This is a genomic window from Saccharopolyspora antiqui, assembly GCF_052246905.1.
Lineage (GTDB): Bacteria > Actinomycetota > Actinomycetes > Mycobacteriales > Pseudonocardiaceae > Saccharopolyspora.
Genome location: NZ_JBQQBO010000027.1, coordinates 1 through 55,919, shown reverse-complemented (window position 1 = coordinate 55,919; position 55,919 = coordinate 1). Strand labels below are relative to the sequence as shown.

Annotated in this window: 56 protein-coding genes and 1 rRNA gene; 28 read left to right on the top strand and 29 right to left on the bottom strand. The window is 68.8% G+C overall.

The features are described from left to right. Positions 1-316 precede the first annotated feature (316 nt). From ACTWQN_RS31470 to ACTWQN_RS31445, 6 genes are all read left to right on the top strand, one after another. On the top strand, positions 317-493 hold the full coding sequence (locus tag ACTWQN_RS31470; RefSeq protein ID WP_443207255.1) for a DUF6104 family protein: 177 nt from the start codon (positions 317-319) through the stop codon (positions 491-493). A 590-nt stretch (positions 494-1,083) separates the two neighbouring features. After that, positions 1,084-1,479, top strand: coding sequence for a hypothetical protein (locus ACTWQN_RS31465; RefSeq protein ID WP_443207254.1), 396 nt, complete (start codon positions 1,084-1,086; stop codon positions 1,477-1,479). Between the two features lie 158 nt (positions 1,480-1,637). Next, positions 1,638-2,678 carry an L-threonine 3-dehydrogenase gene (gene tdh, locus ACTWQN_RS31460; protein WP_443207253.1) on the top strand — a complete coding sequence of 347 codons (1,041 nt, stop codon included), beginning with the start codon at positions 1,638-1,640 and terminating at the stop codon, positions 2,676-2,678. Then, on the top strand, positions 2,678-3,865 hold the full coding sequence (locus ACTWQN_RS31455) for a glycine C-acetyltransferase (protein WP_443207252.1): 1,188 nt from the start codon (positions 2,678-2,680) through the stop codon (positions 3,863-3,865). Before tdh ends, ACTWQN_RS31455 begins: the two co-directional genes overlap by 1 nt. Next, positions 3,862-4,776, top strand: coding sequence for a LysR family transcriptional regulator (locus ACTWQN_RS31450; RefSeq protein ID WP_443207251.1), 915 nt, complete (start codon positions 3,862-3,864; stop codon positions 4,774-4,776). The genes ACTWQN_RS31455 and ACTWQN_RS31450 overlap by 4 nt, the downstream gene beginning before the upstream one ends. A 217-nt stretch (positions 4,777-4,993) precedes the next feature. Next, positions 4,994-5,116 (top strand): hypothetical protein, encoded by a 123-nt coding sequence (locus ACTWQN_RS31445; protein WP_443207250.1) that lies wholly within the window; start codon positions 4,994-4,996, stop codon positions 5,114-5,116. A gap of 181 nt (positions 5,117-5,297) precedes the next feature. On the opposite strand, the gene hutI is transcribed toward ACTWQN_RS31445, so the two are convergent. From hutI to hutH, 5 genes are all read right to left on the bottom strand, one after another. Beyond that, positions 5,298-6,467: an imidazolonepropionase gene (hutI, locus tag ACTWQN_RS31440; protein WP_443207249.1), complete on the bottom strand. Its 1,170-nt coding sequence runs from the start codon at positions 6,465-6,467 to the stop codon at positions 5,298-5,300. A 55-nt stretch (positions 6,468-6,522) separates the two neighbouring features. Beyond that, on the bottom strand, positions 6,523-7,839 hold the full coding sequence (locus tag ACTWQN_RS31435; protein ID WP_443207248.1) for a formimidoylglutamate deiminase: 1,317 nt from the start codon (positions 7,837-7,839) through the stop codon (positions 6,523-6,525). 5 nt (positions 7,840-7,844) lie between these two features. After that, positions 7,845-9,047, bottom strand: coding sequence for an allantoate amidohydrolase (locus ACTWQN_RS31430; RefSeq protein ID WP_443207247.1), 1,203 nt, complete (start codon positions 9,045-9,047; stop codon positions 7,845-7,847). A 93-nt stretch (positions 9,048-9,140) separates the two neighbouring features. Continuing rightward, a complete protein-coding gene (gene hutU / locus ACTWQN_RS31425; protein WP_443207246.1) occupies positions 9,141-10,793 on the bottom strand; it encodes a urocanate hydratase in 1,653 nt (550 codons plus the stop codon). 160 nt (positions 10,794-10,953) lie between these two features. Beyond that, entirely contained in the window at positions 10,954-12,513 is a 1,560-nt protein-coding gene (gene hutH, locus ACTWQN_RS31420) for a histidine ammonia-lyase (protein WP_443207245.1), read from the bottom strand. Between the two features lie 216 nt (positions 12,514-12,729). On the opposite strand from hutH, the gene ACTWQN_RS31415 reads away from it, so the two are divergent. Then, the gene (locus ACTWQN_RS31415) at positions 12,730-13,521 is read left to right on the top strand and encodes an IclR family transcriptional regulator (protein ID WP_443207244.1); all 792 of its coding nucleotides are present in this window, start codon (positions 12,730-12,732) and stop codon (positions 13,519-13,521) included. A gap of 243 nt (positions 13,522-13,764) precedes the next feature. On the opposite strand, the gene ACTWQN_RS31410 is transcribed toward ACTWQN_RS31415, so the two are convergent. After that, positions 13,765-14,337 carry a helix-turn-helix domain-containing protein gene (locus ACTWQN_RS31410; RefSeq protein WP_443207243.1) on the bottom strand — a complete coding sequence of 191 codons (573 nt, stop codon included), beginning with the start codon at positions 14,335-14,337 and terminating at the stop codon, positions 13,765-13,767. 13 nt (positions 14,338-14,350) lie between these two features. On the opposite strand from ACTWQN_RS31410, the gene ACTWQN_RS31405 reads away from it, so the two are divergent. Further along, complete coding sequence (locus tag ACTWQN_RS31405; RefSeq protein WP_443207242.1) at positions 14,351-14,872, top strand: GNAT family N-acetyltransferase; 522 nt, start codon at positions 14,351-14,353, stop codon at positions 14,870-14,872. A gap of 200 nt (positions 14,873-15,072) precedes the next feature. Here ACTWQN_RS31405 and ACTWQN_RS31400 read toward each other — a convergent pair whose 3' ends face one another. From ACTWQN_RS31400 to ACTWQN_RS31385, 4 genes are read right to left on the bottom strand one after another with little or no spacing between them, the layout of a single operon-like run. Beyond that, positions 15,073-15,951, bottom strand: a complete 879-nt coding sequence (locus ACTWQN_RS31400) for an ABC transporter substrate-binding protein (RefSeq protein WP_443207241.1) — start codon at positions 15,949-15,951, stop codon at positions 15,073-15,075. Continuing rightward, positions 15,951-16,631, bottom strand: a complete 681-nt coding sequence (locus ACTWQN_RS31395; RefSeq protein ID WP_443207240.1) for an ABC transporter permease — start codon at positions 16,629-16,631, stop codon at positions 15,951-15,953. The genes ACTWQN_RS31400 and ACTWQN_RS31395 overlap by 1 nt, the downstream gene beginning before the upstream one ends. Then, entirely contained in the window at positions 16,628-17,284 is a 657-nt protein-coding gene (locus ACTWQN_RS31390; RefSeq protein WP_443207239.1) for an ABC transporter permease, read from the bottom strand. Before ACTWQN_RS31390 ends, ACTWQN_RS31395 begins: the two co-directional genes overlap by 4 nt. Then, positions 17,281-18,375 (bottom strand): ABC transporter ATP-binding protein, encoded by a 1,095-nt coding sequence (locus ACTWQN_RS31385; protein ID WP_443207238.1) that lies wholly within the window; start codon positions 18,373-18,375, stop codon positions 17,281-17,283. Before ACTWQN_RS31385 ends, ACTWQN_RS31390 begins: the two co-directional genes overlap by 4 nt. Before the next feature lie 185 nt (positions 18,376-18,560). Here ACTWQN_RS31385 and ACTWQN_RS31380 point away from each other — a divergent pair, with 185 nt between their 5' ends. After that, the gene (locus ACTWQN_RS31380) at positions 18,561-20,120 is read left to right on the top strand and encodes a bis-aminopropyl spermidine synthase family protein (RefSeq protein WP_443207237.1); all 1,560 of its coding nucleotides are present in this window, start codon (positions 18,561-18,563) and stop codon (positions 20,118-20,120) included. A gap of 99 nt (positions 20,121-20,219) precedes the next feature. On the opposite strand, the gene ACTWQN_RS31375 is transcribed toward ACTWQN_RS31380, so the two are convergent. Together ACTWQN_RS31375 and ACTWQN_RS31370 are read right to left on the bottom strand one after the other, a co-directional pair. Beyond that, on the bottom strand, positions 20,220-23,036 hold the full coding sequence (locus tag ACTWQN_RS31375) for an EAL domain-containing protein (protein ID WP_443207236.1): 2,817 nt from the start codon (positions 23,034-23,036) through the stop codon (positions 20,220-20,222). 315 nt (positions 23,037-23,351) lie between these two features. Beyond that, complete coding sequence (locus ACTWQN_RS31370; protein WP_443207235.1) at positions 23,352-24,551, bottom strand: NAD(P)-dependent malic enzyme; 1,200 nt, start codon at positions 24,549-24,551, stop codon at positions 23,352-23,354. A gap of 401 nt (positions 24,552-24,952) precedes the next feature. On the opposite strand from ACTWQN_RS31370, the gene ACTWQN_RS31365 reads away from it, so the two are divergent. Further along, on the top strand, positions 24,953-25,561 hold the full coding sequence (locus tag ACTWQN_RS31365; RefSeq protein WP_443207234.1) for a dTDP-4-dehydrorhamnose 3,5-epimerase family protein: 609 nt from the start codon (positions 24,953-24,955) through the stop codon (positions 25,559-25,561). Between the two features lie 18 nt (positions 25,562-25,579). Here ACTWQN_RS31365 and ACTWQN_RS31360 read toward each other — a convergent pair whose 3' ends face one another. Further along, positions 25,580-25,855, bottom strand: coding sequence for a S24/S26 family peptidase (locus ACTWQN_RS31360; RefSeq protein WP_443207296.1), 276 nt, complete (start codon positions 25,853-25,855; stop codon positions 25,580-25,582). A gap of 117 nt (positions 25,856-25,972) precedes the next feature. Here ACTWQN_RS31360 and sodN point away from each other — a divergent pair, with 117 nt between their 5' ends. Then, the gene (gene sodN / locus ACTWQN_RS31355; RefSeq protein WP_443207233.1) at positions 25,973-26,380 is read left to right on the top strand and encodes a superoxide dismutase, Ni; all 408 of its coding nucleotides are present in this window, start codon (positions 25,973-25,975) and stop codon (positions 26,378-26,380) included. 448 nt (positions 26,381-26,828) lie between these two features. Here sodN and ACTWQN_RS31350 read toward each other — a convergent pair whose 3' ends face one another. Together ACTWQN_RS31350 and ACTWQN_RS31345 are read right to left on the bottom strand one after the other, a co-directional pair. Then, positions 26,829-27,515 (bottom strand): hypothetical protein, encoded by a 687-nt coding sequence (locus tag ACTWQN_RS31350; RefSeq protein WP_443207232.1) that lies wholly within the window; start codon positions 27,513-27,515, stop codon positions 26,829-26,831. 80 nt (positions 27,516-27,595) lie between these two features. Next, positions 27,596-30,190, bottom strand: a complete 2,595-nt coding sequence (locus tag ACTWQN_RS31345) for a M14 family metallopeptidase (RefSeq protein WP_443207231.1) — start codon at positions 30,188-30,190, stop codon at positions 27,596-27,598. Positions 30,191-30,785: 595 nt separating this feature from the next. Here ACTWQN_RS31345 and ACTWQN_RS31340 point away from each other — a divergent pair. After that, positions 30,786-31,691, top strand: coding sequence for a LysR family transcriptional regulator (locus tag ACTWQN_RS31340; RefSeq protein WP_443207230.1), 906 nt, complete (start codon positions 30,786-30,788; stop codon positions 31,689-31,691). 51 nt (positions 31,692-31,742) lie between these two features. Here ACTWQN_RS31340 and cuyA read toward each other — a convergent pair whose 3' ends face one another. Further along, positions 31,743-32,750 carry a D-cysteate sulfo-lyase gene (gene cuyA, locus ACTWQN_RS31335; RefSeq protein WP_443207229.1) on the bottom strand — a complete coding sequence of 336 codons (1,008 nt, stop codon included), beginning with the start codon at positions 32,748-32,750 and terminating at the stop codon, positions 31,743-31,745. Positions 32,751-32,932: 182 nt separating this feature from the next. On the opposite strand from cuyA, the gene ACTWQN_RS31330 reads away from it, so the two are divergent. Next, on the top strand, positions 32,933-34,213 hold the full coding sequence (locus ACTWQN_RS31330; protein ID WP_443207228.1) for a dicarboxylate/amino acid:cation symporter: 1,281 nt from the start codon (positions 32,933-32,935) through the stop codon (positions 34,211-34,213). A gap of 521 nt (positions 34,214-34,734) precedes the next feature. On the opposite strand, the gene ACTWQN_RS31325 is transcribed toward ACTWQN_RS31330, so the two are convergent. After that, positions 34,735-35,349 carry a nucleotidyltransferase family protein gene (locus tag ACTWQN_RS31325; protein ID WP_443207227.1) on the bottom strand — a complete coding sequence of 205 codons (615 nt, stop codon included), beginning with the start codon at positions 35,347-35,349 and terminating at the stop codon, positions 34,735-34,737. Between the two features lie 26 nt (positions 35,350-35,375). On the opposite strand from ACTWQN_RS31325, the gene ACTWQN_RS31320 reads away from it, so the two are divergent. Then, on the top strand, positions 35,376-35,540 hold the full coding sequence (locus tag ACTWQN_RS31320) for a hypothetical protein (RefSeq protein ID WP_443207226.1): 165 nt from the start codon (positions 35,376-35,378) through the stop codon (positions 35,538-35,540). A 63-nt stretch (positions 35,541-35,603) separates the two neighbouring features. Here the strand turns inward: ACTWQN_RS31320 and ACTWQN_RS31315 are convergent, their stop codons facing one another. Then, entirely contained in the window at positions 35,604-36,044 is a 441-nt protein-coding gene (locus tag ACTWQN_RS31315) for a YybH family protein (RefSeq protein WP_443207225.1), read from the bottom strand. 112 nt (positions 36,045-36,156) lie between these two features. On the opposite strand from ACTWQN_RS31315, the gene ACTWQN_RS31310 reads away from it, so the two are divergent. From ACTWQN_RS31310 to ACTWQN_RS31290, 5 genes are all read left to right on the top strand, one after another. After that, complete coding sequence (locus tag ACTWQN_RS31310; RefSeq protein ID WP_443207224.1) at positions 36,157-36,702, top strand: TetR/AcrR family transcriptional regulator; 546 nt, start codon at positions 36,157-36,159, stop codon at positions 36,700-36,702. Between the two features lie 248 nt (positions 36,703-36,950). Beyond that, entirely contained in the window at positions 36,951-37,337 is a 387-nt protein-coding gene (locus ACTWQN_RS31305) for a helix-turn-helix domain-containing protein (RefSeq protein WP_443207223.1), read from the top strand. Between the two features lie 11 nt (positions 37,338-37,348). After that, on the top strand, positions 37,349-37,975 hold the full coding sequence (locus tag ACTWQN_RS31300) for a DJ-1/PfpI family protein (protein WP_443207222.1): 627 nt from the start codon (positions 37,349-37,351) through the stop codon (positions 37,973-37,975). Positions 37,976-37,994: 19 nt separating this feature from the next. After that, the gene (locus tag ACTWQN_RS31295; protein ID WP_443207221.1) at positions 37,995-38,591 is read left to right on the top strand and encodes a histidine phosphatase family protein; all 597 of its coding nucleotides are present in this window, start codon (positions 37,995-37,997) and stop codon (positions 38,589-38,591) included. A gap of 75 nt (positions 38,592-38,666) precedes the next feature. Further along, the gene (locus ACTWQN_RS31290; RefSeq protein ID WP_443207220.1) at positions 38,667-39,134 is read left to right on the top strand and encodes a GNAT family N-acetyltransferase; all 468 of its coding nucleotides are present in this window, start codon (positions 38,667-38,669) and stop codon (positions 39,132-39,134) included. 95 nt (positions 39,135-39,229) lie between these two features. Here the strand turns inward: ACTWQN_RS31290 and ACTWQN_RS31285 are convergent, their stop codons facing one another. Beyond that, on the bottom strand, positions 39,230-39,661 hold the full coding sequence (locus ACTWQN_RS31285; RefSeq protein WP_443207219.1) for a hypothetical protein: 432 nt from the start codon (positions 39,659-39,661) through the stop codon (positions 39,230-39,232). 431 nt (positions 39,662-40,092) lie between these two features. Here ACTWQN_RS31285 and ACTWQN_RS31280 point away from each other — a divergent pair, with 431 nt between their 5' ends. Together ACTWQN_RS31280 and ACTWQN_RS31275 are read left to right on the top strand one after the other, a co-directional pair. Then, the gene (locus ACTWQN_RS31280) at positions 40,093-41,019 is read left to right on the top strand and encodes a diacylglycerol/lipid kinase family protein (protein WP_443207218.1); all 927 of its coding nucleotides are present in this window, start codon (positions 40,093-40,095) and stop codon (positions 41,017-41,019) included. Positions 41,020-41,267: 248 nt separating this feature from the next. Then, complete coding sequence (locus ACTWQN_RS31275; RefSeq protein WP_443207217.1) at positions 41,268-41,522, top strand: WhiB family transcriptional regulator; 255 nt, start codon at positions 41,268-41,270, stop codon at positions 41,520-41,522. A gap of 289 nt (positions 41,523-41,811) precedes the next feature. On the opposite strand, the gene ACTWQN_RS31270 is transcribed toward ACTWQN_RS31275, so the two are convergent. Then, positions 41,812-43,305 (bottom strand): histidine kinase N-terminal domain-containing protein, encoded by a 1,494-nt coding sequence (locus ACTWQN_RS31270; protein ID WP_443207216.1) that lies wholly within the window; start codon positions 43,303-43,305, stop codon positions 41,812-41,814. Between the two features lie 31 nt (positions 43,306-43,336). Next, positions 43,337-43,552, bottom strand: coding sequence for a biotin/lipoyl-binding carrier protein (locus tag ACTWQN_RS31265; protein ID WP_443207215.1), 216 nt, complete (start codon positions 43,550-43,552; stop codon positions 43,337-43,339). A gap of 182 nt (positions 43,553-43,734) precedes the next feature. Between ACTWQN_RS31265 and ACTWQN_RS31260 the strand changes: the two genes are divergently transcribed. Beyond that, the gene (locus ACTWQN_RS31260; protein ID WP_143061296.1) at positions 43,735-43,812 is read left to right on the top strand and encodes a 50S ribosomal protein bL37; all 78 of its coding nucleotides are present in this window, start codon (positions 43,735-43,737) and stop codon (positions 43,810-43,812) included. Positions 43,813-43,887: 75 nt separating this feature from the next. On the opposite strand, the gene rsrA is transcribed toward ACTWQN_RS31260, so the two are convergent. Both rsrA and ACTWQN_RS31250 read right to left on the bottom strand, forming a co-directional pair. After that, entirely contained in the window at positions 43,888-44,220 is a 333-nt protein-coding gene (gene rsrA / locus ACTWQN_RS31255) for a mycothiol system anti-sigma-R factor (protein ID WP_443207214.1), read from the bottom strand. After that, complete coding sequence (locus ACTWQN_RS31250) at positions 44,217-44,921, bottom strand: sigma-70 family RNA polymerase sigma factor (protein WP_443207213.1); 705 nt, start codon at positions 44,919-44,921, stop codon at positions 44,217-44,219. Before ACTWQN_RS31250 ends, rsrA begins: the two co-directional genes overlap by 4 nt. A gap of 227 nt (positions 44,922-45,148) precedes the next feature. Here ACTWQN_RS31250 and ybaK point away from each other — a divergent pair, with 227 nt between their 5' ends. Further along, positions 45,149-45,625, top strand: coding sequence for a Cys-tRNA(Pro) deacylase (gene ybaK / locus ACTWQN_RS31245; RefSeq protein ID WP_443207212.1), 477 nt, complete (start codon positions 45,149-45,151; stop codon positions 45,623-45,625). A gap of 651 nt (positions 45,626-46,276) precedes the next feature. On the opposite strand, the gene ACTWQN_RS31240 is transcribed toward ybaK, so the two are convergent. From ACTWQN_RS31240 to ACTWQN_RS31230, 3 genes are read right to left on the bottom strand one after another with little or no spacing between them, the layout of a single operon-like run. Next, the gene (locus ACTWQN_RS31240; protein WP_443207211.1) at positions 46,277-46,888 is read right to left on the bottom strand and encodes an alpha/beta hydrolase family protein; all 612 of its coding nucleotides are present in this window, start codon (positions 46,886-46,888) and stop codon (positions 46,277-46,279) included. Next, entirely contained in the window at positions 46,885-47,601 is a 717-nt protein-coding gene (locus tag ACTWQN_RS31235) for an SOS response-associated peptidase (protein WP_443207210.1), read from the bottom strand. The genes ACTWQN_RS31240 and ACTWQN_RS31235 overlap by 4 nt, the downstream gene beginning before the upstream one ends. A gap of 42 nt (positions 47,602-47,643) precedes the next feature. Next, a complete protein-coding gene (locus tag ACTWQN_RS31230; protein ID WP_443207209.1) occupies positions 47,644-48,408 on the bottom strand; it encodes an SOS response-associated peptidase in 765 nt (254 codons plus the stop codon). 141 nt (positions 48,409-48,549) lie between these two features. On the opposite strand from ACTWQN_RS31230, the gene aroA reads away from it, so the two are divergent. From aroA to ACTWQN_RS31210, 4 genes are all read left to right on the top strand, one after another. Then, positions 48,550-49,818, top strand: coding sequence for a 3-phosphoshikimate 1-carboxyvinyltransferase (gene aroA, locus ACTWQN_RS31225; protein ID WP_443207208.1), 1,269 nt, complete (start codon positions 48,550-48,552; stop codon positions 49,816-49,818). A gap of 19 nt (positions 49,819-49,837) precedes the next feature. After that, positions 49,838-50,845, top strand: a complete 1,008-nt coding sequence (gene rsgA, locus ACTWQN_RS31220) for a ribosome small subunit-dependent GTPase A (protein ID WP_443207207.1) — start codon at positions 49,838-49,840, stop codon at positions 50,843-50,845. Between the two features lie 175 nt (positions 50,846-51,020). Continuing rightward, positions 51,021-51,452, top strand: a complete 432-nt coding sequence (locus tag ACTWQN_RS31215) for a PPOX class F420-dependent oxidoreductase (protein WP_443207206.1) — start codon at positions 51,021-51,023, stop codon at positions 51,450-51,452. Positions 51,453-51,858: 406 nt separating this feature from the next. Further along, positions 51,859-52,725 carry an SCO4651 family lipoprotein gene (locus ACTWQN_RS31210; protein ID WP_443207205.1) on the top strand — a complete coding sequence of 289 codons (867 nt, stop codon included), beginning with the start codon at positions 51,859-51,861 and terminating at the stop codon, positions 52,723-52,725. Between the two features lie 184 nt (positions 52,726-52,909). Here ACTWQN_RS31210 and ACTWQN_RS31205 read toward each other — a convergent pair whose 3' ends face one another. Both ACTWQN_RS31205 and ACTWQN_RS31200 read right to left on the bottom strand, forming a co-directional pair. Then, positions 52,910-53,413, bottom strand: a complete 504-nt coding sequence (locus ACTWQN_RS31205; RefSeq protein WP_443207204.1) for a DUF6912 family protein — start codon at positions 53,411-53,413, stop codon at positions 52,910-52,912. Then, a complete protein-coding gene (locus ACTWQN_RS31200) occupies positions 53,410-54,846 on the bottom strand; it encodes a WS/DGAT/MGAT family O-acyltransferase (RefSeq protein ID WP_443207203.1) in 1,437 nt (478 codons plus the stop codon). Before ACTWQN_RS31200 ends, ACTWQN_RS31205 begins: the two co-directional genes overlap by 4 nt. An 84-nt stretch (positions 54,847-54,930) precedes the next feature. Here ACTWQN_RS31200 and ACTWQN_RS31195 point away from each other — a divergent pair, with 84 nt between their 5' ends. Then, entirely contained in the window at positions 54,931-55,692 is a 762-nt protein-coding gene (locus ACTWQN_RS31195; RefSeq protein ID WP_443207202.1) for a TrmH family RNA methyltransferase, read from the top strand. A 125-nt stretch (positions 55,693-55,817) separates the two neighbouring features. Here ACTWQN_RS31195 and rrf read toward each other — a convergent pair. Further along, positions 55,818-55,919: ribosomal RNA gene (gene rrf / locus ACTWQN_RS31190) — 5S ribosomal RNA — on the bottom strand; the annotation flags it as partial.

The following is a 55,919-nucleotide window of genomic DNA, read 5'->3' as shown; positions in this document are numbered from 1 at the left end:
TACCGGCGGACGCCACCAGCGGCCACGGTCCGATACCGGCGGCAGCGACGACTCGATCTCGGCCCACGCGCGGTCAGCCGACCTGCCCCGGCGTACGACGCTGGTCCGGCCGCCTGGCTGACCTGGGCGGAAGCTGGTGTTTCGGCATGGAATCCGGCTCCGATCTCCGCCAGCCGACCCGGGTGCGTCCGTGGAGCATGGGAACCTTTCTGTCATCAAGCCGGTTCCCTTGCCGCAACCGAAATGGCGTTTCGTAGTCTGCTGTTCTGCCCACCCTGAGCACATTGGGCAAGTACGGACAAACTAGGAGGACACGGTGTATTTCACCGACCGCGGCATTGAGGAACTCGAAGACCGTCGCGGTGACGACGCGGTCACCCTGGCCTGGGTCGCCGACCGGATGCGGGCCTTTGTTGACCTCAATCCCGAGTTCGAGGACGCCACCGAGCGGCTGGCCACCTTCCTCGCCCGCGACGACGCCGACGACGAATAACGGCCCTGATCGCAGCTTCGCCCGCCCAGCGTCCGGCCAGCCCGATGACAGGAAAGTTCCCATCCTTCCAACCGCTGTCACCCCGGTAGGAAGCCCCGACCGGCCGGTTGCGGGATCTCCCACTCATTCACCAGCCCGGTCGCCGACCGGAAAGGCTCATTCCGCGTCGCCCCTTCGCGGCTTCGTGACAGAAAGGTTCCCTTCCTCGCACCAGCCACCCACACTGCGGCGGTCCGGTGACAGGAAGGTTCCCTTGCTGCGTCTCGAACCCGGCGGCGCTGGGCGGTGGATGACAGAAAGGTTCCCTTTCTCACCTCTCGCGCACGGCTGTTGGTGACAGGAAGGTTCCCTTGCTTCGAGTTCTCGTGCCCGCGTCGGCGGGTGGGGTTGTTGGCGACCGGGCCGTGGGGTTGGCTGCGGCGTCGGCGCGTGGGCGGATCTGCGGTGTTCCGGACGTGGCCGGGGTGCTCCCCTGGGCGGGTTCCGGAATTGGGGAATTGATCCACTACGGGGTGACTTACCCGGCGAGTGGGACGGATGTGTGGTCGCCTCTGCGGTGGCAATGCCAACCACGACTACGGAGGAGTTTCATGCGACGTCTGCTTGCCAGCACCCTGCTCACCGGCCTTGCCGTGTTTGGGGCGGCCGGAACGGCCGCAGCGGCCGATGAACCCCAGCCGCCGGAACCAGACCAGGTTATGGCTGCGATCGCCGAAGCGATCGCGGGCTTCCAGCAGTCATCCGACCAGGACCAGTTCGGCCAGGACGACCTGCTGGGCCAGCAGGACCAAGAAAGCCAGCTGGGCCAGCCGGAGCAAGAAGGTCAGCCGGAGCAAGAAGGTCAGCAGGACGAGTCCACCCAGGAAGACCAGCTGGGCCAGGAAGACCAGCTGGGCCAAGACGACCAGTTGGGCCAGGGTGATCTGCTGGGTCTGCCGAGCCAGCAGGGCGCCGACCCGACCGGCGGGATGGCCGGGATCCGCTGAGCCCCCTGACCGTGCCGCGCCCCACTCGTCGAAGGCGGTGGGGCGCGGTGCGTTGTGCAGCGGGGCTAACCAGTCAGTGCAGAAAGTCGAGATGGACCGGCCCTCCCGCAGCGGGCCAAACTCCGTTGCGACGAAGCAGCATCTAGAGCGGAGGCACGTTGCGCGCACTGGTGAAGGCCGCACCCGCGCCTGGCTTGGAGTTGGCCGAACTCCCCGATCCGACGCCTGGTCCTGGCGATGTCGTGGTGCGGGTGATGCGCACCGGGATCTGCGGCACGGACCTGCACATCGCGTCGTGGGACGACTGGGCGGCGCGCACCGTGCCGACCCCGCTGGTGGTCGGCCACGAATTCGCCGGTGAGGTGGTGGCGATCGGCAGCGCTGTGACCCAGGCCGAGATCGGTGATTTCGTCAGCGGTGAAGGCCATTTGGTGTGCGGCAGGTGCCGCAATTGCCTCGCGGGCCGCCGCCACCTGTGCGCGCACACGAAGGGGCTCGGAGTGCACCAGAATGGTGCGTTCGCGGAGTTCGCGGTGCTGCCGGAGCAGAACGTCTGGGTGCATCGCGGCGCGGTCGATCTGGACATCGCGGCGATCTTCGACCCGTTCGGGAATGCGGTGCACACCGCGCTCAGCTTCCCGGTCGTCGGCGAGGACGTGCTGATCACCGGCGCCGGACCGATTGGGTTAATGGCGGCGTCGGTGGCCAAGCACGCGGGCGCTCGTCACGTGGTGATCACCGATGTCAGCGAGCACCGGCTGGAGTTGGCCCGTCGGGTCGGGGTGGATTTGGCCGTGGACGTCTCGCAGACCCGTATCGCGGATGCGCAGCAGCAGTTGGGCATGAGCGAAGGTTTCGACGTTGCGATGGAGGTCTCCGGGCAGCCGTCGGCGTTGCGGGAGATCGTCGAGAACATGTCGCATGGTGGCCGGATCGCGATGTTGGGGCTGCCCGCCGAGAGCTTCGCCCTCGACTGGGGTTCGGTAGTGTTCAAGATGCTCACCGTCAAGGGCATCTACGGGCGCGAGATGTTCGAGACCTGGTATGCGATGTCGGTGCTGTTGGAATCCGGGCTGGACCTGGGGCCGGTGATCACGCACCGGTTTCCGTACACCCAGCATGCCGAGGCGTTCGAGACGGCCCGCAGTGGTCGCTGCGGCAAGGTCATCCTCGACTGGACAGCGAAAGGTTGCGTCTGATGTACACGATCGCCGACGACGTGCGCGCCGAGCTGGCCGAGATCCGCGCTGCGGGCCTGTACAAGGAAGAGCGGGTGTTGAACTCGCCCCAGAACGCACGGGTTGGCGTGGCGGATGCCGAGGTGTTGAACTTCTGCGCCAACAACTACCTGGGACTGGCCGATCACCCGGCGCTGCTCGCCGCTGCCGAAGGGGCGCTGGCGAAGTGGGGTTTCGGGATGGCGTCGGTGCGGTTCATCTGCGGTACGCAGGCTCCGCACAAGGAGTTGGAGCGGCGCCTGTCGGAGTTCCTGGGCACCGATGACACGATCCTGTTCAGCTCGTGCTTCGACGCCAACGGTGGGCTTTTCGAGACCGTGCTCGACGATCGGGACGTCGTCATCTCCGATGAGCTCAACCACGCGAGCATCATCGACGGCATCCGGCTGTCCAAGGCGCGTCGCGCCCGGTACCAGAATCGGGACATGGCCGATCTGGAGCGGCTGCTGCGGGAGAACGCTGGTGCGCGGCGCAAACTCGTCGTCACCGATGGGGTGTTCTCGATGGACGGCTACCTGGCGCCGTTGGATGAGATCTGCGCGCTCGCCGAGAAGCACGCGGCGCTGGTGATGGTCGACGACTCGCATGCGGTCGGATTCACCGGGCCGACGGGTGCGGGCACGCCCGAGCTCTTCGGCGTCACCGACAAGGTCGACGTCGTCACCGGGACGCTCGGCAAGGCCCTCGGCGGCGCCAGTGGTGGCTACGTGTCCGCGCGCGCCGAGATCGTCGAGCTGCTGCGGCAACGCTCCCGGCCCTACCTGTTCTCGAACTCGCTCGCGCCGTCGATCGTGGCCGCTTCGCTGGCCGCGTTGGATCTGGTGGCTTCGCAACCCGAATTGCGGGAGCGGCTGCGGGACAACAGTGCGCTTTTCCGCCGTCGGATGACTGCGGAGGGTTTCGATCTGCTGCCCGGCGAGCATCCGATCATCCCGGTGATGATCGGCGACGCCGCCGAGGCTGCCCGGATGGCGGACCTGCTGCTCGCCGAGGGCGTCTACGTGATCGGTTTCTCCTATCCGGTGGTGCCCAAGGGCAAGGCCCGCATCCGCACCCAGATGTCGGCCGCGCATCGCGCTGAGGATGTGGAGCGGGCGGTTTCGGCGTTCGTCGCGGCCCGCGACAGGATGGGTACCGTCGCCCGGTGATCGACCCGCGGCGGCTGGTGATCCTCCGCGCGCTCGCCGACCACGGCACGGTGCGCGCGGCGGCGGAGAAGCTGTACTTGACGCCGTCGGCGGTGTCGCAGCAGCTCACCGCGTTGGAGCACGAGGTCGGGCAGCCGCTGCTGGTTCGGCAGGGGCGCCGGGTGCGGCTGACGGCGGCGGGTGAGCTGCTCGTCGAGCACGCCAAGGCGGTGCTTGCCGAGTTGGAGCGCGCGGAGGCGAGTTTGGCCGCGTGCGCGGTGGGCACGGTCGGCACCGTCGAGGTGGCGTCCTTCGCTTCGGCGATCACTCAGGTGGTGGCGCCGTCGATCGTGGAGCTGCGCCGGAAGGCACCGGAGGTTCGGGTGCTGGTGCGCGATGCCGAGGCGCACAACAGTCTGATGATGTTGCTGGCCGGGGAGATCGATATCGCGATCTCGATGGAGTACACCTCCACCTTGCAGGCAGATGCGCGCCGGGTGAGCCGGTTTCCGCTGTATGCCGAGCCGTTCGACGTGGTGTTGCCACCGCGGCATCCGCTCGGTGCTGCTGCGGAAGTCGCGCTCGATGAGCTCCGCGATGCCGATTGGATCGCGCCGCTGCCGGGCAACCCGTGCCGCGCGGTGGCTCAGGTGTGCTGCGAGAACGCGGGATTCGTGCCGAACATCACGCACACGTCCGATGATTTCCATGCCGTGGTGGCGCTGGTCGCGGCTGGTGCGGGTGTCGCGCTGGTGCCTCGCACGGCCATCGCCGCGGATCAGGGGGCGGTCGCACGACCGGTCGCGGGCAAGCCACCAACGCGCCGGGTCTTCGCGGCCGTCCAGTGCGGCCGCGAAGACCACCCACTGGTCCGCGTCGTGTTGGACGCCCTACTGGCGAACAAAGAACGCGAGTCGCTCTCCCGTTCATGAGGTAGCGCCTGCCGCCCCGCAAGATGCGCCACCGGTGACGCGGGACGAGAGCAAGGGAACCTTCCTGTCATCACACGCGCCATTGCCGGTGCTCGACGAAGGCAGTTGAGGCCGCGTCTCGCTTCTTCCGGTTCGACCGCTTCCGAAGAACGTCTCCGTCCATGACGACGGGCCCGGTGCGCCAGGTCGTCTGAGCCATCGGCGGGTTTTCTGAGGGATGAGCGGAGCACCGGGCATGGGCTTCGATGCGCGCACATCGGCGCTCCCGCACGGCTTCGTGCACACCACCGGGCCGGGCCAGGCGGCAGATCCGACTGCGCGGCTGCCCGGCCTGACGTGAGGAAGGGAACCTTCCTGTCACTCCACCCCTGGCGGAGCCCAACGTATGCGCGGGGCACGTGATCGGTGTGCGGCGCCTCGATGGGTTGGCGAGGTGTCTTCGGGTTTCAAGGCGCGAATGCTCCGGGGACCACGAATCCGGCGATCTTGGTCATCGGTACTGCGCGGCAGCGGTCCGGCCGCTACGGGGTCTGCGCCGCGAGCCGTGCGCCCGCTCGCCAGACGGCGTGGGTTAGGGGGGCGCCGGGGCGGTAGGCGAGCCAGGTCGTGCTCGGGGCGTTGAGGACGTGGATGTCGGCTCGCGCACCGGCGCGGAGCGCGCCGACCGCGCCGTCGCCCGATTCGCGGCGCAACGCCCGAGCGCCGCCCCAGGTCGCCGCGCGCACCGCCTCGTCGATGCTCATCCGCATTTGCAGCACGGCCGTCGCCACGCAGAACGCCATCGACGAGGTGTAGGAGGAACCCGGATTGCAGTTGGAGGCGAGCGCGACTGTCGCACCGGCGTCGATCAGGGCACGTGCATCCGGTAGCGGTTGGCGGGTGGACAGGTCGCAGGCGGGCAACAGCGTTGCCACCGTGTCGGAGCTGGCCAACGCATCCACATCGGACTCCGTGAGATAGGTGCAGTGGTCCACGCTCGCGGCACCGAGTTCGACAGCGAGCCGCACGCCGGGGCCGGGCGCGAGTTGGTTGCCGTGCACCCGCAGGCCCAGCCCGCGTCGCTTCGCCGCTTCCAGCACGCGTCTGGACTGGTCGGCGTCGAAGGCACCTTTCTCGCAGAACACGTCGCACCAGCGGACGTGCGGGGCCACGGCGTCGAGCATTTCCCCGCACACCAGATCCAGGTAGGTGTCCGCGTCCTCGCCGGGCGGCACGAGGTGCGCGCCGAGGAAGGTCACCTCGTCGGCTTGGGCGGCGATCTTCGCCGCGCGCAGTTCGTCGGCGACCGTCAGGCCGTAGCCGGTTTTGGTCTCCACGCACGTCGTGCCTTGCGCTGCGGCTTCCGCGATGTGTTTGCGCAGGTTGGTGGCCAGTTCCTGGTCCGTCGCGGCGCGGGTCGCCTGGACCGTCACCGCGATTCCACCGGCTTGGTAGGGCTTTCCGGCCATCCGCGCGGCGAACTCGGCGGTGCGGTCCCCGGCGAAGACCAGGTGGGTGTGGCTGTCGACCCAGCCGGGCAGGACCGCGCGGCCGTCGACGTCGAAGCGCTCGTCGGCGTCCGGGGCGCTGGCCGCGGGACCGGCCCAGGCGATCCGGTCGCCGTCGATGACCAGCGCGGCGTCGGTGAGCGTGCCGAGTTCGTCGTCGTTCGTCGTCAGCTCGCCGATGCCGGTAATAACAGTGCTTGTCATCGTTGAGTGACCCCCGCTCGTGGGTGGATATTGCGGTAAGAACCGGTGCGAGCGCTCACGAGCGCAGCGCGGTGATCGCGTCTCGGAGTTCTCGTGCGGCATCGATCGCCTGGTGCGTGCCGTCCTGCACGATGCGCCGACCGTCGGCGATGACCACCCGCACGTCGTCGGCACGGGCGAGAGCTGGGACCGCCCCCGGCGCGACACCGGCCAGGCGTGTCGAATCGAGATCGATCGCCACGAAGTCGGCGCGCGCACCGACGCCGAGCCAGCCCGCCTCGGGCCAGCCGAGTGCCCGGTGCCCGGCGGCGGTCGCGATCGCCAGCAGCTCGTCGGCTGCGAAGTGGCCTCGGGTCTCGGTGTCCAGCCGCTGGTACGACTCGACGGCCTGCGCCTCCGCGAACGGGTCGATCACCGAATGCCCGTCGCTGCCGAGCGAAAGCGGGCTCCCGGCAGCGCGCAGCGCGGCTGCCGGGCCGATGCCGTCGGCCAGCTCGGCTTCCGTCGTCGGGCACAGGCACACCCCGGTCCCGCTGCCGCCCAGCAGCGCCACATCGGATGCGACCAGGTGCGTGGCGTGCACCGCTGTCACGTCGGCGCCCAGCGCGCCGTGCGACTCCAGCAGTTGGGTTGGGGTGCAGCCGTGTGCCGCCAGGCACGCCTCGTTCTCGGCGCGCTGTTCGGAGAGGTGCAGGTGCAGCGGGGCTTCGCTGTTGCGCGCCCAGCCGGTCACTTCCGGGATCTCCTCGGCGGGCACCGCGCGGACCGAATGCAGCGCGGCACCGATTCGCACCCGATCGCTGCCCGCGGTGAACTCGTCGATCCGGTCGGCCCAGTTCGCTGCCGTGCCGTCGGAGAACCGCAGCTGCACACCGTCCAGTTGCCGGTCGAAACCGCCTGCCAGGTAGCAGGTGTCCAGCAGGGTGAGCCTGATCCCGACGTCGTGGGCGGCCTGCGCGATGGCGCGGCTCATCGCGTTCGGGTCGTCGTAGCGGACGCCGCCCGGTGCGTGGTGCAGGTAGTGGAACTCGCCGACGCAGGTGATTCCGGCCAGCGCCATTTCGGCGTAAACGCCGCGAGCGAGCTGGTAGTAGCTGTCCGGGTCCAGCGCCGCGGCGACCTGGTACATCTGCTCCCGCCAGGTCCAGAAGGTGCCGCGGGCGCCGGTGTGCCAGCCGCGCAGCGCCCGGTGGAACGCGTGGGAGTGCGCGTTCGCGATGCCGGGCAAGGTCATTCCGGGCAGTCGCCCGGCGTGCTCCGGCGGGGTTCGCGCGGCGTCCACCGCCGTGATGCGGCCGCCTTCGACGTCGAAGAGCACGCCCTGCCTCGGCCCCGTCGGCAGCCAAGCCCATTCGCACCAGTAGGTCGTCACCGGGTTCACCCCGCCAGGTGTGCCAGCACTCGGGCGAGCGCGTGCGCGCCCGCGGCGCAGTCGTCGGGTTCGGCGTGCTCCTCCGGGGCGTGGCTGATGCCGGTCGGGTTGCGCACGAACAGCATCGCTGTCGGGACCTCGGCGGCGAGGATTCCCGCATCGTGGCCAGCACCCGTCGGCAAGGCGGGTGCGTCGTCGAGCAGGCTGCTGAGCTGGTCGCGGAACGCGGTGTCGAAGTGCACGGTGGCGCCGTAGGACTCTTCGGTCACGTCGACCTGGCAGCCTTCCTCGGCAGCGAATTCCGCGGCGCGGCCGGAGAGGTCTTCGACCATCGACTTCGTGGACCGGTCGTCGGGCGATCGCGCATCCAACCAAACGTCCACAGTGGAGGCGATGACGTTCGTTCCGCCCGGGTTCGGGATCAGCCTGCCCACCGTGGCCCGTCCACCGTCGACGCCCACCGCTGCCTTGCGTGCTTCGAGGACCAGCCGTGATGCGGGCAGCATCGGGTCGTGGCGGTCGGCGATCAGCGTGGCACCGGCGTGATTGCCCTGGCCGCGGAACCGGAACCGCCACCTGCCGTGCGCCAGGATCGATGATGCGACCGCGACCGGACGATCCAGGTCGATCAGGCCGCGCCCCTGCTCCACGTGCAGCTCGACGAACTGCCCGATGCGCCGCAGCGCCTCCTCGTCGCGTCCCAGCCGGGCGGGATCGGCACCGAATGAACGCGTGGCCTCGGCGAATGTCAACCCGCTGGGGTCGCGGAGCGCACCGGCCCGGTCCGGGTCGATGGTCCCGGCCAGCAGCCGGGAGCCCAGGCACGGCACACCGAACCGGCCGCCTTCCTCTTCGGCGAAGACCAGCACCGCGAGCGGTCGGCGGGGCCGAAAGCCCGCGTCCCGCAGGATGTCCACGGCGCTCAGCGAACTGACCACGCCCAGCGGGCCGTCGAACGCGCCGCCGCCGGGCACCGAGTCGAGGTGGCTGCCGGTCACCACCGCGTCATCGCCCGGGTCGCCCCACCACGCCCAGATGTTGGTGTTGCGGTCAGTGCTGACCCGCAGGTCACGCGCCTCGGCCTGCTCGACGTACCATTCGCGCAGCTCCCGTTCGGCATCGTCGAAGACGTGTCGGGAGTAGCCGCCCCGGTGCCGATCCGCGCCCACCGAGCCAATGGCCGCCAACAACTCGTTCGGTCCCGCCACACCTGGTCCTTCCCGTTGACTGCACCGGTTTGGGGCAAAACTAGTCCGGTCCGGGGTGGGCGGTTCCCGGTGAAACCGCCCACCTACCGGTGCTCAGCTGACCAGCGGGGTGCGGATGCCGCGCTCGGCGGCGACCTGCTCCGCGCGTTCGTAGCCCGCGTCGACGTGCCGGATCACGCCCATGCCTGGATCGTTGGTCAGCACCCGCGCCAGCTTCTGGGCCGCCAGCCGGGTGCCGTCGGCGACCGTGACCTGGCCCGCGTGCAGCGACCGGCCCATGCCGACGCCACCACCGTGGTGCAGCGACACCCATGTCGCGCCGGAGGCGGTGTTGACCAGGGCGTTGAGCAGCGGCCAGTCCGCGACCGCGTCGGAGGTGTCGGCCATCGCCTCGGTTTCCCGGTACGGCGAGGCCACCGATCCGCAGTCCAGGTGGTCCCGGCCCAGCACCAGCGGCGCCCCCAGCTCCCCGGCGGCCACCATCTCGTTGAACCGCAGGCCCGCCTCGGCCCGCTCGCCGTAGCCCAGCCAGCAGATCCGCGCGGGCAGCCCCTGGAACGACACCTTCTCCCCAGCCAGCCGAATCCACCGCGCCAGGTGCTCGTCCTCGCCGAACAGGTCGAGCATCGCCTGGTCGGTTTTTGCGATGTCGGCCGGATCCCCGGACAGCGCCGCCCACCGGAACGGGCCCTTGCCTTCGCAGAACAGCGGCCGGATGTAGGCGGGCACGAAACCCGGGTAGGCGAACGCCCGGTCGTAGCCCCCGAGTTGGGCTTCGCCGCGCAGCGAGTTGCCGTAGTCGAAGACTTCCGCGCCGCCGTCGAGGAATCCGACCATGGCCTCGACGTGCTTGGCCATCGAATCGCGGGCCCGCTCGGTGAACTCGTCGGGTTTCTTCGCCGCGTAGTCGTCCCAGTCGTCCAGGTCGACGCCCAGCGGCAGGTAGGACAGCGGGTCGTGCGCGGAGGTCTGGTCGGTGACGATGTCCACCGGCACGCCGCGCCGCAGCATCTCCGGCAGCACTTCGGCGGCGTTGCCGAGCACCGCCACCGAATACGCGCGCCGCTGGTTCTTGGCCGCGATGGCTTTCTCGACCGCATCGTCGAGATCGGCGGCGACCTCGTCGAGATAGCCGTGCCGGACCCGGCGGTGCGCTCGCTCGGGGTTGCATTCGATGACCAGGGCGACGCCTTCGTTCATCGTCACCGCCAGCGGTTGGGCCCCGCCCATGCCGCCGAGCCCGGCGGTGACCGTCAGCGTGCCGGCCAGGCTGCCGCCGAAGCGGCGGGCCGCGATCGCCGCGAACGTCTCGTAGGTGCCCTGCAGGATCCCCTGGGTGCCGATGTAGATCCACGAACCGGCGGTCATCTGCCCGTACATCATCAGGCCGAGCGCGTCGAGGCGCCGGAATTCGGGCCAGTTCGCCCAGTCGCCGACCAGGTTGGAGTTGGCGATCAGCACCCGCGGCGCCCACTCGTGGGTCTGCAGCACCGCGACCGGCTTGCCGGATTGCACCAGCAGCGTCTCGTCCTCGCGCAGCGTGGTCAGCTCGCGGACGATCGCGTCGAAGGACGCCCAGTTGCGGGCCGCCTTGCCGGTGCCGCCGTAGACCACGAGATCGTCGGGCCGCTCGGCGACCTCCGGGTCGAGGTTGTTCTGCAGCATCCGCAGCGGCGCTTCGGTGCTCCAGCTGCGCGCGGTCAGGGTCGTCCCGCGCGGGGCGCGCACGGGGCGGGCTTGGCTCATGACAGTTCCGCCTCTCCGCGATTCACAGTCCCGCCTCTCCGCGATTCGCAGTGGTGGTGGCGTCCAGCACGAATCTCCCGTTGCGTGGTTTCTTGTGGCTGGCTTGCGTCACGGTCCCCTGAGGTGCGGTTGAGGAGGGCTGGGGTTGACACAGGGCTACTCAAGACACCCTCCAGTCCACTGCGGATTTCGTGACATCGGCGACGGCATTCCGCACGGCGCCGGATCGGATCAGGTCTTCGGCGGCGGCGATCTCCGGTGCCACGTGGCGGTCGGGGCCGGGGCCGGGTACGCGGGTGCGCAGCAGTTCGCGGACCGCGCCGGTGGCCGGGCCGGGTCGCAGCGGCGCGCGCAGGTCGAGGGCGCGCGCAGCGGTGAGCAGTTCGACGGCGAGCACGGTGACCAGGCCGTCGACGCTGCGGCGCAGTTTGCGCGCGGCGGACCAGCCCATCGACACGTGGTCCTCCTGCATCGCGCTCGTCGGGATCGAGTCCACCGAGGCGGGCACCGCGAGCCGCTTCATCTCGGCGACCACCCCGGCCTGCGTGTAGTGCGCGATCATGTGCCCGGAGTCGACGCCCGGATCGTCGGCGAGGAACGCGGGCAGCCCGTGCGAGCGCGCGACGTCGAGCATCCGGTCGGTGCGGCGATCGGCCATGCTGGCGACGTCCGCCAAGGTGATGGCGAGGAAGTCCAGCGCATAGGCCAGCGGAGCGCCGTGGAAGTTGCCGTTGGATTCGACCCGGCCGTCATCGAGCACCACCGGGTTGTCGATGGCCGAGGCGAGTTCCCGGTCGGCGACGGTCTCGGCGTGGTTGACGGTGTCCCGCGCGGCGCCGTGCACCTGCGGGGCGCAGCGCAGCGAGTACGCGTCCTGCACGCGCGTGCAGTCGGGGCCGCGGTGGCTGGCGACGATCGGCGAGTCCGCGAGCAGCGCCGACATCCGCGCTGCCGAAACCGCCTGCCCCGGATGCGGGCGCAGCCGCTGGAGGTCGGCGGCGAACGCCCGATCGGTCCCCAGCAGTGCTTCGACGCTCATCGCGGCCGTCACGTCGGCCACGTCCAGCAGTGCGGAGATGTCGTGCAGTGCGAGCACCAGCATGCCGAGCATGCCGTCGGTGCCGTTGGTCAGCGCCAGGCCTTCCTTCTCCGCGAGCACCACCGGCTCGATGCCCGCTTCGGCCAGCGCATCAGCGGCCGGGCGGGGATGCCCGGCGGCGTCGAGGACTTCGCCTTCGCCGGTTAGGGCGAGGGCGACGGCGGCCAGCGGCGCGAGGTCACCGGAGCAGCCCAGCGATCCGAACTCGTGCACCACGGGCACGATGTCCGCGTTGAGCATCGCGACCAACGCGGCGGCGGTCTCCGGGCGGACCCCGGTGTGGCCGGTTGCGATGGTGTGCAGCCGCAGCAGCATCTGCGCGCGCACCACCTCCGGCTCCACGGCCGGACCGGCGCCCGCCGCGTGCGATCGCACGAAGGACTGCTGCAGGGCGGCGCGCCGATCGCTCGGGATGTGCCGCACCGCCAGTGCGCCGAAGCCCGTGGAGATGCCGTAGACGGGGCGCTGCTCGGCCGCCAGGGCGTTGATGTGTTTGCGGGTCGCGGCGATGCCCTGCTCAGCGAGCTGGCTCAGTTTCACCCTGGTGCCGTTACGAGCCACGTCGACCACCTGATCGCGGTCGAGCGGCTCCGGGCCGACGTTCAGCACGTTGTCCTGCATAGCTCCATATCAGCGCTGCTGCGCGGTCGGCAGAAGCCCGGATAGGGTGAGACCGTCTGGGATGCCAGACTCCTGGTTCGGAGCGCGGTGGTGACGGCGCGCCCTGCGCGGGATTACCGTCCTCGGGTTCCTCAGACGTCGCCCGGACAGTTCTGCCGTTGTCCGCCGACGGCGTCCGACGCGAGGCTGGTCCGGCAACAGGTTCGAGGAGGCGTCGTGGGCCAGAGCAGTGATGTGCCCGCGCTGCGGCGGGGGCTGGCGATCCTGCGGGTGCTCGCTGGCCGAGCCGGACCGGTGTCGGCCGGGGTCATCGCCCGCGATCTGAACCTGCCCCGGTCGACGACCTACCACCTGCTGGCCGAACTGGTCGCGGCCGGTTTCGTGATCCACCTGCCGGAGGAGCGGCGCTACGGGCTGGGCATGGCGGCTTTCGAACTCGGCTCGGCCTACCTGCGGCACGACCCCCTGGAACGCCTCGCCGGACCGCTGCTGCGGCGGCTCGTGGACCAGGTTGCTTGCACCGCGCACCTGGGCGTCCTGCACGGCGGCGAGTCGCTCTACCTGATCAAGGAACGCCCGTCCCAGCCGCAAACCCTGGTCACCGATGTGGGTGTCCGGCTGCCCGCGCAGTTGACCGCGTCCGGGCGCGCGATGCTCGCGCATCTGCCCGCCGCGCACGTGCGGGCGCTGCTGCCGTCGAGCGAGCGGTTCGTGCAGCGCACCGACCGGGGCCCGCGGAACCTGCCCGAGCTGCGTCGGCTGCTGGCGGCGGAGCGGCGCCGCGGCTGGGCGGTCGAAGACGGCTTCGTGACCGCGGGTTTCGCCTCGGTGGCGTGCGCGGTGTTCGACCACGGCGCCCGCCCGATCGCGGCCATCAGCGTGACCTTCCGCCACTTCTGCGACAGCGGGGAAAACGCGTCGTGCGACCGGACCTGGCCGGAACTGGCCGACCAGGTCCACCAAACCGCCACCGAACTGACCACCCGAATCAGCGGCCGCACCGCCTGACGGCAAGGCGCTCGCGCATGCCATTTCGGGGCCATGCCAAGCGTGAAGTTGCGGAACGTACCTGACGAGATCATGGACGCATTGCGCACCGAGGATGCGGCGAACGCGGTCCGCGAGATCCGCGACGAACAGACCGAACGTGCTGAGGGGCATTCATGAACACCGGTTGCGCAGTCCCGAGCGGTCGCGGCGAGCGGAAGTTGCCGGACGAGAAGGGTCTTGCGCGCCAGCCCGCGTGCGCGGTCACGGTCTGGCGCCTCTTGGGCGCATGATCAGTGCGGCGACGTAGTAGGTGCACGGTTGGTCGGTGCGGTTGGCGTAGCGCAGCGTGCAGTCGGCGGCCAGGTAGATGGAATCGCCCGCGCTGAGCTCGATCGTGCGCTGGTGGTCGATGGTCAACGTCACGGTGCCGGATTCGGCGTAGATGAACTCGTGCGAGCCCGCCGCGTAGGGCGGGTACTCGTCGGGGGCACACCCGGGCGGCAGCGTTGAGCGAATCCACTCGAAGTTCACCCCCGGCACCACCGGGGTGAGGATGGTGCGCTGCCAACCGCCCGGCTCGTCGACGACGTCCTGGTCGGCAGCGGTGCGCACGATGACGCGGTCGTCGTCGGGCTCGGCGACCAGCACGGCCAGCCGGATGCCCAGCCCGGCCGCGACGCGGTCGAGCACCACGACGGTGGGTGCTTTGTCCCCCCTTTCGACGGCCGAGAGCATGCTCACGCTCACCGAAGACGCCTCCGCGAGCTCCTGGAGGGTCATGTCCCGTTCACGGCGGAGCCGCTGAACGCGCTTGCCAAGCGCCACTAGGTCCATCTACGCTATAGTAGTGGTAAATTCTTCTATAGTAAAATCACTGCGAGCGGCCACTGCGGCGGACCTCCCCGCCATCGCCGAGATCTACGCGCACTACGTCGCCAACAGCACCGCCACGTTCGAACTCGAAGCCCCCGACCTCGCCGAATGGCGGAACCGGTTCGCCGCCCTCGGCGAGGCGGGACTGCCGTTTCTCCTCGCCGAGGCAGAGGGACGCACCGCCGGTTACGCGTACTGCTCGCGGTGGAAGACCCGGCCCGCCTACCGGCACACCGTGGAGGATTCGATCTACCTCGCGCCGTGGGCCGTCGGCCGCGGGCTCGGCGGGGCGCTGCTCGACGAATTGCTCGCCCGGTGCTCGGCGGGCGGCATCCGCGAGGTCATCGCCATCGTCGCCACCACCGGCGACCCCGCCTCCGAAGCGCTGCACCGCAAGCGCGGATTCGCCGAGGCCGGGCGGCTGAGCCGAGTCGGCTACAAACACGAACGCTGGCTCGACACGATGCTGCTCCAGCGCAGCCTTGCAGCCCACTAGACTCCGCTGCGGCTGGTTCCCAGTCGGCGGGCGCAGCGCGACGGAGCTGGCGTCGCGGTTTTCGCCGTGCCGACGCGCGACGAACTCGTGGTGGCGTCGCCGGTGTTCCCCGGCCGCCGTGCGCACGGCGGCCGGTGCGGTCGTCCTGCTGCTCGCGGGCCCCGCACCGGGCGAGGTGAACCGAGGCCGCGAGCAGCGGTTCACAGCCCGACGGTGGTGACGAACTCCTTGGCGACGTCGGCCGGGTTCGCCTTCTCGACCTCCAGGCGGCGGTTGAGTTCGGTGAGCTTGTCCGTGTCGAGGGCGCGGGACACCCTGTTAAGCACCTCGACCTGCTGCGGGGTCAGCTTCCCCTTGTGCGCCAGCGGAACCACGTTCTGCGCCGGGAACATGTTCTTCGGATCGTCCAGCTTGACCAGGTTGTTCGCGCCGATCTGCGACGAGGTGGTGAACAGGTTCGCCACCTGGATCTGGTCGCTGGTCAACGCGCTGATGGTGATGTTGCCCGCCTCGACGCTGCGGATCTCCTTGAACACGCAGCCGTAGTCCTGCGCGATCTTGGCTTCCCAGCGGGACTTCCACTCCGCTGGCGCGCCGAGCACGAACTCACCGCAGCGCGGCCCGAGGTCGCTCATCGAGCGCACCCCCGTCCCAGCGGTCGCGGCGGTGACGGTCAGCACGTCGGAATCCTCGGCCGGGGACTGATCGAGCAGTTCCATGTCGGCCCCAACGGCACCCTTGAGCTGGTCGTAGACCTGCTGGGTCTCGGTCGCCGTCGACTGCGGGTTCAGGTACTGCAGCAGGTTCCCGGTGTAGTCGGGCACCACCGAGAGCTCCCCGTTGCGCACCGCGTTGACGTAGAACTCCCGGGCGCCGATGCGCGGCCGGGTCTGCACGTCCGCCCCGGTGGTCTTCAGCGCCTCGGCGTAGATGTTCATCAGCAGCTCGCTTTCGGCGAAGTCGGCCGAGCCGATCACCAGCGAGCCGTCCTGGCTCTGGTTGGCTTCCAACGGGTCCTGCGAACCGCAGCCGGACAGCAGCAGCGCCGCCGCGGCGGCGCACACCAGCAACCGCTTCATCAATCCTTACCTCCTCGTCGGGCGGCCAGCACCAGACCGCGCGGCACCAACAGCCGGGTCGCGCCGGCCAACACCAGGTCGAGCAGCACCGCTAGCACCGCGATCACGATCGCGGCCGATGCCATCTGCGCGTAGTCGCTGATCTTCAGTCCGTCCAGCAGGATCCGCCCCAGTCCGCCGAGCCCGACGTAGGCCGCGACCGCCGCGGTGGCGACCACCTGGAGCATCGCGCTGCGCACCCCGCCGAACACCAGCGGCAGCGCGGTCGGCAATTCCACCTGCCACAGCCGCTGCATCGGCGTCATCCCCATGCCCTTGGCCGCGTCGACCGCATCGGCCGGGGCGTTGCGCACCCCGGCGTAGGTGCCGGAGAGGATCGCCGGGATGGCCAGGACCACCAGCCCGGCCAGGGCCGGGCCCTCGCCGAGCCCGAACCCCAGCACCAGCAGCGTCACCACGCCCAAGGTGGGCAGCGCCCGCATCGCGTTGCTGATCCCCACCACGAAGACCGCACCGCGCCCGGTGTGTCCTATGTAGACACCGAGCGGCACGGCCAGCACCGATGCGACGACGACCGAGAACACGCAGTAGTACAGGTGCAACAACGTCTGCACCAGGATTCCGCCCTGGCCGGTCCAGTGCGCCGGGTCGGTCAACCAGGCGATCAGCTCGCCGATCATGCGCGGCTCACCCCCACCCGCGCCCAGGGCGTGGACATCCGCCACAACGCCACCAGCACCAGGTCGACCACCAGGGCCAGCAGCAGGGTCAGCACGATGCCGACGACGATCTGCACCGGGTAGTCCCGCTGGAACCCGTCGGTGAACAGCCGCCCCAACCCCCCGATGCCGACCAGCGCACCCACGCTGACCAGGCTGATGTTGCTGACCGACGCCACCCGCACCGCGGCGGCCAGCACCGGCACCGCCAGTGGCAGCTCCACGGCGAAAAGCCGCCGGGTGGACCGGTAGCCCATCGCGGTGGCGGCCGTGACGATGTGCGCGGGCACCGAGTCCAGGGCGTCGCGCACCGGGCGGACCATCAGCGCCGCGGTGTAGAGGGTCAGGGCGAAGATCACGTTGATCGACGACAGCAGCGGGGTCCCCAGCACCCCGGGAATGATCACGAACAGCGCCAGCGACGGGATCGTGTAGAAGATGTTCGCCCCGCCCTGCACGGCGCCGCGCAGCAGGCGCACCTGCTGGGCCAGTCGTCCCAGCGGCAGCGCCACCACTATCCCGAGCAGCAGCGGCAGCAGGGCCAGGTAGATGTGCTCGCCGAGCTGGCCGAGCACCATTTCCCGGTTGCTGGGGCTCGCGAAGAAGTCAATCACGGCACGTCACCGACCTGGCCGCGGTGCTGCTCGATCACGTCGAGCACGTGCTCGGCGGTGATCACCCCGACGAACCGCCCGTCGCCGTCGACGACGACACCCAGTCCGGACGGTGCGGACAACGCGGCATCCAGGGCACCGCGCAGCGGGCCGTGCTCGGTGTAGAGCGAGCCACCGGCGATCAGCTCGTCCTCGGCGAGCTCACCACCCGCTGCCGCACCCGGCGGGAGCCAGCCGCGCGGCCGTTGGTCGCCGTCCACCACCAGCCGCCACTGCTGCTGCGCGGCCACCTGCGCACCCAGCTCGATCACGTCCAGCGGTTGCGGGCGCACGCCGTCGGATGCCACGAACGACAACCGCCGGTAACCGCGGTCCCGGCCGACGAAGGCGGCCACGAAGTCGCAGGCCGGTTCGGCGAGCAGGTCGTCGGGCTCGGCGTACTGGGCGAGATGGCCGCCCTGGCGCAGCACCGCGACCTTCGCACCGAGCTTGATCGCCTCGTCGATGTCGTGGGTGACGAACAGGACCGTCTTGCCCAGCTCGTCCTGCAGCCGCAGCAACTCGTCCTGCAGGCCGTCCCGCACCACCGGGTCCACCGCGCTGAACGGCTCGTCCATCAACAGCACCGGCGGATCGGCCGCCAGTGCCCGCGCCACCCCGACGCGTTGCTGCTGACCCCCGGAGAGCTGCGCGGGATAGCGCTTGCCCAACTCCTGCGGCAGCCCGACCAGTTCCAGCAGCTCACCGGCGCGGCGCCGGGCCTCCTGCCGACTGCGGCCGTGCAGCAGCGGCACGGTCGCCACGTTGTCCAAGACGTTTCGATGCGGGAACAGCCCGGCCTGCTGGATGACGTAGCCGATGCCGCGGCGCAGCTGCGCGGGGTCGCGCTCGCGCACGTCGGTGCCGTCGATCAGCACTGTTCCCGACGACGGTTCGATCATCCGGTTCACCATCCGCATCAGGGTGGTCTTGCCGCACCCGGACGGCCCCACCAACACGGTGATCGTGGCAGTCTGCACCGACAGACTCAGTTCGTGGACGGCGACAGTGCCGTTGTCGTACTGCTTTCGAACGGCTTGGAACTCGATCAACCGAGCCCCCTCACGGATAGTCACGGTCCCCCAAACCCGGCCGACCCTAACTCGATCGGCCCAGCCGTGCGATCGACCGAGACCGACGCGTGATCTTCGCGCCGCATCTCAGCTGCGCGATCCCACCACGTGGGAGCTCGGTGCGGCGGCGACGCCACGGGGCACGCCGTAAGCTGAGGAACCCGATGAACACTCCCCAGCATCCCGCAACTCCCGAGCCGATCGACGCGGTGCACGCCTTCGTCGCCGACGCCGGAGTACACGCCCGCAGACTGCGCGAACTCCTCGCCCAACTCGCTGAAGGCGCCGTGACGCTCGACGACCTGATCCGCCGGACGGCCGTCTCGCGGCGCACGGTCGAAGAACTGCTCGCCGCAGCCGGATCCGACGTCGAAACCAGCGGCGAGACTTCTCGCCTGGTGCCGGATGTCCGCGACCGCTATCGGGAGCGCTTCGCACTGGACGAGCTGCACGCCGCGCCGCCCGCCGGGCCCGACCGGCTGGAGCTGATGCGCGGCTTCATCACCGACGGCCCGGCGCCGTTGGAGGCGCTCGACCACGTGACCGCCACCCCGGAAACCGCCCTGCGCCGCGCCGAATGGCTGCGCGACAACTACGACCTGCGTGGCGCGCAGGTGCTCTGCCTCGGCGATCACGACCTGACGTCGCTGGCGTTGAGCCTCGTCGTGCCCTCGGCTTCGGTGACCGTGCTGGACGTCGACGAGCGGATCCTGCGGCACATCGACGCGGTCTGCGCCGAACGCGGTTTCACCGTCCGCACCCTGCACGCCGACCTGCGGTTCGGGGTGCCGCCGGTGCTGGAGGGCTGGGCCGACCTGGTGTTCACCGACCCGCCCTACACCCCGGAAGGCATCGGGCTGTTCGCCACGCGCGCCGCCGAATGCCTGGCCAACCAGCGCAGCAGGCTGCTGATCGCCTACGGCTACAGCCCGCGGACCCCCGCGCTGGGGCACAAGGTGCAGCAGCAGCTGCTGCGGCTGGGCATGGTGTTCGAGGCGATCCTGCCGCAGTTCTCCCGGTACTTCGGCGCGCAGGCCATCGGCAGCGCCAGCGACCTGTACGTGTGCCAGCCGACCGCGCACACCCGCAAGCTGGCGCTGCGCCAGGCGCCCGGGATCTACACCCACGGACCGCAGTCGGTGGAGGCGCTGGAGGCCGCCGCACCGGTGGAGTTCCTGCACGCGATCAGCGAGCGGGTCGGCGGCACGGTGTCGTCGCTGCGGGATCCCGGCTGGTCCCGACCGATCCGGGCGGTGCAGGGCACCCCGGTGTTCGACCTGCGGGCCGATCCGGGGCCGTGGCTGGTGCGGATGCTGTTGGCCTGCAATGCCGAACGGATCGGTTTCCTGGTCGACAACAACCACCCGGACATCGCCAACGAGACCGGTCAGCGCGGGGTCTGCGAGCTGGTCGCGGCCAAGTACCGGCTGCGATTCCACCGCAGCAGCCCGGATTCGAAGCACGCCATCGTGGTGGGGGAGCTGGTCGAGGAACGGTCGGTGGCCGGGTATCTGCTGCACCGGGCGCACGGCAAGGTCGGCAACATCTGGCGCGAGGCGCTGATCGCGCAATCCGATGTGGAACTGACCAAACGCGAAGCGAAGGAACGCGTTGATGGCCTCGCGCCCAATCCCATCGACCTCGACCTGCGCCTGATCGACCTGCCCCGGCACCGCATCACCGAGGTGCTGCGCGCCTCGACGCCGCAACCCACGCGCGGGTGACGCGTCTACTACAGGCCTGCGGTGCTCGCTTCACCACCCCAGCAACGGAATGCGAAATAAGCGCGAAAGACCGGCCTCGAACGTGGCCGCCCTGGTCGTTCAGGCGCCGGGGACCGGCAGCGGGCCGCAGGCGAGGAGGTCGCGGAACTCGCGGGCCGGGATCGCGCCGGAGAACAGCCACCCCTGGTAGGCATCCACACCTACCCCGGAGAGCACGTGGAACTGCGTCGCGGTCTCCACGCCTTCCGCCACGCACTGCCGTCCCATCGCGCGCGCCATGTCCACCACCGCCCGCGCCACGGCGAAGTCGGACGCGTCCCCGCCGACTCCGGCGACGAACCGGCGGTCCACCTTGATGATCTGCGCGGGCAGGTCCTTCAGCCTGGCCAGCGACGAGTAGCCGGTGCCGAAGTCGTCGACGGCGAACCGCACGCCGCGCCCGACCAGCTCGCCCATCTCGTGCCGGGTCCGCGACGGCAGATCCACCAGCGCGGTCTCCACCAGCTCCAGGATCACCCGGTCCCAGGCGATGCCGGTCTCGGCGACGATGTCGGCGACCGCGTCGACGAACTCCGGTCCGCCGGGCACCAGGCCCGCCAGGTTCACCGCGACGGCGACCGGACGCCCGTTGCGGGCCGGCCAGGTCGAGGCCTCCCGCAGCGCGGTCCGCAGCACCCAGCGATCCAGTTCGCGCAACAGATCGCCCTGCTCCGCCACGGGCAGGAACGCATCCGGCGCGAGCATCCCCCGGTCCGGGTGCGGCCAGCGCACCAGGGCTTCGGCGGTGACCACGGCGCCGTCGGAATTCACCACCGGCTGGTAGTGCAGGGCCAGGCCGTCGTTGTTCAGCGCGTCCCGCAGCTGCCCTTCCAGATGCAGCTGCCGGTCCGCCGAGGCCATCAACGCGGTGCTGGCCAGCGAAACCTTGCCGGCGCCGCGCGCCTTCGCCTCGAACATCGCCGCGTCGGCGAACCGCAGCAGGTCCTCACCACCGGCGCCGGTGCCGTTGGGCACCGCGGCACCGATCGCCGCCGACACCCGGATCAGCTGGCCGTGCACCGGCACCGCAGTGCGCAGCAGCCCGGACACCCTGGTCGCCAGCGAGTCGACGCCGCCGACAGCCTCGATGTCCTGGCAGATGATCACGAACTCGTCGCCGGAGAGCCGCGCGGCCGTGCACCCGTCGGGCAGGCCGCCCTCAAGCCGCCGCGCCAACGCGACCAGCAGCTCGTCGCCGGCGTCGTGGCCCAGCGAGTCGTTGACCCGCTTGAAGTTGTCGATGTCGCAGAACAGCACCGCGACGCGGTGCGAGTCGGCGCGCCCCAGCAGGTGGCCGAGCAGGTCCTTCACCGCCGCCCGGTTCGGCAGCCCGGTGAGGTCGTCGTGGGTGGCCTGGTAGCGCAGCGCCTCGGCCGCCCGCCGCCGCTCGGTGATGTCCTGGAACACCACCAGCCAGAACTGGGTGCCGTCGTCCTGCACCGACGACGAGGTGTGCAGCTCGCAGTACACCGGCTCGCCGTCGGAGCGCACCAACACCCGCTGCGGCACCCGGCGCCGGATCCCCGACCGCTCGCCCGGCGCGGGCAGACCGGTGTCCTCCTCGTCGGGGTGGGTGATGTTGCGCATCGTCATGCCGCGTAACTGTTCGAGCCGGTAGCCGAGCAGATCGCACAGCGCATCGTTGGCGTCCACCAGCCGCTCGGCCCGGTCGAACAACCCGATCCCGACCGGGGTGATGCTGACCAGATCGGTGAACCGCTGGCTGGAACGCTCCATGCGGGTCACCACGGCCCGCTGCTCGGTGACGTCCTGGGCGGTGCCGACCAGCACGTCGTGGCCGTCCGCGTCCCGGATCGCGGTGCCGTGCATGCGCAGGATCCGCGTCGCGCCGTCCAGCCGCACGTAGCGGTGCTCGACCTCGATCGGGTCGTGCTGGTCCAGCAACGGCCGCCACGCCTGCCGGACCCACCCCTGATCGTCGGGGTGCACCCGTTCCAGGTAGCTGTCGAAGGTCAGCGGCGCGGTGGCCGGTTTGCCGATGATCTCGTGCAGCATGCTCGACAGCCGCATTACGTTGGACTGCGGATCCCATTCCCAGGTGCCGAGCTTGGCGATCCGCTGCGCGTCCTGCAGCTTGCGCCGCTCGTCGCGGAGCTGGCGCTCCAGCGCCCGATGCTCGGTGATGTCCTGGACGGTGCCCTGCACCCGCTCGATCCGCCCGGAGCGGTTGTACTCCGCCCGCCCGGTGCACATGTAGACCCGCTTGCCCGGCAGGTCGCGGAGCTCGACTTCCAGCAGTTCGTCCTCGGGCGCGGCGAGCACCGCGGTGTGGAACTCCGCGGCGCGCTCGCGGTCCTCTGGATAGGTCGCCGCGATCATCGCCCCCACGTCGCCGGTATGCGTGGCACCGGAGACACCGAGGAACTCCGCGAGCACCGGGCTGCGGTAGAACTCGCCGGTTTCCGGGTAGAACACCCAGCTGCCGACTTTGGCGATCCGCTGCGCCTCGATCAACCAGCGCCGCTCGTCGGCGTCGCCGGTACCGGTGGTCTCCGGCTCCGGCTCGGCCAGATCCGACACATCGACCAGCACGGTGACGCGCAACCGGCTGTCCTCGGCGTGCGGCCAGCTCAGCGGGCGGACCGGGATCCGGCCACCGCGCGCCCGCAGCGCCGACACCGATCCGTCGCGGATCACCAGGTCGGCCAGGCGGCAGCCGATCAGGGCGGCGGGCGTGGCTTCCCCGGCAAGCTTCGCGGCCTGTTCCGTGGCGCGAACCACGATCCCGTCCTCGGTGCTCAGCAGGGCTGGCGCGGACGGCATTTCGACCAGCGCGAATTCCTCGGCGTGGGCGTTGGCCAGGTCGAGTCCACCGGAGGTCGCCCGGTTCCCCTCGCTCCGCTCGGTCAACAGCACCCCTCCTGCATAGCAGCCGCTCGGCCGCCAACTCCGGACGCTTGACAGACCACTAACGAGTGACCTGAAACACAGCGAGCCGTGCGGCAGACCTTACCGGTCGACGCACCGGCGGTAACGCCATGGTGCCGGGCCGCGGACCGGTTCCTTGGAGAGGTGACAGTCGTCGCCCGACATGATGACGCCGACCGACGAAAATCGGTTGCCGTCGCCGATGTGCCAGGGCCGGGGCAGCCGCTGCTGGCTCCCCCGGCCCCGCTGTCCGCGGTTCCCGAACCTACCGGCGTCCGGCCCCGCTGCGACAGCCTCGGCGACTCATGCGGTGGCGACTCCGTCGGCGCGGGCCGCCTTCGCGACCGCCGCGCTGACCTCCGGCGCCACCCGCGGGTCCAGCGGGCTGGGCATGATGTGGTCCGCGCTGAGGTCGTCGGCGGCGACCGCCGCGATCGACTCGGCCGCCGCGACCTTCATCCCGTCGGTGATCTTGCTCGCCCCGGCGTCCAGCGCACCCTTGAAGATGCCGGGGAACGCCAGCACGTTGTTGATCTGGTTCGGGAAGTCGCTGCGTCCGGTGGCGACCACGGCCGCGTGCCGCCGCGCGACGTCCGGGTGGATCTCCGGGTCGGGGTTGGCCAGCGCGAACACGATGGCGCCCTCGGCCATCGTCGCCACCAACTCCTCCGGGAGCTGCCCGACCGACACCCCGATGACCACATCGGCGCCCTGCAGCGCCTCCGCGGCCCCGCCGGTGATTCCGCGCGGGTTGGTGTAGCCGAGCAATTCCTGCTTGATCGGCGTCAGGTCGTCCCGTCCGGCATGGATCACGCCGCGCGAGTCGAGCACGACGATCTCGCCGACCCCGGCGACGTGCAGGATCTCCGCGCACGCCACCCCGGCCGCACCGGCACCGGAGATCACCACGCGCAGCGAGCCCAGCTCGCGGTCGACGACCTTGGCGGCGTTGCGCAGCGCGGCCAGCACGACCACGGCGGTGCCGTGCTGGTCGTCGTGCATCACCGGGCAGTCCAGCGCCTCGATCACCCGGCGCTCCAGTTCGAAGCACCGCGGCGCGGAGATGTCCTCCAGGTTGACCGCGCCGAAGGAGGGGCGCAGCCGAACCAGGGTCTCGACGATCTCGTCGACGTCGTTGGTGTCGAGCACCAGCGGAATCGAGTCGAGCCCGGCGAAGGTCTTGAACAGCGCCGACTTGCCCTCCATCACCGGCAACGCCGCCCGCGGCCCGATGTCGCCCAACCCGAGCACCGCGCTGCCGTCGCTGACCACGGCCACCAACCGCCGCGTCCAGGTGTAGCGGTCGGCCAGCGTGCGGTCGCTGGCGATGGCCCGGCTGACCTGCGCCACGCCGGGGGTGTAAGCGATCGACAGATCCCGCGCGGAATCCAGCGGCGCGGTCGCGCTGACGGCGAGCTTGCCGCCTTCGTGCGCCGCGAAGATCTCCTCGTTGCTCAACTCCGCACCGACTCCGCTGGCGGTGCTGTCGTTCACGGTGGTCACGGCGTCCCTCCTGTAGCCATGCCGACGGCCGGGGTACATCCCCGGCCTGGCGAATGGGCGGCACTTCACCGCCCTACGACGCGGCCTTCCCAGGCGTTTCCGGTCAGGCCGACGTCTTCAAATGACCGAGACCGGCCGCCCTGGTCGGACAGCGGCTCGGCGGACGCTGCGGTTCGAACAGTGTGCCAGGCCGCTAGATCAGTGTCAGCGACCGGGATCACATCACCTCACCAGCAGTTTCAACAAAACGTCAAACCAATTTGGCAGTACGCGCGTCCTTTTTAGACCGAACGTGTCGGCAGTACGCGCGTCCTACTTCAATTCGACGAATCGCGGTGCGTCCGCCCGGTCAACTCCGCCCCAGCGGACCGTATTCCGGCGGACCTCCTAGGCTTTCGACCGTGCAGGTACGTCGACTTGAAATCACCGGCGCGTTCGAATTCACCCCGAAGGCCTTCCCCGACCACCGTGGCCTGTTCGTCGCACCGTTCCAGGAACCGGCGTTCGTCGAAGCCACCGGGCACCCGCTGCACGTCGCGCAGACCAACCACAGCGTCTCGGCGCGAGGCGTCGTCCGGGGCGTGCACTTCGCCGACGTACCGCCAGGTCAAGGCAAGTACGTGTACTGCCCGAAGGGCGCGCTGCTGGACGTGGTGATCGACGTGCGGGTCGGCTCCCCGACCTTCGGCGCGTGGACCGCCGTCCGGCTGGACTCCACCGAATACCGGGCCGTCTACCTCGCCGAAGGCCTCGGACACGCGTTCGCCGCGCTCACCGACGACACCGTGATGACCTACCTCTGCTCGACGCCCTACAACCCGGGCGCCGAACACGGCATCGACCCGCTCGACCCGGACCTGGCACTGCCCTGGTCGGAGCTGGGCGGCGAACCGATCCTGTCCGAAAAGGACCGAAACGCCCCCGGCCTGGCCAAAGCCGCCGAACAAGGTCTACTTCCGGACTACGGAACTTGCCTGGCCCACTACGAAACCCTGCGCACCGCCAGCTGAACGGCCACGCGGATCGGGTCACCGCACCCGGCCCGGATTCGGCCACAGCCGCCAGCGGATGACGCCCAGGACTTCGGCCGGGCCGAGCTCCCGCGAGTCCGTCGATCCGAAGTTGTTGTCCCCCTCGACGTGCCAACCCGCACCGTCTCGGCGCAGCGCGCGCTTCACCGACAGCTGCTCCGGACGCTGGGCCCAGCGGACCAGCACGACGTCGCGCGAGCGGGCGCGGCCGCGCAACCGCAGCAGCACCACATCGCGATCCCGCAGGGTGGGAACCATGGACGGTCCGCGCACCAGCAACCGCCGCCAGGGCCATCGCCCGAGGGATTTCACAGCCACCTCCGGTAGGACGTCGAGGATCTTCCAGAGTAGGGTCGGCTCTGTCGGAGCACTCACTGTCAGGGAGGAATCATGCGACTCTTGTCGCGAATCCTCAGCCCCCGCCTGGAGGCGACCGCGCACTGCGATCTTCCGTGCGGTGTGTACGACCCAGCGCAGGCACGGATCGAGGCTGAGTCCGTCAAGGCGATCCAGGAGAAGTACCAGGCCAATGAGGACCCGGAGTTCCGCACGCGGGCGATTCTGATCGCCGAGCAGCGCTCCGAGTTGGTCAAGCACCACCTGTGGGTGCTGTGGACCGACTACTTCAAGCCGCCGCACTTCGAGAAGTACCCGCAGCTGCACGAGTTGGTCAACAAGGCCACCAAGGCCGCGGGCGCGACCGGTACGAAGGGTTCGATGGAGCCGAAGTCCGGTCAGCAGCTGCTGGACTACATCGCCGAGATCGACAAGATCTTCTGGGAGACCAAGCAGGGCTGAGGCACCGGCTTTCAAAGGACGCCGACCAGCGGAAACACATTCCGCCGGTCGGCGTCTTTTTTGATCCCCCGCCGGTGCCAAACGGCCCAGCGACGCCCCAGCGCGCTCCCCTGGATCGACACCCTCGCAGAGTTGCAAAACCTTTTCACAGATGTCTCACATGTCGATAGCGAGCACCGCGTTGCGGCAGAAATGCTGACGAACATGGTTGAAATATTTCCCGCATTATTTCCCCGAACACGATTACGAACAGCTCCGAATTCGCGTTGTAGAACGCCTCTGAATGTGTCCTGGGAGATCAAGCGGGGCTGCGGCCACCGACTTCACCAAGATGCTGGCCAGCGGAAACACCGCTGGTCAGCATCTTTTTGCGGCTTCCGGCGGCATTCGGCCCCGGGCCGCACCGAATGCGGTTGAACCACAACGGTTGCGGCTGGCCGGTGGCGCCTCAACCGGCGAACTTGCGCAGGACCACCTTCAGCGCGTCCGCGGCCGTCTCGTCCACCGTGGGGTCGAAGGTCTCCCGGCCAGCGCGGCTGGCCACGACGTTCACCAGGGCGTCTTCTTTGGACACCAGATAAGCCGTCCGGTAGCTGTGCTCGCCGCTGCGCGTGTCCGTGGCGAGAATCGTGTTCAGCACGCCGCTCCAGCCGTCGGACTGCTCGAAGGGCTGGCGGTCGTAGACGTAGTGGAACCCGCCGGTGTCCTCGGCGCATTCCGGGGGCAGCAGTGTCGCTAGCAGCCGGTCGGCTGGCGCGTTCTGCGGGTCGAACACCACGGTGACCGTGAGCGTGCGGCCCACCTGGTCACCGGTTCCCGTCCACGTTTTGGACGCGTGCACGACCGAGTCCGGCACCGCCTCGGTCACCGCTGGGCACAGCAGCAGCCTCGCCTCGCCCGGCGATGCCGGGGCGAAGCCGGGCAGGTCCGCGTCGGCGGGCAGGGCGTCCTCCGCGATCGCCCGGTTGTCCTTGGCCACCTGCTCCGGTGGCCGGGCAGGGGCGGCGTCCGGATACCGGGTGATCGACACCGGCGGCGCCGTGTCCGCAAGACCGTCCGAGGGCGAACTGCACCCGGCCAGCACCACGAAGCCGGCCGCGACCGTGCACAGTAGACGGATTGGACGGCGGTTCACGGAACCTCCCAGGGTTGCCGGGTCGGGGGAAAGGAGCGGGGCGGCGCCGCCGTTGGCGCCGCCCCACCTGGTGCGGACGGTCAGTCCGCGATGGCCGCGAACTGGTCGGGGGACAGTTTCAGCGAGGGACCGTTGAAGAGCGCGTTGAAGATCATCTTCTGCTCGCCCCGGTTCCAGGTGCGGAACGAGGCCTGGTTGCCGAAGGTGACCACCGAGCCCTTGCCGATCTGCCAGGACACCGTGTTCACCGCCCCGTTGAGGTACTCGCCGCCGATGAGCCAGCCGCTTTCGAGCTGCTCGTTGCGGTTGGGGTACTGCCCGACCACATGGTTCGGGAACTTGTTCGGGTCGGTGATCCGGTAGGCGTCGTCGCCGTCGAACCAGACCGGGTTGTGGTCGGTCATGCCCCACGCGGCGGGGTCGTTGGTGTCGATGTCCTGGCTCAGCAGCGAGCCGGGGCTGTAGAACACCGACGAGCTCTCCGGCAGCACCGACTCCAAGGGCAGGCCGAAGAGTTCCTGCGCGGTGCCGGTGGCGGCGCCGAAGCTGACCAGCGTGCCGCCGCCGTTCACGAAGTCGCGCAGCTGGTTCCAGCCTTCCTCGCCGACGCCGAAGGCCCAACTCCACTCCGGTGGGTAGCGGTCGGCGCTGAGCCCGTTGACGATGGAATTCTTGCTCACGCCGTCGGGCATCACGATGGCGTCGAACTTGCCCGCGAGGTTGCCGTAGTCGCCGGCCTGGACGATCTGGTAGTTGACCTTGTACTGGTCGAACATCCACATCAGCCAGCCGGACGGGATGTTGTTCGGCGGCTTGAGCAAACCGATCCTGGTGCCCGGCTTGAGCTGGACGCCCTCGATCTGCGGCACGTCGGAGATCGAGTAAACCGGGATCCCGGTCGCCTTCGACTGCTCCGTCAGCGCCTTCGTCGCCGCGTCGGTGGGCGGGACGATGAAGGTGCCAGCCGGATACGTGCGGCCCGCGTCGGTGAACTCGGCCGCCGCCCGGAAGGTGGGGATGCCGTCGCCCTGCAGCTTCGACACGATCTGGTACACGCCATAGGACTCCGGACCGAGCACGTACGCGCCGCCCTTGCCCGGCGGTGCCGGGACGGTCACCGGAGCCGGGTCGGGCTTGATGACCGGACTGGTGCTCGCGTTGAACCGATCCTTGACCAGGTCAGCCTGGAAACCGAGCAGCATGGGCAGCGTCTGGGCGGTCACGTCATAAGGGCGCTGCGGCGGCCCGCCCGGGTACTGCAGCAGCTGCGGGTAGTGCTGCACCTCCAGCAGCGTCTTGGCGAAGCCGGAGTAGGGCTGCGCCAGGTAGATGACGTAGGAGCCCTTCGGGTACTCCTTGCCGCCCGCGGTGAACGGCGCCTGCGCCTGCTGGACCTCCACGTCGCCGGTCAGCATGATCTCCAGGGTGTCTCGGACGGCCTGCGGGTCGCGCTGACCGGCCGGGATGACGTAGGCGTACGCGTCGGTGCGCTCGACGTTGCGCAGCCCGACCTTGTAGAAGTCCTTCAGCCAGTTGTAGCCGTCGTTGGCCAGCTCATCCACGCCCGAGTAGAACGTCTGGGACGTGTAGTCGACGATCTGGCGCAGCGTCCAGGTGTTGCTGTCGTAGGGCTCGATGAAGTTGATGTCCGACTCCTGCTGCCCAAGCGGACCGTCACCGACCTGCGGGTACGCCAGGTCGGACACGCTCGCCGCCTCGGTCAGCAGCCGGGCCGCACCGTGGTAGACCTGGTACTGCCGCGACGGCGTCCAGTAGTCGTAGGACTGGGCCCAGCCGACGCCCTTCATGCCCGCCGAGGTCATGCCCCGCTGCATCGCCATGCCCATGTCGTTGGTCTGCTGCACGGTGATCGGATCGATGTTCGGGTCGTACGGCGACAAGTAGGGCGGAGTGAACATGCGCGGTGCGCCGGTGCCCGCCTGGTGCGCGTCCTGGAACGCCTGCGGGTGGTACTTGTTCTGGATCGAGACCATCAAGTCGGACTCGACCTGGGTGAACATGAACCAGTCGCGGTTGTCGTCGTGCCCGGTGTACTTCTGGTACAGGTCCGGGTAGACGCGCGCGTAGTTCGTTCCCGCGGTGGCGTTGAAGTAGTCGTTGACCAGCTTCAGCCCGTCCGGGTTCTGCGACGGCACCATCAGGATCACGGCGTTGTCGAGGATGTTGTTGATGTAAGGCGAATCCTCGGTCGCCAGCCGGTGCGCGATCTCCAGCATCGCCTGCGAGTTGCCGACCTCGTTGGCGTGGATACCGGCCTGCACGTAGTAGAACGGCTTGCCCTCGCGGGCCAGGCTCTCCGCCTCGGTCGGCGACAGGCCGCGCGGGTCGGCGAGGCGATTGTTGATCTGGACCAGTCGATCCAGGTTGTCCAGGTTCTTCTTCGAGCTGATGGTGAGCATCAGGTACGGGTTGTTCTGCGTGGTCCTGCCCACCTCCTCGTAGTTCACCCGGTTGCTGCGATCGGCGATCAACTGGAAGTAGGGGACCATCTGATCCAACATCGCGAGCCGACCATCGGATCCGATGCGGAACCCGAAGTACTGCTCGGGATTCGGGATGCTGGGGGCAGCCGCCGCTGTGGGCGGCAGGACCGGCGCCACCAGAGCGATGACCGCGGCAGCGACCACGGCCAGTCTCCGGACAGGTGAGCGCATATCCGCTCCTTCGAGGAGTCGTTTCAGTTGTCAGGGCACAGTGCGGCCACCGCAGAAGCGGCCCGCGGTCGGGCACAGCGGATTGAGCGGACGAGGAATCGTCGCCCCGTAGCGATGGGTTTGAAGGGGGCGACGTGGTCCGACGCGACGATGCGCCGTTCGGTGCACCCGGGGTGTCCTGGAGCGAAGATCGGGCACTCCGGTCCTGCATACAGTGAATATTTTTCTAGTCCGCGCTCAGACCGGGCGCAAGCCTCATTTTGGATCTAAAACCCGAAACTTCCGGCCAGTGACAACACGAGCTCCAGCAGGTCCGGGGGTACGCGCTGGCGCCGAGCCGCACGGCCTCACCGGAGGCGCGCGACGAACGATCCCGAGTGGACGGTTGAATCCGGGCACCGCGCAGGCAATCCGCACTGTCGGTGACGCCTCGCCGACCGCACTCGAACGGCACGGCTGGTGCCGCCAGCTCCGCTACCCGACAGCACCGGGCTGGGTGCCTCACCCGGCCACGCAGGTCAGCCGAGGCCCGGCACCGCTGTCCCAACCAGTAGGACAGCCGTGTCTCCTGATCAGCGGTTACTAGGCTGCGCCCGTGGACATCGGTTGGCTGGAGAGCTTTCTGGCGCTGGCCGAACACGAGAGCTTCACCCGGGCCGCCGCGGCCCAGCACATCAGCCAGCCCGCGTTCAGCCGACGGATCCGCGCGCTGGAACTGTGGTTCGGCGAGGCGCTGGTGGACCGGTCGACCTTCCCCGTGGCGCTCACCCCTGCCGGAGCGAAGGTGCGGGCGAGCGCGATCCGGACCGTGGCCGGGCTCGGCGCGATCCGGGAGGAGCTCCGGGGTCGGCACCGAACGCCACGGGGCGCCGTCCGGGTCGCGGTGGCGCAAACGCTGGCGACGACGTTCTTCCCCGCGTGGTGGGCCTGCTGCGGCGATCAGCGGCCGGTGCCGTGCTCGCTGCTGCCCGCCAACACCCTCCACGGCTACGACATGCTGGTGCACGGCAGCTGCGACCTGATGCTCGCCTACGCCGATCCGGTCGGTCCGCCGGTCTTCCCGGACACCGAACTCGAATGGCTCGTGGTGGGCAGGGACCGGCTGGCGCCCTACTCCTCGGTTACCGCCGGGCACGCGGACTTCGCCCTACCGGGCACCGCGAGCAACCCCGTGCCGGTGGTGACGCACGGTTCGGGCGCATTCCTCGGCCAGGTAACCGACCGGCTGCTCAGCGGCCACGACCTGCACCTCTCGCCGATCGTCCAAAGTGAACTCACCTCGGCGCTGGCCGCGCTCGTGCAGGCGGGTTTGGGCATCGGATGGCTGCCCGAGGACCTCGCGTCGCCCGGCGTCGCCGCTGGCATGCTGCGGGAGGTCGGCGGCCCGTCCCTGTCGGCCGAGCTGGAGATCCGCCTGTTCCGGGTGCGGCGCCAGCGGATGCCGCGGCACGTGGCCACCGTTTGGCACCGGGCGGCCGGACTCGTCGCCGGAGCGAGCTGACCACCCGGCCGCGGTGCGGTCGAGGCGCCAGCGGGGGTTCGGGGCAGGAGCTCAGCTCCGCTCGAAGGCCGAGCGATATCCGAAAAGGCCAGCGCTTCCACCGGTGTGCAGGAAAACCACGTTGTCCGACGCGGCGAAGCGGCCGTCGGCGATGTTGCCCAGCAGGCCGGCGAAACCCTTGCCCGAGTACACCGGGTCGAGCAGGATGCCCTCGGTCGACGCGACCAGCCGGACCGCCTCGACCATCGCATCGGTCGGGACGCCGTAGCCCTGCCCGACCCAGCGGTCGTCCACCAGCACGTGCTCCCTGGCGACCACACCCTCGGCTCCGATCAGGGCCGCCGTGCGCGCGGCGAGGCCGAACACCGCGTCGATCTGGGCCTGCGCTGGCTGCCGCACGCTGATGCCGAGCACCCGGGCCGGGCTGTGCATCGCGCGCAGCCCCGCGACGAGTCCGGCCTGCGTTCCGGTGCTGCCGGTGCCGTGCACGACCCAGTCGACCGCGACCGGGGCCGACTCCAACTCCTGCGCGCACCCGACATATCCAACGGCGCCCAGCGGATTCGACCCGCCACCCGGGATCACGTACGGCCGCCTGCCGTTCGCGCGCAGGTCGTCGGCGAGCAGTTCCATCGCCTGCTGCATGTCGGTTCCGGCCGGGACCCGGTCAACGATCTCGGCGCCGAGCAGGTCGTCGAGCAGCACGTTGCCGGAAAGTTCGTACTCCTCGTCGCGCACTTGGCGCTTTTCGAGGAACAGCTTGCACTCCATCCCGGCCCGCGCGGCCGCGGCGGCGGTCTGGCGGGCGTGGTTGGACTGGGTCGCTCCCTGCGTGATGAGCACGTCGGCTTCCTGGCGGACCGCTTCGCCCACCAGGAACTCCAGCTTCCGGGTCTTGTTGCCCCCGGTAGCCAGCCCCGTGCAGTCGTCGCGTTTGATCCACAGGTTGGGCACCTGTGCGTGGTGTTCCCGCAGGTGTGCGGTCAGGCGGTCCATCGGTTCGAGCGCGGTCGGGAAATGCCCCAGTGGAAATCGATCGAAACGTGCAATCTGGACCATTCGGCCATCGCCTCGTCGTGGTTGGAGGGGTACGGTTCTCCGGCAGTTGATCAGCGTTCGTCGGGCGCTGGTATTTCGGCAACGGTCATGCACATGACGCATGAGGTACCGCCCGTTCGGTGAACGGGAACAACACTTCCAAGCCATCGCCTGCAGAACCGCTGCGAGAGGATGTGCTGCGCATGGAGGACCCGAACGCGACCGCGGCGCCGCCCGGCGCTGGCGACGAGCGCGGCCGACGACGGCTGTCCATGCCGCCCATGGGCGTCCAGGTGCTCGTCGCCCTCGTCGTCGGAGCCGTGCTGGGCTTCGCCGCCCCGTCGTTCAGCGAGCATTTGAAGATCATCGGCGACGGGTTCATCCGGCTGATCGAGATGAGCATCGTCCCGCTGATCTTCCCGCTCATCGTCATGTCGATCGCACGCATGGAATCGGCGCGGGCGGTGGGCCGGCTGGCGGGGAAGGCGTTGCTGTACTTCGAGGTCGTCACCACGGTGATCTTGATCGTGACCCTCTTCTTCGCCTTCATCACCGGGATAGGCAAGGGCGCGAACCTCGACTCGCTGGCTCCCGCGAACACCGACAACATCCAGAAGTCGGTAGACCTTTCGTCGCTGCTCCTCAACATCATCCCGGAGAACGTGTTCGCCGCGCTCGGCGAGGGAGATCTGCTGGCCATCCTCTTCTTCGCCGTGTTCCTCGGACTGGCGCTGACCAAGATCGGCAGCAAGGCCAAGCCCGTGATCGCCGTCATGGACGGCATCGCGGACGCGATGTTCCAGGTGATCGCCTGGGTGGTCAAACTCACCCCGCTGGCCGTGGTGTCCTTCGTGGCGTACAACACCGCGCACTACGGGTGGGACCTGGTGTTGAAGCTGGTCATGTTCGTCGCGGTCTTCTACGGCGCGGTCATCGTGGTGCTCGTCGTGCTGTTCCCGATCATCGCCGCCATCTTCCGCGTTCCGTACGTGCCGATGCTGCGGGCCGTCGGCGACCTCCTGCTGCTGGCGTTCGTGACGCGCAGCGCCGAGGTCGTGCTCGCCCCGCTGATCCGTCGACTGGACAGGTTCGGGGTAGACCGGACGGTTTCGTCGTTCACCCTCCCGCTCGGCTACTCCTTCAACGCCGACGGAGCCACCATGTACGAGGCGCTGGCGGTGGTCTTCCTGGCGCACGCCTTCGGGGTGGAGCTGACGATTCCGCAGCTGCTCACCATGCTGCTGGTGTTGATGTTGCTGACCAAGGGAATCGCCGGGGTGCCCTCGGCCGCGATCGTGGTGCTGTTCTCGGCGTCCGCGGTAATCGGGTTGCCCCCGGAGGGAGTCGCCATTCTGCTCGCCGTCGACTTCGTGGTCGACATGGCGCGCACCGGCCTGAACGTGGCAGGCAACTCGCTGGCCGCGCTCGTGATCGCCAAGTCCGAGGGGCTGTTCAGGCGACCGAAGGAAGAGGTGGCGGCGTAACCGCTGGCGCAGTGCGCGGATACCGGTCAGCGCAGCCCGGAATCCGCAGTGCGTTTGAGGATCCCTCGGAGCTTCCCGAACTTCGCTCCCACGGATGACGCGGTGCCGATACCGATCATCTGATCCACTGTGGACAGTAAAGGCCGACCGCCGAGCCGCAGCGGACGCGGACACCACGTCACCGGGCCGAACCGGCGCGATGCCGCAACCGCGACGCCGAGGCAGTCCTGCGCCACTACGACCGGAAGCCGCACGAGGACATGGGTCGAGCCTCCGGCCGAGTCCTCGTGCACACCCGGGCCGGGCTCCGGTCCCGCCCAGGCCTTCGTGTGGTCCTCGATCGCGGCGACACCGGGTTCTTCGCGCCCACGAAGCCGGTTTCATCGAGTCAGGTGGCCCCTTTCAGGTTGGTGTGGCGCTCGGGCACCGGATGCACGCGTGTCCCGTTGCCGGGCTTGCCGAAACGGGCTTGCGCAGGAGCCGAGCGGGACCTCGCGTTCATCGACGTTTCGCCACGCTTGTCACGTTGCCGCGGCCGTCGGTGTCGGCCAGGGCAGGACGGTCAGCTCTGGCCACTGGAGGCTCCAACGGCTGGTCTTGGCCTGGTAGACACTGCGCGGAGCCAACACGGGGTTGGGGCGGACGACGAGGTTGAACACGTCCGACAGGCCGTGCGGGGCGTAGACGCGCCAATGCCCGCCTGGTTCGAGACGGACCCCGAGGCAGCAGGTGGTCGCGGCGAACGAATCGATCGCGTCCTCGGTTGACGAATACGGGCGACACGGAACGCCGAATTTCTGCTCGTACCAAAGGTGGACGCGAGCCTCGTTGCGAACCTCGACCTCGGCCGGGACATCGGTGAAAGCCTCCTGCACCGACTGGATCACCCCGTCCTCGGCTTCCCAGGAAAGATCGGTGGCGTCGAAGTAGAACAGGTCGTAGTCCTTGATGCCCTCGGCCGGGGCCCGCCCGGTGACCGCGTTCCAAACGGTCTGGAACAGGCAGCCCGCCGTCAGGTACCAGCCGGGCAGCCCAAGCCGCGCGGCGCGGTCGAGGACCTCCACCAGTACGTCGTTCCGGGAAAGCACCTCCCGGAAGGCGTTGAGCTGTTCGGCCACTGGCAGTCGGCTGATCACCTCCCCTGCCTACCACCTTCGTCACCGTGGGCAAGACGTCAACTGGGCGGCCGGATCTGGAGCTGCCGAACCTCCGGGCATTCCTCGATGACGCCGTCCACCACCACGGCACCGTGGCAATCCGTGGCAATCCGGGGCAATCCGGCAGTCGAACCATCCACTTCGGACCGGCCGAGGACAGCACCGACTGACCAGCGGCACACCGAACAGACCCCGGCAGCATGCCGGGCATCCACCTGCGCAGTCAGGTGCCGCTAGTACCCGGGTGGTCTTCGGTATCCCGCCGGAAAGTCCTTGTCCCGCCAGGCCACCACTCGCCACAGCGCATCGCCGTCCCGACTCCACACGGTCGTGTTCGTGCCCGATCGCGACGGCCACCGCGCGCCGTCGGCTTGCCCACCCTGTTGCCGCCAGTCCCAATCGACGATCGCCACGCCCTCTCCCACGAACCGGACGGCCCGAATCTCGCCGCTCGACCTGGCCGCGGCGAACGTCGGGAAGCCGGGTGGCGGGTCCGGCGAATACAGCTTCTCGTGCAGAGCACGTATCTCGTCACGGCCATGCAGGACCATCCCGATCGGGTTGTGGAAGTCCGCATCGCGCTGGAACATCCCGACGAATCCATCGAGATCGAGGCGGTCCGCCGCCGACATGAGTTGGCGCACCGCCACCTGAACATCACTCGTACCCATCATGATCGCCTCCTAGCCGAACCGGAACCGGAATTTCGATTCCCATACTGCAGGTAGCAGGCCACCACGTCAAGTTATTTCGGAACCTCGATTCCGGTTGGGTTACGCTGCGAGCATGCAAGCCGAACGCCCGCTGCGCTCCGATGCCCGCCGCAACCGCGATCGAATCCTCGACGCCGCTCGGCGATCGTTCGCCGAGGACGGCTCCAACGTGCAGATGGAACCGATCGCCCGCCGGGCGGGCGTGGGAGTCGGCACGCTCTACCGGAACTTCCCGACGAAGCAGGCGCTCGTGGCGGCGCTGGTACAGGAATGGGCGGCGGAACGAACCGCCAACCTCGACCGGGCGCTGGCCGCCGAAGACCCCTGGGAAGCGGTCGTCGACAACGTCCGCAGCACCGCCGAAGCCATGAGTCGCGACGCCGGATTGCGCGAGACCTTCCGCGATCTGCCACCGAAACCCCTCCCCGGTGACGAGAGCGCCTTCGAACGCAGACTCGCCGAACTCATCGACCGGGCCCACGGCGCCGGGGTGATCCGCGCGGAGGTCACACCCGAGGCGTACCACGGTTTCATGGTCGGCCTGTCGGCGACGATCTCGGCCGGCACCGACTGGCGACTGGCCGCGGAAGTCCTGCTGAGCGGAGTCGCCGCCCGCTGAACGGACGATTCGCCCGAGGTTGTCCCAATCAGTGGGCCATTCGTCCTTGAGGACATCCACCGAAGCAGCCAGGCTCGATTGCGTGGGCAGGCACGAAGTGGTCATCGCCGTCTACGACGGAATCCAGCTGCTGGACGCCGCTGGGCCGCTGGAGGTGTTCGACAACGCATCGCGCGCTCTCGACGGGGGCTACCGGGTGCGCCTGGCGTCGCTCGGCCGAGCTGACCCGCACGCTGGCGAAATGGCTCGTGGTGTTCCTGCAGCGGCCGGGCGGGCAGTCGCAGTTCAGCGTGTGGAACTCAGCGCGGTCGGTACCCGACCACGCGCTGAGCGATCTGCTCGGCGACATCGCGGCCAACCCGGCAGGCGACTACAGCATTCCGGCGATGGCAGCGCGACTGACGATGAGCCCGCGGCACTTCACGCGCCTGTTCACCAAGCAGGTCGGCACCAGTCCCGGCCGCTACGTCGAGCGCTCGCGCGTCGAAGCCGCCCGCTCGATGCTCGAAACCGGCCAACGCGGCATCGCCAGGCGCTGCGGCTTCAGCAGTACCGAAACGATGCGCCGCGCGTTCCTGCGCCAACTCGGCGTGCCACCCAGCGCTTATCGGGATCGCTTCCGCACCGCAGGATGAAGGAGATCATCATGGACATCGCATTCGTGCTCTACGACCGCTTCACCGCTTTGGACCTGGTCGGCCCGTACGAGGCCCTGGCCGCCCATCCGGAGGTCACCGCGCATTTCGTCGCGGCGGGGCGGGGTGTCGTGCGCTGCGACTCCGGGTTGCCGATCCAGGCGACGGCGACCTTCGACGAACTCACCCGACCCGACATCGTGGTCGTCCCGGGCGGTCGCGGCTGGCGCAGTGCGCTGGACGACGCGGCGCTGCCGTCGTGGCTGGCCGCAGTGCACCCGCACACGACGTGGACGACCTCGGTCTGCACCGGCGCGCTGCTGCTGGCGAAGGCCGGAATCCTGACCGGCAAGCGTGCGACGACGCATTGGACGACGCGCGAGGTGCTGGCCGAGATGGGCGTCGAGGTCGCCACCGAGCGAGTGGTTTTCGACGGGAAGGTGGTTACCGCTGCCGGGGTGTCCGCGGGCATCGACATGGGGTTGGCGCTGGCTGTGGAGATGTGGGGTCGGGAAACGGGCGAACGCATCCAGTTGGCGATGGAATACGACCCGCAGCCGCCGTTGGACAGCGGATCGCCGGAGAAAGCGGCTCCGGCGGTGGTGGCCGCCGTGCGCGAAAGGGTATGCGCTGCTTAGCGCGGTTACGCTCGACGCCGTGGCACACGATGAGCACCGCGTGTACGTCCTCCGGCACGGGACCACCGAGTGGTCCAAGACCGGCCAGCACACCAGTCGTTCAGACATCCCGCTGACCGTCGAGGGCGAGCTGCGGGCGCGGCAGGCCGGGCAGACGCTTTCCGCCTTGCGCCCGGCCGGACCGGTCGTCGTGCTGGCGAGTCCGCGGCAGCGCGCGCAGCGCACGGCAACGCTGGCCGGGCTGGCGGATGTCCGCACCGAACCGCTGCTCGCCGAGTGGGATTACGGCGATTACGAAGGTCTGACGACTGCGCAGATCCGCGAGCAGGTGCCGGGCTGGACGGTGTGGACGCACTCCTGCCCCGGCGGCGAAACGGCCGCGGACGTCACCGTGCGCGCTGACAAGCTGCTGGCGCGCATCGTGGACGCGGACTCCGATGTGGTGTTGGTGGGCCATGGCCACTTCAGCCGCTGCTTGATCGCTCGCTGGCTGGGCTTGTCGGCTACTTCGGGGGTGCATTTCGCGCTGGATCCGGCGGGCATCACGGTGCTGGGCCACGAGCGGGGCGTGCCGCAGGTGGAGCGGTCCAACATCCCGCCGTGGCAGCAGGGCTGACGGGGTAAATCCCGTGCACCGGCGGTCTGCCGTCCCGAATATCCTGGGGCGGTAGCAAATCTCGTGGAGGTGTCGATGATCCGCCGGGCCACCCGTGCCGACGTGCCCGCCATGGTCGAGTTGGTGCACGAACTCGCGCGTTACGAGAAGGCCTCGCAGCAGTGCCACCTGACCGACCAGCAACTGCTGGACGCGCTGTTCGGCCCGGCACCGGCGCTGTTCGGCCACGTGGCCGAAGTGGACGGTGCGGTCGTGGGGCTGTCCCTGTGGTTGCTGAACTTCTCCACCTGGGAGGGCGTGCACGGCATCTACCTGGAAGACCTGTACGTCCGCCCCGAGCAGCGCGGTCGCGGTCTCGGCAAGGCGCTGCTGCAGGCTTTGGCGCGGGAGTGCGTGCAGCGCGGTTACGCGCGGTTGGAGTGGTCGGTGCTGAACTGGAACGAGCCGTCGATCAACTTCTACAAGGCGGCCGGTGCAACCCCGCTGGACGAGTGGACCATGTACCGGCTCACCGGGACCGCGCTGCGCGCGTTCAGCTCCTGAACGCGCTGCCGGGCGATGATTCACGCGGGAGTCCTATTTGGACATCAATCGCCACGGCTGCGCACCGGCTCGACCCAGCTGCGCGAAATGCGCGCTCAGTCCTCTCGATCCGCGTCCGGCGCGGTGCTCGCGTAGAAGGCCCAGGCCCGCCCCTCGCGGTTGAACAGGAACCACAGCACGGCGATCGCCGGCACCGCGATCACCAACGCGATCAGCGGTTGCCCGGACGGCCCGAACGCGTACCACGCGGTACCCAGCAACAGCAGCTGCAACAGCAGGGCCGGAGTGCGCGCCCAGTGCTTGCCCTTCCACAGTCCGATGCCCGCGGCCAGCACTCCGGCGGCCAGCAGCGCGTAGTACCCGGCTTCGCCGTAGGTTTCACCGCGCTCCAGTTGCCCCACCCCGCCGAGGTCGCTGGCGGTGCTGCGGACCAGCAGCGCCACGACGAAGATCAGTCCGGCCACCGCCTGCAACGTGGTCAGGGCACCCGCGATTCGCACGGTGCGCGGGACAACTTCGGTCGACACGGTCGCTGTCGCCTTTCCTGGAACGGACTTCGTGACTCTGCGTATGCGCTTTCGATGGTAATACCGCCCGAACGCCGCATGGCTGCGACCAGGGTCACGCGCAATGATCGACTCATGGCTAAAGCGGCGGTCGGGGGCATCGGGGTGTCCTTGCGGTCCGTCGTGTGCTCGGCCAGCACCGGTGGACGACGATCGGATGCGCTCCGGGGTTGCGCATCCGAAGTCCACCGGAACCCGGTGGCGGTCAACGGCATGGCGCACCCCTTCCTGGTGTCTCAGCCTGCCGACCCCACCTCGGTCGGGCACGTCGGCCCTTCCCTGTGCGGCGCACCGCGAAGGGGGGAGCTCCGGGAGAACTGAACTCGCGGTCCGACACCGCCGAGCACCGGAGGGTGCATCGGGTCGCATCGGCCTCGCCTAGGCTTCGGGTTGTGCGCGCCGTACTCGTCGTCAACCCGCAGGCGACGTCCACCACCGCGGCTGGCCGGGATGTGATCGCTCATGCGCTGGCCAGCGAGCTGAAGTTGGACGTCGTTGAAACGCAGCACTGGGGCCACGCCTCCGACACCGCGCGAGCGGCCGTCGAGGACGGTGTCGACCTGGTGATCGCGCACGGCGGCGACGGCACGGTGAACCAGGTGGTCAACGGCATGTTCTCGGCCGCCGAGGCGGGCGAGAAGTCGATGCCGACGCTGGGCGTGGTGCCCGGCGGTTCCGCGAACGTGTTCGCCCGCGCGCTCGGTCTGCCCAAGGACCCGGTCGAGGCCACCCACCGGTTGTTGCGGGCGGTGGCGGACGGCAGTGGCCGATGGGTCGGTCTCGGCAAGGCCAACGACCGCTGGTTCACCTTCAACGCCGGTGTCGGCTGGGACGCCGAGGTCGTCGCCGAGGTCGAGCGGCAACGCTCCCGTGGCCGGAACGTGACTCCCGCCCTCTACGCGCGCACCGCACTGAGCTGCTACTTCCACATGGCGCACCGCGAGCCGTTGGTCAGCTTGCAAATTGGTGACGAAAAACAAATAAGTCGACTACACAGCGTGTTCGTTTCGAACACCGATCCGTGGACGTACCTCGGCTCCCGGCCGGTCCGCATGAGCCTCGACACCAGCTTCGATACCGGACTGGGCGTCTTCGCATTGCATGACATGCATGCTTACCCTGTGTTACAACATGTAGCGCAGATGCTACGCGGTAGAGCGAAACCACACACAAGGAACTCAATTCAGCGTGCAGACGTGGGGTATCTCCGCGTAACCTGTACGGAGCCGTTGCGCCTGCAGGTCGACGGCGATTGCTTGGGCGAGCGTTCGGAGATCGAGTTCTTCTCCGTCCCGGATGCTCTCCGCGTCGCTGTATAACCTTCTCGTAACGGATGAACGTCGTTGTTGGCTCGCGACCCCCGTCTGCGACCGATGACACACCGAAACCCCTGGTCAAGTCCTATCGATCTTTCAGGTGAGTTCTCTCACCACGCGAGATCGAACTCTTGACATCGCGGCAGTTCGTGAAAGCATTCACAAGCACACGGACTCCGTGAAAGCATTCACAAACACCCCGAACGAAACGAGCGGCGCGCGTGGGCGCGCCTAGCGAGGAGCAAGGAACGATGGACTGGCGCCACCGTGCGGTTTGCCGTGACGAGGACCCGGAGCTGTTCTTCCCCGTTGGGAACAGCGGTCCTGCTGTGCTGCAGATCGCCGAGGCGAAGGCCGTTTGCCGCCGTTGTCCCGTCGCCTCCGAGTGCCTGGCCTGGGCACTGGAGAGCGGGCAGGACGCTGGCGTCTGGGGCGGTATGAGCGAAGACGAGCGGCGCGCGCTCAAGCGGCGCAACGCTCGCACCCGGGCTCGCACCAACGTCTGAGACGTATAGCCCGCTGAAAACGTGCCGGTTCGGTCACACCCCCGGTGGCCGACCGCACGTTTTCGCCCCGGTCGAACGAAACGGCCATCGCACCCGACAATTCCACAAGCCCCGACGAGACCCCGGCCGATCCGCGTCGATGTCGGCCCCGGCAGGACCCGTCAAGTTCTCGACTTCGATGAGCTGACGGCCCCGGGATTTCCGACCCGATCGGCCGCGGCACGCCACCCGACCGGCGTGTCACCACTAGATCGACGCACCAGTGCGGCGCCCGACCAACGGGCCGATGTCAGCGCCGGTACTTCAGAGGCACCCGCAACACCGCCTCGGTCCCGCGTTGCCGACCGCGACCGCGCAAGCTCAACGATCCTCGGAGTTCTGATTCCACGAGGGTCCGCACGATCTGCAGGCCGAGGCGTTCGGCGCGTTCGAGGGAGAATCCCTTCGGCAGGCCGCGACCGTCATCGGAGATGACGACGTCCAGCCAACGCGCCGAACGCTCCGCCTGCACAACCACTTCACCGCCTTGCCCTTCCGGGAAGGCGTGTTCGAACGCATTCTGCACCAGCTCGGTTAGCACCATCACCAACGGCGTGGCCAGCTCGGCCGACACCACCCCGAACCGTCCCTCGCGGCGTACCTTCACGCCGGTCTCCGCGGCAGCGACATCGCTCATCATCGGGATCACGCGGTCGACCACGTCGTCCAGGTCCACCCGCTCGTCCACCGACATCGACAGCGTCTCGTGCACCAACGCGATCGACGTCACGCGGCGAACCGACTCGTCCAATGCGAGCCGCGCCTCGTTGTTCCCGGTGCGCCGTGCCTGCAACCGCAGCAGCGCGGCCACCGTTTGCAGGTTGTTCTTCACCCGGTGATGGATCTCGCGGATCGTCGCGTCCTTCGACAGCAACGCACGATCCCGGCGCTTGACCTCGGTGACGTCGCGCACCAGCACCAACGCACCCGCCGCCTGCCCGCGTGGCCGCAGCGGCAGCGCCCGGAACAGCACGGTCGCGCCGCGGGCCTCGGCTTCGATGCGCATGCTGGGTTGACCGCTCAACGCCCGCCGGGTGCGTTGCGCGACCTCGTCTGCGTCGAACGGGTCGTTGAGCAGCGACCGGGTCAGCGGCGCCAGCTGCGCCCCGACCAGGTCCGCCGCATGCCCCATCCGGTGGTAGGCCGACAGCGCGTTGGGGCTGGCGAACACCACCGTCCCGGAGCTGTCCAGGCGGATCAGTCCGTCACCGGCCCGCGGACTGGTGTGCACATCAGGCGCCGGCTCCGGTGTCGGGAAGGAACCGTCGGCGACCATCTGGCACAGATCGGCAGCACTGCCCAGGTAGGAGATCTCCAGCGGGCTCGGCACCCGAGGCACGGCGAGGTTGGTGTCCCTGCTGAGCACCGCGACGATCTCGTCTCCCAGCCGAACCGGAATGGTCTCGCGCCGCACCGGGACCCCCAGGTGCCAGCGCGGGTCCTCCTCTCGGCAGATCCGGCCTTCCAGCGCGGCGCGGCGCAGCTGCGGGTGTTCGTCCTGGGTGACCTCGGAGCTGACCACATCTTCCGGGTGAGCCGTGGGCGCCGTCGTGGGCCTCGCCTGCGCCACGCACAGGAAGCGGCTCTCCGGCGCATCCTGCGGGCCGATCGGAACCCAGAGCAGGAAATCGGCGAAGGACAGGTCGGACAGCAGCTGCCACTCTGCGACCACGAGTTGCAGGTGGTCGGCGGCCGTGCCGGATAGTCCGGTGTGCTCGGCGAGCAGATCGCTCAGCGTGGACAAGGTCCACCTCTCGGGGTCACAGCGGTCGCGCTCATTCGACGACCGCGATCAGATCGCCTTCCTGGACCACATCGCCTGGCTTGACCGCCACCGTGCTGATCGTGCCGGCCACTTCGCTGAGCACCGGGATCTCCATCTTCATGGATTCCAACAGCACCAGCGAGTCGCCGTCGTTGACCGAGTCGCCCTCGGTGACCGACACCGTCATCACGTTGGCGACCATCTCGGCGCGGATCTCCTCGGCCATGCTCTCCTCCTCGTGCGGACCCGGTAGGCCCCTGCTTAGGAAACCACGACCGGAACCACCCATCAGCGGCAGGTAGCGGACATGTCAAACTGGAAGCTCGAAACCCCAGCGGAGACCGGGTGGTCACGATGCCCACCTCGCGTCGCCGGACTGGTCGAACAGCTGAACTTGAGGGAGAGGCCATGGGTAAGCGGGGCCGCAAGAAGAAGGACCGGCGCAAGAACAAGGCCAACCACGGCAAGCGCCCCAACGGCTCGTGAACGCGGCGGCACCAGCCGTCCAAAACTCGAATGGCCCCGGACCACATCGGTCCGGGGCCATTCGTCGTACTGCGGTCATTCCGCCGAAGCTCGTTTCGCCCGTACCTCCACCGAGGTCCCTTCCGGGCCACGCTCGACGGTCACGTCCGCTTTGCGCAATACAGCCTCGCGAATCGAGGCCCGGAGCCGATCCTTCAGCTCCGTCGGGGCGTGCTCACCGCTGCACTTGCGGTGCAGCAACGCCTTGATGTGCTCTTCGATACCGAAGTGTTCCAGGCAGCTCCCGCAACCGTCGAGATGCTGTTGCACGGCAGCGCGCCGTTGCTGGTCGCACTCGTTGTCCAGGAACAACCACACCTCGGCGAGCACGTCCTCGCAGGAGGCCTCATCCGGCCCACCGCAGTTCATGAAGTGCTCACCTCCCGCCTGGTCTCCCGCAAGAAGCCGCGATCACGGGCGACGTCGGTGAGCATCTCACGCAGTTGCCGACGACCACGGTGCAGCCTCGACATAACCGTGCCGATCGGCGTGCCCATGATCTCGGCGATCTCCTTGTACGCGAAGCCTTCCACGTCCGCGAGGTAGACCACCATGCGGAACTCTTCCGCCAGCTGCTGCAGCGCTGCCTTCACATCGGTATCCGGCAACCGGTCCAAGGCCTCGACCTCAGCCGATCGCAGGCCGCTGGAGGTGTGGTTCTCGGCCTGCGCGAGCTGCCAGTCGGCGATTTCGTCGGTTGGCTGCTGCTGCGGCTGCCGCTGCCGCTTGCGGTAACCGTTGATGTACGTGTTGGTCAGAATCCGGTACAGCCAGGCCTTGAGGTTCGTGCCCTGCGCGAACGACTTGAACGCGGAGAACGCCTTGAGATAGGTCTCCTGGACCAGGTCCTCGGCATCCTGTGCGTTGCGGGTCATCCGCAACGCCGCGCCGTAGAGCTGGTCCAGCAGCGGCATCGCGTCCGTTTCGAAGCGGGCCGCGCGCTGCTCGTCGGTCTCCTCGGTGCGGTCGACGCCGGTGGAGTCGGTCGGCCGCTCAGTGTCGGCAGTGCTGACCCGCCCGGCGTCGCCGGGCCGCCCGGTTGTGTCCGGGTGCTCTGGGGTGCTTGGCACCGGGCTCCTTTCCCGCCGCCTGGACGAAGTAACAACAGGCGACGAACCCATGCGATCTTTTGCATGGTCCACGTTCGAGGATACCCTTGCCTTCCTGCTATTACCGTGCGGTGACAGCGGCGAAGGCTCGGGTGGAGCCAGCACGCAGGTATTCGTCATATCCATCGTCACGATCCGTCCAACGCGATCCGCGTCGACAGTTATTCCGGCCTTCTAAAGTGACGCGTATGGCAGGCAAGGGCACCCCGGCGACCGCGCTGTTGAGCAAGCGACGCGTCCCGCACCAGGTCCACGCGTACGAGCACGATCCGCGGGCCGATTCGTACGGATTGGAAGCGGCCGAGGCTCTCGGGCAGCCGCCGGAGCGGGTCTTCAAGACGCTGGTTGCCGAGGTCGACGGAAAACTCGCCGTCGGCGTGGTCCCGGTCACCGGTCAACTCGATCTCAAAGCGCTCGCGGCAGCCGTCGGCGGGAAGAAGGCGAGGATGGCCGAGATCGCCGATGCCGAACGCGCCACCGGTTACGTCGCGGGCGGGATCTCGCCGCTCGGTCAGAAGAAACGCCTGCCGGTGGTGATCGACACGTCGGCGACCGGATTCGACACGATCTATTGCAGTGCGGGGCGCCGAGGCCTGGAAATCGAGCTCGCGGCCGACGAGCTGGTACGCCTGCTCGACGCCCGCGTCGCCGACATCGCTGGCTGACCGATCGGCGACCACTGACGACGCAGCTGGACCGCTGCTTCCAACTGGGCGCACCGCGGCCCGAACGAACCGACGACCTCGGCAGCGACGACTCGGGGGCGAAGCGGTGCGCGGCCCAAGTTCGGGCGGACACGTCGATCGGATGCCCGACGCTTCGGCTCCCGGCACAGCCGGAAGAACAAACCCGAGGCGACCTCCCGCCTCAGCGCCATCCCACCGCTGCGGTAGCAAGGTGACAGGAAGGTTCCCTTGCTCACACCGCTCGGCGTGTGCACGGTCACGGAAGTGACAGGAACGTTCCCTTGCTTCCGTGCTGCCTGACGATGCGGCTGGGTTTTGACAGGAAGGTTCCCTTGCTGCCTGGCTCGCTGCGTGCGGTGACAGGAAGGTTCCCTTGCTCGCATCGGGCGTTGGAGGGCGAGGCCGTCGCTGGTTGTCGAGGTGTCGCCGAAGGCGATGCACGGTGGCCGTGCCGCACCACCGGCCGATTCGGTAACGACTGTGGTCGACGAGCGGCTCAAGAGATCTTGGTGCGATGGGCAATCGAGAGGCGGGCGCGTTCTGGTCCTCGAAGCACGGCGGACGGGCGCGATCCAGGCATTGATGAACGCGCTGAGGATCAACCGAGACGATTCTCGGCAGGTTCGCTGGCTAGTCGATGAGGCGGAGGACCCGGCCGAGCCATTCCTGCGCGGCGCGGAAGACGGCGTCGACGTCCGCCTTCAGCGAGTGGTCGCCGGGCACCAGCACCACCTCGCGGTTGTGCGACGGCTCGGGTTGCCCGAAGGCATCCCGGTCGCCTTGCACCACCAGCACCGGGGCTTCCACTCCGTCGAGCTCCGCGAGCCTCGACTTCTCCGGCTTGCCGGGTGGATGCACCGGGAAGGCCAGGCACAGCACTGCCGAGGCCGCGCCCGCCTCCGCGGTGCGGCAGGCCACCCGCGCACCGGACGACCTGCCGCCGAAGATCAACGGCAGATCGGTGAACCAGCGTTCGCCGAGGTCCTCCACGATCGCGAGCCAGGCGGCGTCGAGCTGCTTGGCCGGGGCGGGTGCCTTGCGGCCCGCCACCCGGTAGGGCTGTTCGATCAGCGCCACGTGCACTCCGCTTTCGGTCGCGGCACGGGTGACCGCGACCAGATCGGGTGCGGCAATGCCACCGCCCGCGCCGTGCCCGAGCAACAAAGCGGCTCGGCCCTCCTCGGCGCAGTGCAGTTCGGCCCTGGCCGGGCCGTGCGGCGTCTCGACCTCGACCCTGGTCATGATTCGAACAGTGCGGCTTGCTCGGCTGGTTCGGGCACCGGCTCGGCCCGTTCCAGCAGTTCCGGACGGTTGTTGCGCATGCTGTTCACCTCGATGGAGACGGGGTGGATCGCCAGTTCGTCGAGCACCTCCGGTTCGGGCATAAGCAAGTCGGTGATCTCACAGCGTTGCGGGTCGAGCCAGTCTGCCCAGCGGTGCTCCGATAACACCAGCGGCATGCGGTGGTGGATGCCAGCCAGTTCCCCAGCGGCATCGGTGGTGACCACCGCACAGGTCACCAGTGGCTGATCGGTGGAATCCGGGGCCCACCACGCGGAGAACACCGCGGCCATCGCCAGGCTCGCACCGTCGGCTCGGGTGCACAGGTACGGTTGCCGCCGCTGGTCACCGGGCTGCCATTCGTACCAGCCGGTGGCGGGCATCAGGCAGCGTCGGCGCCGCGCCGAATCCGCGAATGCCGGTTTGGTGGTGATCGACTCGGCCCGCGCGTTGATCATCGGCGGGCCGCTGCCGACTTCCTTCGCCCAGGTCGGTACCAGACCCCAGCGCACCGGCCGCAAACTGCGTTCGGTGCCGCGCTGCACGATGATCGGCACCGTCTTGGTCGGCGTCACGTTGAAGTCCGCACCGACCGCCCCGGCCGTGCGGTCCGTTGCCGCGAATTCCTCGGCCAGTGCCGCCGGATCCTGTCGGATGGCGTACCGACCACACATCAGAACTCACCCCGGTTCGCCTGCGTCACGTCCGGCACCGACTCATGTCGCTTCCTGGTCCAAACCTACCGTCTGCGGTTGCTCGTCGAGCGACACGCGTTCGACGAGCTCAGCGCCGTTGTTGCGGACGCTGTTGACTGCGGTCGACACGGGCCGGATCTCCAGGCCGTCGACCAGCTCCCGCGGCGGCGGGCCGAGCAGGTCGGCGACGTCCGGGAGATCCGGGTCGAGCCACTGCTCCCACGCCGTCGGCGGCAGCAACAACGGCATCCTGTCGTGCACGTCGGTCAGCTGCCCGATCGCGTCGGTGGTCAGCACCGAGCAGGTCACCAGCGGTGGCGCGTCCTCGACCTGGGGATCGTGCCAGGTGGCGAAGATCCCGGCCATCGCCAGGCTGGAGCCGTCCGGGGAGGTCATGAAGAACGGTTGCTTGCGGCCGCCGTCGCGCTTCCACTCGTACCAGCCGTCGGCGGGCAGCAGGCACCGGTAGCGCTTGATCGAAGTGCGGAAGGCCGGTTTGGTGGTCACGGTCTCCGACTTGGCGTTGATCATCCGGTTGCCGATGGACTTGTCCTTGGCCCACATCGGCACCAGACCCCAGCGCATCACCCGGATGCTGCGTTCGGTTCGATCGAGGTCCCGCTCACCTGCCTCGTCGCGGGGGTGCCGCTGCACGACGCTGAGCACGCTCTTGGTCGGCGCGACGTTGAAGTCCGCGCCTGGGGCGGCCCCGCCGGTGGCGTCCAGCGCGGCGAACTCCGCCGCGAGCTTGCCGGGATCCTTCGTGGAGGCGTACCTGCCGCACATGCCTGGTTGACCTCCGTCGCCTCGCGGTACTTGCACGATTGGTTGACCTCATCCTGGCAGTCCGCATCGTCGCAGGCGAGCGGCATGGCCGGATTGCCCCCGCTGCTGAATTAGCCGGAGCGGGTGGGGGATCATTGCCTTATGACCCAGCTCTGGCCTGCTCCCGTCGCTTCCGGCGCAGTGCACGCGACCGTCTCGGTGCCCGGCTCGAAGTCCATCACCAACCGGGCTCTGGTACTCGCCACGCTCGCCGAAGGCCCATCGACGCTGCGTGCCCCGCTGCGCAGCAGGGACACCGAGCTCATGGCCGAGGCACTGCGCCGCCTGGGAGCAGCGGTGCAGGACGGACCGGACGGGTCGTGGCAGGTCACGCCGACCGCGTTGCACGGACCGGCCGAGATCGACTGCGGATTGGCTGGCACAGTGATGCGGTTCGTGCCGCCGGTCGCCGCGCTCGCCGTCGGCCGAATCGTTTTCGACGGCGACCCGCAGGCCCGCCAACGCCCGTTGGGCACGGTGCTCGACGCGCTGCGCGCGCTGGGAGCCGACATCGACGGCAACGCCCTGCCTTTCGAGGTGCGCGGCACCGGAAAGCTCGCTGGCGGTCCGGTCACCATCGACGCATCCGCCTCGTCGCAGTTCGTTTCCGGTCTGCTGCTCTCGGCCCCTCGGTTCGAGCAGGGCATCACGGTGCTGCACCAGGGCAAACCGGTGCCGTCGCTGCCGCACATCGACATGACGGTGTCGATGCTGCGCGCCGCCGGGGTCGATGTCGACGATCAGGAACCGAACACCTGGCGAGTGGCACCGGGCCCGATCCGCGCGCTGGACTTCGAGATCGAACCCGATCTGTCCAACGCCACCCCGTTCCTGGCCGCTGCGGCGGCGACCGGTGGCACCGTGACCGTGCCGGGCTGGCCAGCGCAGACCACGCAAGCAGGCGACGCCATCCGGGAAATCCTGAGTCAGATGGGTGCGAACGTGCAGCGCACCGCCGCGGGCCTGACCGTGACCGGCCCCGCTGAGCTCACCCCGATCGACATCGACCTGCACGACGTCGGGGAACTCACCCCGACCGTCTCGGCGCTGGCCGTGCTCGCACCCGGCCGCTCGCAATTGCGCGGCGTCGCCCACCTGCGCGGCCACGAAACCGACCGGCTCGCCGCGCTGCAGAACGAGCTCAACAAACTTGGTGGTGCGGTCGAGCAGACCGAAGACGGGCTGCTGATCGAGCCCCGACCGCTGACCGGCGGGACCTGGCATTCCTACGCCGACCACCGGATGGCCACGGCTGGTGCGATCCTCGGGCTGAAGGTGCCCGGCGTGGTCGTCGAGGACATCGCGACGACCGCCAAGACGATTCCCGACTTCCCAGGGATGTGGATGGCGATGCTTGAGGGTTCGGCGTGAGTCCGGAGGCGGCGGTCTGATGCGCAAGCGCGGCTGGCGGGATCTGGACGAGTCCGATGTGCGAGTGCGCCCCGGACGCCGGGGCACGCGGCCGCGCAGCAAACAGCGCCCCGAGCACGCGGATGCCGCGGCGGCGATGGTCGTCGCGGTCGACCGCGGTCGGTGGACCTGCGCGTTGGGCGGAAACCCGGACCGGCTGGTCACCGCCATGCGGGCGCGCGAGCTCGGCCGTTCGCCAGTGGTGGTCGGCGACCGTGTCGACCTGGTCGGCGACATCTCCGGCAAGCAGGACACGCTGGCCCGGATCGTGCGGGTCGCCGATCGCACCAGCGTGCTGCGGCGCACCGCCGACGACACCGATCCGTACGAACGGGTGGTGGTCGCCAACGCCGAGCAGCTGGTCATCGTGACCGCGCTGGCCGATCCACCGCCGCGCCCGGGTTTCATCGACCGCTGCCTGGTCGCGGCCTACGCGGGCGGGCTGACCCCGGTGCTGTGCCTGACCAAAGCCGATCTCGCCGATCCCGGCGAATGGATCGACACGTACTCCTCTTTGGACATGCCCATCACCATCACCAGGCCGGATGCCGAACCGGATGAGTTGCGCGCGCTGCTCACCGACCGGGTTTCCGCGCTGGTGGGGCATTCCGGGGTGGGAAAGTCCACGTTGGTCAACCGGCTGGTGCCCGCCGCCGAGCGGGCCACCGGTGAAGTCAGCGGGGTCGGCAAGGGCAGGCACACCTCGACCTCGGCGGTCGCCCTCCCGCTGCCCGGCCGGGGTTGGGTGGTGGACACCCCGGGGATCCGGTCGTTCGGTCTGGCGCACGTCACCGCGGACGACGTGATCGCCGCGTTCGAGGGGTTCGCCGAGGCGGCGGAGGAATGCCCGTCGAACTGCGGACATCTGGGCGGTTCCGACGATCCCGACTGCCACTTGGACACCTACGCGACCGACGGTGGCAGCGTCGAACAGCTCGTGTCGCTGCGCCGACTGCTGCGCTCGCGCGCTGGCCTAGACGAGGTCTGAACGGCGCTGCGCAGCACCCGGCAAGCCCCCAGCTTGCGGCCCCTGTACGCCACAGGCGACCTCGACACGATGTGACGCGCGAACCGAGCAAGGCTTTGAAACCGGCCTCCGGTTCGCATCGGCCGCGTCGGATCGCGGGGAATAGTCAGCACCCGGTCGCGACTTGGATCCGGACATGACAGACACATCATTCAACCCGCGCACACTGCTCGCGGAAAGTCGGCTCGGTGTCCTCGCAACGATCAAGTCGGACGGCCGCCCACAGCTTTCCCCCGTCATGCCCTTCTACGACCAGGAAGCTGGCGTCATCTACGTTTCGATGACCGAGGGACGAGCCAAGACGGCGAATCTGCGTCGGGACCCGCGAGCCGCACTGGAAGTCACCAGCCCCGAGGGCTGGTCTTGGGCCACCGCCGAGGGGACGGTGACGCTCACCGGGCCAGGAACCGACCCGAACGGTCCCGAGGTCGAAGCACTGGTCGGCTATTACCGCCGCGCCGCCGGGGAACACCCGGACTGGGACGAGTACCGGTCGGTGATGGTGTCCGACCGCAGGGTCCTGATGGCGATGGCGGTCGACCACGTGTACGGCGCCAAGATCCGCTGACCGCGCTCCGAAGCCCGCATGTCCAGATCCGTGCCAGGCGAGTGGGTAAGAGATCGGGCGGATTGGCGTGTGTGGCACTGGGGCTCGTGAGTAGTTGTTCCAGAACCGGGATTTCCACTCACGAGCACTGTCCGGCGGAGCAGCGACCGCAACGCGATTACCAACGTCGCGGTTGCTGCCCGCGAGCGCGAGCTGCGCGAAGGTCAGCGGCTGCGTGCGACAAACTGGGCTGCGGCCCGAGAGACTCGTTTCCCTCGAACGGGCCGCGATCGTCCCCTGTGGTCTCCGGACATCGTTGCTAGCGTGTCTCGGAGGTCGGCACGGCTCGCTTTTCTCGGGCATGCGGACCGATGTGCGGGCAACCGCACGAGCACAGTGCCGCCCCGGCCCGAGGAGCTCGCCCCCCATGCCACGAGCCCACATCAGGACTGCGGTGTTGTCCGCCGGTCTCGCCCTGCTCACCGCGCTAGGCGCTTGCAGCGCCGAAGGGCCTCCGCGACCCAGTGCGCTGATGGCCGCCCGCCCCGATCCGCGCCCCGCAGCCGATGACATGTTGTCGCAGGTCATCGACAAGATCAGCGAGCGGGGCAGCGTGCGGACCAGTGTGCGCGGAAGTCTCGGCCTGGTCGGTGAGCTGACGGCGGAAGGCGTCGTCCGCTACCAGGGACCGCAGGCCGATCTCGCGTTCGACGGCCGCACCCGGGCCACCAGGAACCAGCCGCCGCAGCGCCTGGAACTGTCTATCGTGGACCGCATCGGCTACCTGAAGACCCCGTTGGCGCGCCCGGAACCGGACAAGCCCTGGCTCAGGATCGCGCCCGACGGCACGGATTTCGGTTCCAGATTCCTAAGTCCCACATTGGACCAGTTGTACGAGGCAATCGACCCGCGTGCCGCTTTCACCGGAATCGAGCCAGCCACCCGCATCCAGGTCAGCGCACCCGACACCGTCGATGGCAGGCCGACCACCCGTTACGAGTTGCGGATCATCACCGCGCAGGCCGCCGCCATGGCCACAGACCCGCAGCAGCGGACCCGATTCCGCCAGGTCGCCAACTCCGGTGCGCCGGAAATCGGTTACCAGCTGTGGCTGGACGAATCCGGCCTGCCCGCACGGTTCGCCGCCAGCCAGGAAATCGGTCAGGCCGGACACGTGTCGTTGACCTCGACCTATCGCGATTGGGGAGCTCCCGTCGAGATCCGCGTCCCGCCGATCGGACAGATCGGCGTTTTCCACGACGCCGCACCAAAAGCCCAACAGCCACCACCCTGACCGCGGCTCGCAACCGCCACGCAGGTTCACACGATGAGGGCGAGGTGAAGGGCACCTTTTACCAAGTTACTTGGCGAAAGGTGCCCTTCACCCTTCACCCGGCCGGAGAACGGGGTGCTGCTCGGTGTGGCGTGTGGGGGAGTTCGAGGACCGGCCAGCGTCGGGGGCGGTGGTACGTGGTTCGCTACATCAGTTCCAGTAAGAACGGGACTTCCTGCGGTGCGTACCAGGCCAGTTCGTGGTCTTCGGCTTCGCCGAGGGTGAAGTCGGCATCCGGGTCGCCGAGATCGGCTGCATCGATGACTTCGGACGCCGCGCGCACCGCCTCCTCGGCGTCCGTGGTATCCACGTGCACCGCCGCGACCTGCTGCCACTGCACCGGTCCGGACACCTTCACCACCGCATGATCAAGATCCGGCCGCAGCGTCACGTCGTCGACATCGACGGAGATCACCACCCGCCGAAGCTCCACCTTCTCACCAGCACCGAGGTCACCGGCGATCAGCCGCAGCGACGCGCGGGTGGCCTCCCGCATCGCCGCGTACTCCAGCTCTTCGGTGTCGCCGCTGGCATAGGACTCGCGTAGCGAAGGGGTCAACGCGAACGCGGTCCCGCCCAACGGCTGCAGCTGCTTGTCATCCACCAGTTGCCTCAGCATCGGCACCGTGGCGGGCAGGTAAACCCTCATGCGTCGACCGTCCCGATCATCTCGTCCACTGCTTCTCCGATCATCGCCGCCAACACGTCCACATCGGGCATCGCATCCCGATCTGCGTTCAACCCGAAGTACACGCCGCCGTCGTAGGAGGTCACGCCGACCGACAACGACTGGTTCTTGGCCAACGGCACCACCGGGAACATCTCCATCATCCTCGCTCCCGCCGCGTACAACGGCACCTGCGGTCCGGGCACATTGGTCACCAGCACGTTGAACAGCCGATCGGAGAACTGGTTGGCGACCCGCGCGCCCAATGCGTGCAGGGTCGGCGGCGCGAACCCGGACACCTTGACCAGGGCACCTGCCGCCACCGACTGACCCGACTCCGCGTGCGCGCGCATCGCGTGGCTGACCTGGTGCAGCCGGACCGTGGGGTTTCCTTCGCCAACCGGCAGGTCCACCAGATATGCCGACACCTTGTTGCCGACCGAGCCGACCGGCAGGCTGCCGGTCTCCGGATAGGTCGCCCGCGCCTCCGCGTCATCGGAGCGAACCGATACCGGCACCATCGCGCGCACGGTCGTCGACGGCGTCACCACCTCACCCCGGGACAGCAGCCAGTTCCGCAGCGCGCCGGTCACCACGGCCAGCACCACATCGTTGACCGTGCTGCCGTGCGCCCGCCGGACGGCGCGGAGATCGTCGAGCTTGGCCCGCGCGACCGCGAAACGGCGTTGCGTCGAGGTCGGCGCGTTCAGCGGCCCGCTAGGCGCCGGAACCACCGCGGTGCGCAGCACCGACGCGACACCGCCGAGCGCCCGGGAGAACTTCTGCACCGTCACCGTCGCGTCCACCACCGCCGCCCGAACGTTCTCCATCACCTCACCCGGCCGTTGCACAGCGTCGGTCATCGCCTCCACCACCAGCTCCGCCAAGCTCGGTGCCGGGCGCGGCATCCACAGGTCGTCGGCATCCGGGACGTCGCAATCGCGCTTCACATCCAGGATCACCTGCCCGATGTCGATCGCCCCTGTGCCGTCCACCATCGCCTGGTGCGTCTTGGTAATCACCGCGACGCGGTTCTTGGACAACCCCTCGACCAGGTAGATCTCCCACAGCGGCCGGGTGTGGTCGAGCTTGCGCGACATCAGCCGGGCTGCCAGGTCGTGCAGCTGGTCATCGTTGCCGGGCTTGGGCAGCGCCGACCGGCGCACGTGGTAGGTGATGTCGAAATCCTGATCGTCCACCCACACCGGGCGGGCCAGCTTTCCGGGCACCTGCATCACCCGCTGCCGGTAGCGCGGCACCAAGCCCAGCCGACGGTCGATCAACGCCAGCACCTTGTCGTAGTCGAACCCGGTGCGCGGGCGCCGGAACACCGCGACGCCGCCGACGTGCATCGGCGTCGTGTAGTCCTCCAGGTACAGGAAGGAAGCGTCGGCTGCGGAAAGACGGTCGGACATGACCGCGATCCTGGCACACAACCCGCACGATCCCGAGGCATTCCAGTCGAGGCGCGCTGGGCGGCACATGTGACACTTGACAGCGTGACCAGCGAAGCCTCCCCGAAAGATCGATTCGTCACCATCTACGGTCGAAAGCCCGTGCTGGAGGCATTGGCCGACTACGACCTGCGGGTGGACAAGGTGATCCTCGCCGAGGGGCTGCGCGGACCGATCATCGACGAGATCAAGGACGCCGCCGCGGACCGCGCCGTGCGGGTCCAACGAGCCAGCGCGCACCGGGTGAAGATGCTGGCCGGGAACGGACGGCACGACCAAGGCGTGCTGGCCGACGTGGTTGCGCGCAAGATGCGCCCGCTCGCGGACGCTCTGGCAGACCCCGCACACGCACCCCACACCGTGCTGCTGCTCGACGGTCTGACGACACCTGCGAACGTCGGCATGATCCTGCGCACCGCAACGGCGGCGGGAATCGATGGCATCGTCGTGCCGCATCGCGGCGTTGCCAGCCTCGATCCGCTGGTCATCAAAGCCTCGGCGGGGGTGGCGTTCCACGCCCCGGTGCTGCGGACCAGGACCGCAGGTGAAGCTGCGGAAATGCTGAGCGAAGCGGGTTATCCGTTGTTCGCGTTGGATGCCGATGCCGCGGAGAGCATCTTCGACGCGGACTTCGGGTCGCGCGCGGTGTTCGTCCTCGGCAGCGAGACCGCAGGGCTTTCCGAAGACGTCCAGGCCCACATCGCGCAGCCGCTGTCCATTCCGATGGCAGGCGGCGTGGAGTCGCTCAACGTCGCCAGCGCCGCAGCGGTGCTGTGCTTCGAACTGCTTCGACGCAAACTGGCCTGAGAGATAGGCGGGCCGATCTGGCCCGCCTATTCTAAATTTTCGGAAATTCTCGATCTTAAATGCAAGCAAAAGGGGGGCTTCTTGTTCCGTTGCCGGAACAGGAAGCCCCTCCTTTTTGTGTTGTGTGTCGGTGGTGCCTTACTCTCCCACACCCTGTCGAGTGCAGTACCATCAGCGCTGGGGAACTTAGCTACCGGGTTCGGAATGGGACCGGGCGTACCCTCCCC

Excerpts from the sequence above, each read along its gene's own strand:
- ACTWQN_RS31400 (WP_443207241.1), bottom strand. The coding sequence starts at position 15,951 with ATGAAGCGGTTGCTGGTGTGCGCCGCCGCGGCGGCGCTGCTGCTGTCC.
- aroA (WP_443207208.1), top strand. The coding sequence starts at position 48,550 with ATGACCCAGCTCTGGCCTGCTCCCGTCGCTTCCGGCGCAGTGCACGCG.
- ACTWQN_RS31380 (WP_443207237.1), top strand. The coding sequence starts at position 18,561 with ATGAACACTCCCCAGCATCCCGCAACTCCCGAGCCGATCGACGCGGTG.
- ACTWQN_RS31465 (WP_443207254.1), top strand. The coding sequence starts at position 1,084 with ATGCGACGTCTGCTTGCCAGCACCCTGCTCACCGGCCTTGCCGTGTTT.
- hutI (WP_443207249.1), bottom strand. The coding sequence starts at position 6,467 with ATGACAAGCACTGTTATTACCGGCATCGGCGAGCTGACGACGAACGAC.
- ACTWQN_RS31315 (WP_443207225.1), bottom strand. The coding sequence starts at position 36,044 with ATGATGGGTACGAGTGATGTTCAGGTGGCGGTGCGCCAACTCATGTCG.
- cuyA (WP_443207229.1), bottom strand. The coding sequence starts at position 32,750 with ATGGTCCAGATTGCACGTTTCGATCGATTTCCACTGGGGCATTTCCCG.
- sodN (WP_443207233.1), top strand. The coding sequence starts at position 25,973 with ATGCGACTCTTGTCGCGAATCCTCAGCCCCCGCCTGGAGGCGACCGCG.
- rsgA (WP_443207207.1), top strand. The coding sequence starts at position 49,838 with ATGCGCAAGCGCGGCTGGCGGGATCTGGACGAGTCCGATGTGCGAGTG.
- ACTWQN_RS31240 (WP_443207211.1), bottom strand. The coding sequence starts at position 46,888 with ATGACCAGGGTCGAGGTCGAGACGCCGCACGGCCCGGCCAGGGCCGAA.
- ACTWQN_RS31210 (WP_443207205.1), top strand. The coding sequence starts at position 51,859 with ATGCCACGAGCCCACATCAGGACTGCGGTGTTGTCCGCCGGTCTCGCC.
- ACTWQN_RS31230 (WP_443207209.1), bottom strand. The coding sequence starts at position 48,408 with ATGTGCGGCAGGTACGCCTCCACGAAGGATCCCGGCAAGCTCGCGGCG.
- ACTWQN_RS31300 (WP_443207222.1), top strand. The coding sequence starts at position 37,349 with ATGGACATCGCATTCGTGCTCTACGACCGCTTCACCGCTTTGGACCTG.
- ACTWQN_RS31235 (WP_443207210.1), bottom strand. The coding sequence starts at position 47,601 with ATGTGTGGTCGGTACGCCATCCGACAGGATCCGGCGGCACTGGCCGAG.
- ACTWQN_RS31455 (WP_443207252.1), top strand. The coding sequence starts at position 2,678 with ATGTACACGATCGCCGACGACGTGCGCGCCGAGCTGGCCGAGATCCGC.
- rsrA (WP_443207214.1), bottom strand. The coding sequence starts at position 44,220 with ATGAACTGCGGTGGGCCGGATGAGGCCTCCTGCGAGGACGTGCTCGCC.
- ACTWQN_RS31445 (WP_443207250.1), top strand. The coding sequence starts at position 4,994 with ATGAGCGGAGCACCGGGCATGGGCTTCGATGCGCGCACATCGGCGCTC.
- ACTWQN_RS31410 (WP_443207243.1), bottom strand. The coding sequence starts at position 14,337 with ATGGACCTAGTGGCGCTTGGCAAGCGCGTTCAGCGGCTCCGCCGTGAA.
- ACTWQN_RS31275 (WP_443207217.1), top strand. The coding sequence starts at position 41,268 with ATGGACTGGCGCCACCGTGCGGTTTGCCGTGACGAGGACCCGGAGCTG.
- ACTWQN_RS31395 (WP_443207240.1), bottom strand. The coding sequence starts at position 16,631 with ATGATCGGCGAGCTGATCGCCTGGTTGACCGACCCGGCGCACTGGACC.
- ACTWQN_RS31345 (WP_443207231.1), bottom strand. The coding sequence starts at position 30,190 with ATGCGCTCACCTGTCCGGAGACTGGCCGTGGTCGCTGCCGCGGTCATC.
- ACTWQN_RS31205 (WP_443207204.1), bottom strand. The coding sequence starts at position 53,413 with ATGAGGGTTTACCTGCCCGCCACGGTGCCGATGCTGAGGCAACTGGTG.
- ACTWQN_RS31330 (WP_443207228.1), top strand. The coding sequence starts at position 32,933 with ATGGAGGACCCGAACGCGACCGCGGCGCCGCCCGGCGCTGGCGACGAG.
- ACTWQN_RS31290 (WP_443207220.1), top strand. The coding sequence starts at position 38,667 with ATGATCCGCCGGGCCACCCGTGCCGACGTGCCCGCCATGGTCGAGTTG.
- ybaK (WP_443207212.1), top strand. The coding sequence starts at position 45,149 with ATGGCAGGCAAGGGCACCCCGGCGACCGCGCTGTTGAGCAAGCGACGC.
- hutH (WP_443207245.1), bottom strand. The coding sequence starts at position 12,513 with ATGCAGGACAACGTGCTGAACGTCGGCCCGGAGCCGCTCGACCGCGAT.
- ACTWQN_RS31265 (WP_443207215.1), bottom strand. The coding sequence starts at position 43,552 with ATGGCCGAGGAGATCCGCGCCGAGATGGTCGCCAACGTGATGACGGTG.
- hutU (WP_443207246.1), bottom strand. The coding sequence starts at position 10,793 with ATGAGCCAAGCCCGCCCCGTGCGCGCCCCGCGCGGGACGACCCTGACC.
- ACTWQN_RS31310 (WP_443207224.1), top strand. The coding sequence starts at position 36,157 with ATGCAAGCCGAACGCCCGCTGCGCTCCGATGCCCGCCGCAACCGCGAT.
- ACTWQN_RS31260 (WP_143061296.1), top strand. The coding sequence starts at position 43,735 with ATGGGTAAGCGGGGCCGCAAGAAGAAGGACCGGCGCAAGAACAAGGCC.
- ACTWQN_RS31215 (WP_443207206.1), top strand. The coding sequence starts at position 51,021 with ATGACAGACACATCATTCAACCCGCGCACACTGCTCGCGGAAAGTCGG.
- ACTWQN_RS31200 (WP_443207203.1), bottom strand. The coding sequence starts at position 54,846 with ATGTCCGACCGTCTTTCCGCAGCCGACGCTTCCTTCCTGTACCTGGAG.